45 protein-coding genes and 1 pseudogene are annotated in these 52,889 nt (G+C 62.9%); 22 read left to right on the plus strand and 24 right to left on the minus strand.

Going from position 1 to position 52,889, the window contains the following annotated elements:
• The first annotated feature begins 276 nt into the window (after positions 1-276).
• Positions 277-1,161 carry a DUF2242 domain-containing protein gene (locus tag QYE47_RS21695; protein ID WP_014591902.1) on the plus strand — a complete coding sequence of 295 codons (885 nt, stop codon included), beginning with the start codon at positions 277-279 and terminating at the stop codon, positions 1,159-1,161.
• Between the two features lie 308 nt (positions 1,162-1,469).
• Here the strand turns inward: QYE47_RS21695 and QYE47_RS21700 are convergent, their stop codons facing one another.
• From QYE47_RS21700 to QYE47_RS21750, 11 genes are all read right to left on the minus strand, one after another.
• Complete coding sequence (locus QYE47_RS21700) at positions 1,470-2,510, minus strand: AraC family transcriptional regulator (protein WP_041167048.1); 1,041 nt, start codon at positions 2,508-2,510, stop codon at positions 1,470-1,472.
• A gap of 4 nt (positions 2,511-2,514) precedes the next feature.
• Positions 2,515-3,633: a nitrilase-related carbon-nitrogen hydrolase gene (locus QYE47_RS21705; protein WP_014591900.1), complete on the minus strand. Its 1,119-nt coding sequence runs from the start codon at positions 3,631-3,633 to the stop codon at positions 2,515-2,517.
• A gap of 172 nt (positions 3,634-3,805) precedes the next feature.
• On the minus strand, positions 3,806-6,361 hold the full coding sequence (locus QYE47_RS21710) for a fimbria/pilus outer membrane usher protein (protein ID WP_014591899.1): 2,556 nt from the start codon (positions 6,359-6,361) through the stop codon (positions 3,806-3,808).
• An 83-nt stretch (positions 6,362-6,444) separates the two neighbouring features.
• Entirely contained in the window at positions 6,445-7,191 is a 747-nt protein-coding gene (locus QYE47_RS21715; protein ID WP_014591898.1) for a molecular chaperone, read from the minus strand.
• Between the two features lie 72 nt (positions 7,192-7,263).
• A complete protein-coding gene (locus QYE47_RS21720) occupies positions 7,264-7,863 on the minus strand; it encodes a fimbrial protein (protein WP_012053263.1) in 600 nt (199 codons plus the stop codon).
• 117 nt (positions 7,864-7,980) lie between these two features.
• Positions 7,981-8,628, minus strand: coding sequence for a response regulator (locus tag QYE47_RS21725; RefSeq protein WP_012053262.1), 648 nt, complete (start codon positions 8,626-8,628; stop codon positions 7,981-7,983).
• Positions 8,629-8,697: 69 nt separating this feature from the next.
• Complete coding sequence (locus tag QYE47_RS21730) at positions 8,698-11,910, minus strand: hybrid sensor histidine kinase/response regulator (protein WP_014591897.1); 3,213 nt, start codon at positions 11,908-11,910, stop codon at positions 8,698-8,700.
• Positions 11,911-11,994: 84 nt separating this feature from the next.
• On the minus strand, positions 11,995-13,188 hold the full coding sequence (locus QYE47_RS21735) for an EAL domain-containing protein (RefSeq protein ID WP_014591896.1): 1,194 nt from the start codon (positions 13,186-13,188) through the stop codon (positions 11,995-11,997).
• Entirely contained in the window at positions 13,185-15,992 is a 2,808-nt protein-coding gene (locus tag QYE47_RS21740) for an ATP-binding protein (protein ID WP_070384181.1), read from the minus strand. The genes QYE47_RS21735 and QYE47_RS21740 overlap by 4 nt, the downstream gene beginning before the upstream one ends.
• A 69-nt stretch (positions 15,993-16,061) precedes the next feature.
• Complete coding sequence (locus QYE47_RS21745) at positions 16,062-17,051, minus strand: fimbrial protein (RefSeq protein WP_014591894.1); 990 nt, start codon at positions 17,049-17,051, stop codon at positions 16,062-16,064.
• Between the two features lie 25 nt (positions 17,052-17,076).
• Positions 17,077-17,781: a molecular chaperone gene (locus QYE47_RS21750; RefSeq protein ID WP_070384180.1), complete on the minus strand. Its 705-nt coding sequence runs from the start codon at positions 17,779-17,781 to the stop codon at positions 17,077-17,079.
• A gap of 197 nt (positions 17,782-17,978) precedes the next feature.
• Between QYE47_RS21750 and QYE47_RS21755 the strand changes: the two genes are divergently transcribed.
• Positions 17,979-18,323, plus strand: coding sequence for a hypothetical protein (locus QYE47_RS21755; RefSeq protein ID WP_041167047.1), 345 nt, complete (start codon positions 17,979-17,981; stop codon positions 18,321-18,323).
• A 129-nt stretch (positions 18,324-18,452) separates the two neighbouring features.
• On the opposite strand, the gene QYE47_RS21760 is transcribed toward QYE47_RS21755, so the two are convergent.
• The 3 genes from QYE47_RS21760 to QYE47_RS21770 are packed head-to-tail and all read right to left on the minus strand — an operon-like array spanning position 18,453 to position 20,419.
• The gene (locus QYE47_RS21760) at positions 18,453-19,292 is read right to left on the minus strand and encodes an oxidoreductase (RefSeq protein WP_070384179.1); all 840 of its coding nucleotides are present in this window, start codon (positions 19,290-19,292) and stop codon (positions 18,453-18,455) included.
• A 43-nt stretch (positions 19,293-19,335) separates the two neighbouring features.
• On the minus strand, positions 19,336-19,623 hold the full coding sequence (locus QYE47_RS21765; RefSeq protein ID WP_014591890.1) for a putative quinol monooxygenase: 288 nt from the start codon (positions 19,621-19,623) through the stop codon (positions 19,336-19,338).
• Between the two features lie 31 nt (positions 19,624-19,654).
• Positions 19,655-20,419: an SDR family NAD(P)-dependent oxidoreductase gene (locus QYE47_RS21770; RefSeq protein WP_014591889.1), complete on the minus strand. Its 765-nt coding sequence runs from the start codon at positions 20,417-20,419 to the stop codon at positions 19,655-19,657.
• A gap of 297 nt (positions 20,420-20,716) precedes the next feature.
• On the opposite strand from QYE47_RS21770, the gene QYE47_RS21775 reads away from it, so the two are divergent.
• Both QYE47_RS21775 and QYE47_RS21780 read left to right on the plus strand, forming a co-directional pair.
• Complete coding sequence (locus QYE47_RS21775) at positions 20,717-21,622, plus strand: LysR family transcriptional regulator (protein ID WP_014591888.1); 906 nt, start codon at positions 20,717-20,719, stop codon at positions 21,620-21,622.
• 137 nt (positions 21,623-21,759) lie between these two features.
• Positions 21,760-21,942, plus strand: coding sequence for a nuclear transport factor 2 family protein (locus QYE47_RS21780; protein WP_019437479.1), 183 nt, complete (start codon positions 21,760-21,762; stop codon positions 21,940-21,942).
• 149 nt (positions 21,943-22,091) lie between these two features.
• On the opposite strand, the gene QYE47_RS21785 is transcribed toward QYE47_RS21780, so the two are convergent.
• The 3 genes from QYE47_RS21785 to QYE47_RS21795 all read right to left on the minus strand — a co-directional run bounded on the left by QYE47_RS21785 (position 22,092) and on the right by QYE47_RS21795 (position 24,231).
• Entirely contained in the window at positions 22,092-22,997 is a 906-nt protein-coding gene (locus tag QYE47_RS21785) for an AraC family transcriptional regulator (protein WP_070384178.1), read from the minus strand.
• Positions 22,998-23,209: 212 nt separating this feature from the next.
• Positions 23,210-23,464: an Atu4866 domain-containing protein gene (locus tag QYE47_RS21790; RefSeq protein ID WP_014591885.1), complete on the minus strand. Its 255-nt coding sequence runs from the start codon at positions 23,462-23,464 to the stop codon at positions 23,210-23,212.
• A gap of 29 nt (positions 23,465-23,493) precedes the next feature.
• Positions 23,494-24,231 carry an SDR family oxidoreductase gene (locus QYE47_RS21795; RefSeq protein WP_014591884.1) on the minus strand — a complete coding sequence of 246 codons (738 nt, stop codon included), beginning with the start codon at positions 24,229-24,231 and terminating at the stop codon, positions 23,494-23,496.
• A gap of 268 nt (positions 24,232-24,499) precedes the next feature.
• Between QYE47_RS21795 and QYE47_RS21800 the strand changes: the two are divergent.
• The 6 genes and pseudogenes from QYE47_RS21800 to QYE47_RS21825 all read left to right on the plus strand — a co-directional run.
• Positions 24,500-24,682: pseudogene (locus QYE47_RS21800) on the plus strand (LysR family transcriptional regulator); the annotation flags it as partial.
• 58 nt (positions 24,683-24,740) lie between these two features.
• On the plus strand, positions 24,741-25,664 hold the full coding sequence (locus QYE47_RS21805) for an NADP-dependent oxidoreductase (RefSeq protein ID WP_070384177.1): 924 nt from the start codon (positions 24,741-24,743) through the stop codon (positions 25,662-25,664).
• 286 nt (positions 25,665-25,950) lie between these two features.
• Positions 25,951-26,196 carry a hypothetical protein gene (locus QYE47_RS21810; protein ID WP_039612260.1) on the plus strand — a complete coding sequence of 82 codons (246 nt, stop codon included), beginning with the start codon at positions 25,951-25,953 and terminating at the stop codon, positions 26,194-26,196.
• Between the two features lie 136 nt (positions 26,197-26,332).
• The gene (locus QYE47_RS21815) at positions 26,333-27,241 is read left to right on the plus strand and encodes an AraC family transcriptional regulator (protein WP_019437475.1); all 909 of its coding nucleotides are present in this window, start codon (positions 26,333-26,335) and stop codon (positions 27,239-27,241) included.
• Between the two features lie 264 nt (positions 27,242-27,505).
• The gene (locus QYE47_RS21820; RefSeq protein ID WP_014591880.1) at positions 27,506-29,542 is read left to right on the plus strand and encodes an NADPH-dependent 2,4-dienoyl-CoA reductase; all 2,037 of its coding nucleotides are present in this window, start codon (positions 27,506-27,508) and stop codon (positions 29,540-29,542) included.
• Between the two features lie 309 nt (positions 29,543-29,851).
• Positions 29,852-30,745 (plus strand): 1-aminocyclopropane-1-carboxylate deaminase/D-cysteine desulfhydrase, encoded by an 894-nt coding sequence (locus tag QYE47_RS21825; protein WP_070384176.1) that lies wholly within the window; start codon positions 29,852-29,854, stop codon positions 30,743-30,745.
• Here the strand turns inward: QYE47_RS21825 and QYE47_RS21830 are convergent.
• Both QYE47_RS21830 and QYE47_RS21835 read right to left on the minus strand, forming a co-directional pair.
• Complete coding sequence (locus tag QYE47_RS21830) at positions 30,736-31,281, minus strand: cytochrome b (RefSeq protein WP_014591878.1); 546 nt, start codon at positions 31,279-31,281, stop codon at positions 30,736-30,738. The two genes, QYE47_RS21825 and QYE47_RS21830, sit on opposite strands and share 10 nt — an antisense overlap.
• Before the next feature lie 223 nt (positions 31,282-31,504).
• Positions 31,505-32,527: a DUF1853 family protein gene (locus QYE47_RS21835; protein WP_041167046.1), complete on the minus strand. Its 1,023-nt coding sequence runs from the start codon at positions 32,525-32,527 to the stop codon at positions 31,505-31,507.
• Between QYE47_RS21835 and QYE47_RS21840 the strand changes: the two genes are divergently transcribed.
• The 11 genes from QYE47_RS21840 to QYE47_RS21890 all read left to right on the plus strand — a co-directional run bounded on the left by QYE47_RS21840 (position 32,526) and on the right by QYE47_RS21890 (position 44,502).
• The gene (locus QYE47_RS21840; protein WP_003247220.1) at positions 32,526-33,416 is read left to right on the plus strand and encodes an NAD(+) kinase; all 891 of its coding nucleotides are present in this window, start codon (positions 32,526-32,528) and stop codon (positions 33,414-33,416) included. The genes QYE47_RS21835 and QYE47_RS21840 overlap by 2 nt on opposite strands.
• Positions 33,416-34,387: a metallophosphoesterase gene (locus QYE47_RS21845; RefSeq protein WP_014591876.1), complete on the plus strand. Its 972-nt coding sequence runs from the start codon at positions 33,416-33,418 to the stop codon at positions 34,385-34,387. The genes QYE47_RS21840 and QYE47_RS21845 overlap by 1 nt, the downstream gene beginning before the upstream one ends.
• Complete coding sequence (locus tag QYE47_RS21850; protein ID WP_014591875.1) at positions 34,384-35,271, plus strand: rhomboid family intramembrane serine protease; 888 nt, start codon at positions 34,384-34,386, stop codon at positions 35,269-35,271. Before QYE47_RS21845 ends, QYE47_RS21850 begins: the two co-directional genes overlap by 4 nt.
• Positions 35,272-35,284: 13 nt before the next feature.
• On the plus strand, positions 35,285-35,545 hold the full coding sequence (locus QYE47_RS21855) for a YeaC family protein (protein ID WP_070384175.1): 261 nt from the start codon (positions 35,285-35,287) through the stop codon (positions 35,543-35,545).
• The gene (locus QYE47_RS21860; protein WP_003247225.1) at positions 35,542-36,372 is read left to right on the plus strand and encodes a DUF2797 domain-containing protein; all 831 of its coding nucleotides are present in this window, start codon (positions 35,542-35,544) and stop codon (positions 36,370-36,372) included. Before QYE47_RS21855 ends, QYE47_RS21860 begins: the two co-directional genes overlap by 4 nt.
• Before the next feature lie 13 nt (positions 36,373-36,385).
• Positions 36,386-39,043 carry an aminopeptidase N gene (gene pepN / locus QYE47_RS21865; RefSeq protein WP_019437975.1) on the plus strand — a complete coding sequence of 886 codons (2,658 nt, stop codon included), beginning with the start codon at positions 36,386-36,388 and terminating at the stop codon, positions 39,041-39,043.
• 271 nt (positions 39,044-39,314) lie between these two features.
• Positions 39,315-40,355: a YCF48-related protein gene (locus QYE47_RS21870; RefSeq protein ID WP_041167045.1), complete on the plus strand. Its 1,041-nt coding sequence runs from the start codon at positions 39,315-39,317 to the stop codon at positions 40,353-40,355.
• A gap of 20 nt (positions 40,356-40,375) precedes the next feature.
• Positions 40,376-42,751: an RND family transporter gene (locus QYE47_RS21875; protein ID WP_033724861.1), complete on the plus strand. Its 2,376-nt coding sequence runs from the start codon at positions 40,376-40,378 to the stop codon at positions 42,749-42,751.
• 65 nt (positions 42,752-42,816) lie between these two features.
• Positions 42,817-43,107, plus strand: coding sequence for a DUF5629 family protein (locus tag QYE47_RS21880; RefSeq protein WP_070384174.1), 291 nt, complete (start codon positions 42,817-42,819; stop codon positions 43,105-43,107).
• Positions 43,073-44,203 carry a lactonase family protein gene (locus tag QYE47_RS21885; protein WP_237141830.1) on the plus strand — a complete coding sequence of 377 codons (1,131 nt, stop codon included), beginning with the start codon at positions 43,073-43,075 and terminating at the stop codon, positions 44,201-44,203. The genes QYE47_RS21880 and QYE47_RS21885 overlap by 35 nt, the downstream gene beginning before the upstream one ends.
• Positions 44,204-44,325: 122 nt before the next feature.
• Positions 44,326-44,502, plus strand: coding sequence for a hypothetical protein (locus tag QYE47_RS21890; RefSeq protein ID WP_003247232.1), 177 nt, complete (start codon positions 44,326-44,328; stop codon positions 44,500-44,502).
• Positions 44,503-44,650: 148 nt separating this feature from the next.
• Here QYE47_RS21890 and QYE47_RS21895 read toward each other — a convergent pair whose 3' ends face one another.
• Genes QYE47_RS21895 through QYE47_RS21905 form a run of 3 tightly spaced genes read right to left on the minus strand, consistent with a single transcriptional unit; the run spans position 44,651 to position 50,120 of the window.
• Positions 44,651-45,244, minus strand: a complete 594-nt coding sequence (locus QYE47_RS21895; RefSeq protein ID WP_014591868.1) for a glutathione S-transferase — start codon at positions 45,242-45,244, stop codon at positions 44,651-44,653.
• On the minus strand, positions 45,241-48,885 hold the full coding sequence (locus QYE47_RS21900; protein WP_070384172.1) for an AAA family ATPase: 3,645 nt from the start codon (positions 48,883-48,885) through the stop codon (positions 45,241-45,243). Before QYE47_RS21900 ends, QYE47_RS21895 begins: the two co-directional genes overlap by 4 nt.
• Positions 48,882-50,120: an exonuclease SbcCD subunit D C-terminal domain-containing protein gene (locus QYE47_RS21905; RefSeq protein ID WP_012053234.1), complete on the minus strand. Its 1,239-nt coding sequence runs from the start codon at positions 50,118-50,120 to the stop codon at positions 48,882-48,884. Before QYE47_RS21905 ends, QYE47_RS21900 begins: the two co-directional genes overlap by 4 nt.
• Positions 50,121-50,582: 462 nt before the next feature.
• On the opposite strand from QYE47_RS21905, the gene QYE47_RS21910 reads away from it, so the two are divergent.
• Positions 50,583-51,014 carry a DUF2628 domain-containing protein gene (locus QYE47_RS21910; protein WP_019437981.1) on the plus strand — a complete coding sequence of 144 codons (432 nt, stop codon included), beginning with the start codon at positions 50,583-50,585 and terminating at the stop codon, positions 51,012-51,014.
• 72 nt (positions 51,015-51,086) lie between these two features.
• Here QYE47_RS21910 and QYE47_RS21915 read toward each other — a convergent pair whose 3' ends face one another.
• The gene (locus tag QYE47_RS21915) at positions 51,087-52,718 is read right to left on the minus strand and encodes a BatD family protein (protein ID WP_019437982.1); all 1,632 of its coding nucleotides are present in this window, start codon (positions 52,716-52,718) and stop codon (positions 51,087-51,089) included.
• On the minus strand, positions 52,715-52,889 hold a 175-nt coding region (locus tag QYE47_RS21920), incomplete at its 5' end, for a hypothetical protein (RefSeq protein WP_301159129.1). The genes QYE47_RS21920 and QYE47_RS21915, both read right to left, overlap by 4 nt.

Raw genomic sequence — 52,889 nt, forward strand, 5'->3', positions numbered from 1 at the left:
CAGCGGTAGTTCAGTCGGTTAGAATACCGGCCTGTCACGCCGGGGGTCGCGGGTTCGAGTCCCGTCCGCTGCGCCATCTTCGCTTCAAGGCCCCATGAACGCCTTGAAGCAACGTTAAAGCGACCTTCGGGTCGCTTTTTTCGTTGGTGCGCCTGGCAAGTGCCTGCCTTTACCCAGATTTACACCAGCCTGACAGATTCTTCACCGACCAGCGGTTCCTGTGCCTGCCTGCTGTGTTGCACAATAGGCACTTTCCCGACATACCCGGAATTCGCAATGACCAGATCTTCCGTCTTTGGTGCGCTCGGGCTGGCCCTGGTGCTGGCGGGCGTGACCGGTTGTTCCTCGAAAAAAGCGGCCGTCTACGAGCACGAGAATTTCGATGACTCGGGTACCTTCTCGCGCAGCTTTCCGGTGAGCGATGCCGGCTCTTGCGAGGCCGCCCGGCGTGCTTTGCTTAGCCAGGGGTACATCATCACCAGCAGCGGCGCCAACCAGGTGGCGGGTAACAAGAGCTTTCAGCAAAACAGCGAGAACCACCTGCAGATCAGCTTCAATGTCACCTGTGCACCAGACGTGAGCGACGACCAGCACTCGACCATGTTCGCCAACGCCCTGCAGGACCGCTATGCACTGAAAAAGTCCAACACCTCCGCCAGCCTGGGCGTGGGGGTGCTGGGTTCGGTGTCGATGCCTATCGGCTCCAGTGACGACTCGCTGGTCAAGGTCGCCAGCGAGACGGTGACCGCGGCGCAGTTCTATGACCGCTATTTCGCCCTGGTGGAGAGCTACCTGCCCAAGCCGAAAAAAGTGAGCAAGGCCAAGGTGGAAGAGCCAGTGCCGAAGGTTGAAAAACCGGCGGTTGATCTTGGGCTTCCGGAGCAGGCTGCGGCGAACCCGGTGGCGCCGGCCCCGGCAGCTGCACCTTTGGTTGAAGCGACGCCTGCACCTGCACCGTTGGTTGAAGCGACACCTGCACCTGCACCTTTGGTTGAAGCAACGCCTGCACCTGCAGGGGTGGCCCCGGCCAGCGAGGCGGCAGCGGCGCCGGTGGTGGATGACAGCCAGGGTTCGCAGCCGGTGGCTCCACCGGTGGAGGCTGCGCCGATTCAAGTGCAGCAGGATGCGCAGCCGGCCGAGCCTGCGTCTCCCGCCCTTTGATTGCTAGCCTGTAACGCGAACCCTGTGGCGATCGCCTGAGCAGCCTTGTGCTTGCCTTGCGGTCGTCGCCCACCGTCCACACCCCTTGTTACAGACGCCCCGCGATAACTTTCTGAACACCTGCTACGTTTACCACTCATAAGCTTGTCATCATCCCTTCATCCCACCTGCTTAGGCTGAAGGCGATACCTACAAAGGCAAAATGAGCAAAGAGGACGCAGGGCAATGGATGAATACCAGGAAGAACTTCTCGAAACCCAGGCTTACGAACTGGACACCCCGGAACCGGCCGACGACGCCACCGAACTCTAGCTCGGCTGCCGCTGGCTGCGGCGGAACTCCCCCGGCGTGAGGCCCGTCCAGCGCTTGAATGCGCGCTGGAAGGCCTCGGCCGAAGCAAACCCCAACAAATAGGCAATCTCGCCAAAGGCCAGCGCCGTGTCACGGATGTAGGTTTCGGCCAGGTCGCGTCGGGTTTCGTTGAGCAGGTCGCGAAAGCGCGTGCCTTCCTCGGCGAGCTTGCGGCGCAAGGTCCAGCTTGGTAGTTGCAAGTGCAGCGCCACTTCTTCCAGGTCCGGTTCACGGCCGCCATTGAGCAGCGGGCCCAGCAGGTGGGTGATGCGCTCACCCAGGCTGCGCACCCGCGTGCGCTGCAGCAGCTCTGCTTCGCACAACTGCAACAGGTGCTGCCAGGTACTCGGGCAATGCCCGGGGTTGGGCAGTTGCAAGGTGGCGCGGCTCAGACGCAGCTGATTGCCGTCGGCGGCGAATTGCACAGGCGTGCTGCAGAGCGTTTGGTAGCGGGCGGCATAGGAGGGAGCGGCAAACTCGATCTCCAGGCGTTCGGCTTGCACCGGGGTGCCGGCAAGGTCGGCCAACTGGGCCAGCCAGCCGGCCAGCAGTGAGTCGACCACAAAGCGGTTGTAGTCGTTATACGGGCTGATGGAGTAGAAGCGCAGCCAGGCGCCTTGGGCATCTTCCTCAAAGCTGGAATGGCCGCGGTAGTTGGCCGCATAAAGCGGCTCGAAACGCAGCAGGGTACGCGCGGCCTCACCCAGGGTGGGGGCCTGGGCCGCAGTGACCCCGGCCAGGCCCGTATGCGCCAGCCGGCTCAGGCGCCCCATACGCAGACCTAAAGCGGCCTCACCGCTCATTTCGATGGCTGCGTGGCCCAGGTGCATGTAGCGGGGTATGGACAGGCGTGCGCCGGCTTCGCCCAGGCGTGTCGCGTCCAGGCCGTAGCGGCGCAGCAATGGCTCAGGGTCGTGGCCCAGCTCGCGTAGAGCTTCGCTCAAAGGCTGGACAAAACCAACCGACAGTTCGCCCAGGCGCACGCGGGGGCGGGCCACGTGCTTACAACCACACATTCAACAGGCGGGCGCCTGGGCTGGGGGGGCCGGCGAGCAAAGCTCCCGACTGGCGGGCAAAGCCCTGGCCATCGCTGCCCTGTTCCCAGAACTGCCCGCGCATGAACACGCTCATGCTGCTGATGCCGGTTCCGGCCACTTCGGTCAGGCGTTGCCAAGCCGTCTGTTCACTGACTTCGCCGCGCTGCAAGGCTAGCCCGGCGCTGGCATCCTGATGGCGATTTCCCCGCCAGGGTGCTTGCCAGCTGCCCTTGCCACTGAGAAACGCCGGGTTGGCGACCAGTTGTACGGCTTGTTCAGTCAGTTGCTGGTGGTTTTCCGGGTACCAGCTGTCACTGCCCACCAGTATCCCCAGGCGCCCGGCCGGGGTCTGCACGACCTGCAGCGGGTGCTGGCGGCCGTGGTGGACGTAGCGGCGCATTTCACTGTCGGGATATTGCTGGCGCTGGGGCTGCCCCAGTAGCGAGCCGTCTCCGGCAAACACCACACTGCTGTTGAACAGCGGGCCACGGCCGGTATGCAGTACGCCTTGTTTCACATAAGGTTCGGGCAGCACGATCGAACCGGCCACCAAGGTCACGCCAAATTCCTTGGCCAGGCCGCCGAACAGCTGCTGGTAATCTGCGGCCATCTGCTCGGCCTTCATGCGCAAGTGCGCATCGGCGCGCCAGTCGTCGCCGTCAGCGCCAAGAACCGCGAGGCCATAGCGCAGTGGGTTGCTCAGTTCCAGCCATTGTTGGGCTTCGTGGCTCTGGGTGACTTGATACAGCTCGTTCTTCTCTCCGCGCGCCCACAGCCAGGTACCGATGTGTTCCGGCAGCACCACCACCGTGCGCGGGTTCACCAGGCCTTGGTCGCGGGCTTGCTCCAGATAGGCTGAGAGCTTGCGGTGCAGGCGTTGCAAGTTCTGATAGTCGCCCGGGTACAGCAGTGGTTCGACACCGAGCAGGTTGCCGTGCTCGCCCGGGACGCCATGGTTAAGCGCCAGTTCGATGCGCAGGTCGGACAGATAGTGGCCTTCCGGGCGCTGTTGGGTCCAGAAGCCATAGCCGCAGAGGGCGGCGATCATCACCAGCGCCAGGGCGCTTGCCAGGAGTTTTCGCATCAAGCGTGGGTATTCGCTAAAAATGGAGTGGCCATGCAGGAAATCAAGGACATGGTGCGGCCTTATTCATCAGCATCGGAATCCTTGTTGCGCTGCCTTCTTGCAGAGTCGCGTTTGATCATACCAAAGCTACCGGGCGCTTATGAGCATTCTCTGCAGACAAGAGCGGGTGTCACGGCCGGCAAGCCAGGCGCTGACGTTCATAGTTAACTGCCTTGTCCCGTTCCGGAAGGTTGTAAGGTGCCGCACACTGGCGCTCACCCCACTTGATGGTCAGGCTGCCCTGGTCCTGTTCCAGGAGTAACAATGCCTTGCCGCTGGGGTCGGAAATTGCCAGTTGCTGGCCCGCGGCGTCCTCGACCGAGGCCCCGAACGGTATAAGTTGACCGCGCTCGTCGAACAGCTCGAACTGCACCCGACGCCCGCTCTTGCCGGTATAGCGGGCAAGCACAACGGCGCCGCGGCGAGGCACCAGTTGCTGGGTGGCGTTGTCGATCTCGATGTCGCCCCCCAGGTCACTGGTGTCCAGGCTGATCCAGTTGACCCGATAGGGCTGGGCGTTGGGGATCACCGCATAGCCATTGCGCCCGGTCTCCACACCGCTATAGCTGCTGATCTTTGCGCCCTTCACACCCGGTACTTCGGCCAGGGCGAAGGTCTCGCTGAGCGACTGGCCGAGGTTGATGCCGCCCTGGTGGGCGACCACGGCGCCGGCAATGTTCAGGTTCTGCGAGTCGTAGCCGCGCCCCTGGCTATAGCCCAGGCTGATGTCGGCGACCGAAGTGCGGGTGTTCAGGTTGGCCGATGCCGAGCTGCCGCTGGTGCGGCTGTGGCCGCCCTGGATCGAGTAGAAGGTGTCGCTGGTTTCCGACAGGTAGCCGTTGATGCCGGCCTGGGTGGTGTCGTTGCCTTTCTGTGTGCTGGTGGTGACGAACGCCCGCGGTGCGCGGGCCCGGCTGCCGAGTGGGAACGATACCGACAGGTTGAGCTGGGTATCTTGCCCCGAAGGGCCTGAGTTCCCCAGCTCCTTGGTGCGGCTGACGTCCAGGTTGTAGGAGATCTCGCCCCAGTTGTTGCTGTATCCGGCGGTCAGGCTCTGCGAACCGCCGCGGTTCCAGTAGCGCTGGTCGGTGGCCGTCAGGTACAGGCTGCCGAACGCGCGGTTGCGGCCCAGGCTCTGGTTGATGGTCAGGTCGGTGCGGGTCTTGGAGTTGCCACTGCGCTTGATCGCGTTGGCGTTCAGGTCCTCGACATGCTGGGTGAGGGTACGGAAGCCCTCGGTGGAATAGCGGTAGGCCGCGAGGGTAAAGTTGGTGTCGGTGCCGGTGAACGTCTTGGCGTATAGCGCCCGCAAGCTGTTGCCCTGGGTGGTCTGGCCCTGGGCCTTGCTCGAGGAGTGGGTGACATCGAGCGAGAAGGCGCCCAGCAGTGTGTTCAGGCCGCTGCCCACGGCCATTGCCTTATAGTCTTGCGTGGCTTGCAGGCCAACGACGCCGGTCACGTTGTTGGTCAGACCGTAAGCCAGCGTCGTACTGAGCATCTGCGGCGTGGCCAGGCCCTCCGTGTTGCTGTTGTAGCGTCCAGCGGACAGGCTGTACTTGACCTGACCGCCACGGACCATGAGCGGCAGGCTGGAGAAGGCCTGCACGGTGACCCGCCGACGGCCGTCGGCCTCGATGATGGTGACTTCCAGGTCGCCATTGGAGCCGCTGGGGTAGATGTCGCTGATCTCGAACGGGCCGGGCGGCACGTTGGCGGTGTAGAGCACGTAGTTGTTCTGGCGAATCTCGACCCTGGCGCTGGTCTGCGCCACGCCACGCACCACAGGTGCGTAGCCGCGCTCGCTGTCGGCGCGCATGCCTTCGTCCGAAGCCAGCTTCAGGCCCCGGTAGCGCACGCTGTCGAACAGGTCGGTGTCGCTGAAAATGTCACCGGCGCTGAACTGGCCTTTGAGCGCGGTCACGTCGTGCTGCATATAGCTGCGGTTGCTTTTGAAAGTGTCCGGCTGCCCGGTGCCGCTGCTGAAGTTCGACTCGTTGCGCAAGCGCCAGCTGCCCAGGTTGATGCCGTTGCGCAGGCTCAGGTTGTTGGCGATGCGGGTCTCGGCATCGCCGGCGCTGCGGCTGGTGTTGAACTGATAGTTCACGAACGCAGCAGACACCCCTGCGTCCCACAGTTGCGGGTCGACGTAGCCGCGCAGGCCGCGTTTCATGGCGACCTGCGGGATGCTGGCGGACAGGCGCAGGTGACCCGAGTCGTAGCTCAGGCTGGCCTGGTCGATCAGTGCGGCCAGGTCGTGGCAGGCCAGGGCGGTATCCAGGCGCCCCTGTGCCTTGAGCTTGTCCATGTCGATACCCAGTTGCTCGAGCAGTTCCAGGGTCAGGCAGGGTTCCACCCGCCCAGTCTGTGGGTGGCGGTTGAATTCGATGTCACGCCGGCCTACCAGCACGTCGTTGCTGTACAGGTCTACCCGGTAGTTGCCCGGCAGCACGCTGTTGGCCGACAGCAGCAGTTGCAGGTCGACCGCCGATTGCGCGCCCTGCAGAAAGGTGGTGTTGAAGCCCTGCAGGTGGGCGGCGTCCTGCGCCGTTGCAAGGCCGGGCAGTGCGGTGCAGATGACCAATGACAGGGCGTTGAGCTTCCAGGCCGGACGAAGCGTGCCGCCACTGAACGCGTGCGCGCCTGCATCGGCTCCCTCGACAGGGTGGGGGGCGATGGACAGAGACATACCAGAAACCTATTTCATATCGCGGCACGGGCGGGGCACGGGGAGGCCGCACGCGACCAGGGCACAAGGTGGGGGCTACGATTTCACAAGGTGATGGCGGGTTCGGCAGGCTTGGCGCTACCCGGCTGGGCAGTGTTCAAACGCAAGAAATATCCATGTTGGGCGCCATAGTCGTTGATGCTCTTGAACGTCAGCGTCAACGGTCCGTCTACCTGGGAAAATACCGAGGTGAATGTTTTTTGTTCGCCAGGGGCGATCATGGTCGAATCGGCGCTGAGCACGGTTTGTTTCCCGCTCTTAAGTTCGATATCGGCCATCGACACGTGATACAGGCTGGGGTTGTTCACGGTCAGTTGTGGATTCCCGGCGCGCCGGGTCAATTGCCAGACCAGTTGTTCGGGCGCCAGCAGGGCGTTGCCGGGCAAGTTGGCCGGGCGGAAGAAAATCTTGATACGTTGGCGCACCGCCAACTGCAAGGTATTGGCCTTGGTACTGGCTTGCGGAATTTCCTGGACATTGAGCCAGACCACCGACTCGCGATCGGTCGGCAGGCCCTGGCCTTCATAGAGAATGCGCAGCAGTTGTTCCTGCTTGGGCAATACCCTGGCCAACGGTGGAGTAATGGCGAACGGCGCCTGCGCGCTGTCGCCGGCATCCACCCAGGACTGCACCAGGACTTCCTGGTTGCCATTGCGCACGATGACATTGGCTTCTTTGTGCGCACCGTCGAACACGACGCGCGTAGCGCTCAGGGAGATGCTGGCAGTTGCCTGGGCGGCGACGAGCATGCCCAGCAACCCGAGAACGGGATACAGAGAACGACGCAACATGGTTGGGTACCTTGCGGGGGCGAAGAAGTGGCGAGGCTGTTCAGCCTCGCGCAGGGAGCAGCGCCGAAGTGATTACTCGTACTGCAGGATGAATGGCAGGGTGGCGTCACCACGACCGGCGGTGGCAGTGCCGGCGGCGCCAGTGGTCACGTACGCCGCAGAGAAGCTCAGGGTAGCGTCGCCGCCCTCGGCGCCAGTGCCGTGTACATCGCTCTGGATCTTGGCGGTGGCGGCCGAGCTCAGGTCGATCAGGTTGCCATTAGGGTCGAGCAGGGCAATGCCAACGTTGGCAGCAGTGCCGGTGCCTTTGGTCAGGGCCAGGACCTTCTTGCCGGTCACCAGGCCCGAGCCGCCGCTGTTGGCATCGAAGATCATCGCCACCTTGGTGCCGAGGTTGCAGTTGACGTTGAGGTTGAAGTCCTTGCCGGTCACGCGGCCAGCCGTCGGGTTTTCGGCGGTGCCCATGTCCTTGATCGAGACGCTGCCCATGTCTACGGCGATCACGCGGTCGGCGTTGGCGCCATCGACCGAGCAGGCGTCATTGTTGATCACGCCAGTGAAGGAAATCTTGCCGCTGCCGCCGTTGACTGGCCCGGTGGCCTCGACGGCCAGTGCGCCTGCCGAAGCGGTCAGGAGCGAGAGGGTCAGGGCGGCCAGGGAGAATTTATTCATATTGATGTCCACATGAGAGTGAGTAAGTGCTGCAACTTAATGCACGCTCACAATAAGTCAGGTGGTTTCTCTGGCCCATCAGACGAATCTTAATGGTGGAACAATGACGCTCGCTAGTTAATTAAAGATATGACTCGCCAGGCAATAGGCCAACAATTCCTGATCGCTGTTCACTTCAAGTTTGCGCATCGCGGAAACTTTCTGTGCACTAATGGTCTTGGTACTTCGATGTTGGCTGCGGGCGATCTCACTGACACTTTGTCCGGCAACAAACAGGCGCAGTATTTCGAATTCCTTGGGTGACAGGTTTTCCACCCTTTGATCGATGGCGGTGTTACAGGCGATCACCGATTGCCTTGCCGGTGCCGGCGCCCGGTAGGTGCTGTTGCGGGCGACGGCATTGAGGGCCTTTTCGATTTCGCCATGCAACTGGCTCTTCTGGATCACGCCGTCCACGCCCAGTTCCTGCAGCCGTGTCAGGATCAGCGGGTTGGAAATCATCGTCAGCACGAGGATGCGGACGGCGGGATAGTGACGTTTGAGGTAGTCGATCAGTTTCAGGCCGTCACCGTAGGGTGAGTCTGCCGGCATGTTGTAGTCGGAGATGACCATGTCCACGGGTTGGCGTTCGAGCAGTTCGATCAGCCCTTGCGAACAGACGGCTTCGCCGACCACGCTAAAGCGTGGGTCGCGTTCGACCAGTTCCCGGACGCCGAGCAGCACGATGGGGTGATCGTCGGCGATGATGACCTTGAGTTTTTCCATAAAAGACGACCCGTTAGCCGGTGCGGATGGGAGGGTTGTTTCCATGCGCTATCAGCGCTGAAGTTGATTCTATGCGAGGGCATCGAGTATTGCTGACAGCCTGTCCAGCACCCCCCCCAGCTTATCGGCCAGGGCCGCGTCGAGCGGCGACTCCGCCAGCGCGGACTCCAGTGCACAGCACTGCTCGGCCAGGGACCGGGCCTGTACCGCGCCCAGGGCGCCGGCGATGCTGTGCAGGCGCTCGCCAAGGCGCCGCTGGTCGCCTTGCTCAAGGGCCAGGCGCAACTGCTGCATATCCTCGCGCAGGGTGGTGATGAACAGCGCGCGCATGGCGTCGGACACTTGCACGGTATCGGTGGCTGCAGGGGAGGGGGAGGCGTTGAGGCTGTCCGCTTGCGCACGGCTGGGCGCTTCGGCCAGTGCTGGCCGACACAGACGGACCAAATGGCTGCGCAACGCCTGCAGGCTCAACGGTTTTACCATCCAGGCATTCATGCCCACCTCGAGGCAGCGCTGGCCTTCTTCTCGCAGTGCATTGGCGGTGACGCCGATGATCGGCAACCGGGCGTCGTGCTGGCGCAGGGTCCTGGCCAGTTCGTAGCCATTCATCAACGGCATGTTTACGTCGGTCAGGACCAGGTCGAACAGGCCTGGCTGCCAGCGTTGCATGGCCTGTTCGCCGTTGGCCGCGACCACCGTGGTACAGCCCAGCGCCTCGAGTTGCTCCTGCAGGATCGCCTGGTTGATCGGATTGTCCTCGGCCACCAGGATATGCAGGCGCAGAGCGGCGCGTTGCTGTTGCGCGGTGTTCTGGTCAGCGGGCGACCCGCCCTGGCGCACGACCGCGATGAGCTGGGCGATGGCCCGCACGTCATGCAGATCCACCCGCCAGCAGCCGTCGATGAACGCGCCGGGGGCAGGGCCGTCGCTGCTGGCGCAGATCCGCTGGCCATGCCAGGTGGCAGCGTCCGGGCAGTCGAGCAGGTCTACCAGCAGGGCCTGGTGGTTGTCCTTCTCCAGGGGGGGAATCGTCAGGGTCGCGGCGATACCCAGACGCTGCAGCCAGTCAACGCCATGCTGGGCAAGCTCCGGTATCGGCGCACGCACATACACCGGGGTCGGGTCGGGCACTACGCTTGGGCAGTCGCTCAGCTCCCCCTGGGCCAGTGGCAGGCTGATGTTGAGGGAAAAGCTGCTGCCCAGGCCCGGCTCACTGACCACCTTGATCTGGCCACCCATCATGTCGGCCAGCCAGCCGCAGATCGGCAGGCCGAGGCCCGCACCGCCCTCGCTGGAGGCGTCGGCGACCTGGTAGAACAGCTCGAAGAGCCTGGCCTGCTGCGCCTGGGAAATGCCAATGCCGCTATCGGCAACCTGCCATTGCAGGCGCACGTGGGTGTCGTCGAGCGCCAGCACGCGGGTGCGCAGTACCACCCGGCCGGTGTCCGTGAACTTGATGGCGTTGCTCAGCAGGTTGTTGAGGATCTGGCGGATGCGTATCGGATCGCCCACCACCTGCGCCGGCAGGCGGGCGTCATGGCAGGCATAGAGCAACAGGCCCTTGCGCTCGGCGAAGGCGCGATAGGTGCGCACGGTGTCTTCGAGCATGTCCAGCGGGCAGAACGGCACGGGTTCGAGCGCCATCTGCCCGGATTCGATCTTGGTCACGTCGAGCACGTCACTGATCAGCTGGAACAGGGTTGCCGAGGAGCGCTGGATAGTGTGCAGGTAGCCTTGCTGGCGTGCATCCAGGTGCGTCAGGCCGAGCAGCTCGAGGGTGCCCAGCACGCCGTACAGTGGGGTGCGGATCTCGTGGCTCATGGTGGCCAGGAACAGGGTCTTGGCGTTGTTGGCGGCGTCGGCGGCGCGCCGGGCTTCGTCGAGCGCCTGGGCGTCCTCGACATGGCGGGTGACGTCGTTGAATGCGTAAAGGCGCACGTCTTCGCCGTGGTAGCGGGTGGATACGAAACCGACCTGCAGGTGGCGGCCTTCGACCTGCAGATAGTGCTCGCCACTGCGGGTGCTGCCCACTGCCGAGGCGAGGGTGCTGACCAGCTCGCGGGTGCCCTGCCATTGCTGCGCCCGCTGGTTCTCCAGCAGCACCTCGTTGTCGGCGCTGCGGACCACGCACAGGCCGGTCGGGGCGGTGTCGATGACCACCCGGCTGAAGGCCTCGCTCTCGGTGATGATCTCGTGAGCCGCGCGCGCAGGCAGGATGACCTGGCGCTGATACCAACGGATGACCACCCGGCCCAGCCCGATGAGGACCAGGAACGTGGCGGCGATGCCGGCCAGCGACCAGAACGCGTAACGGAAGAAGTGCCGGTAGGTCACGGTGTAGATCGCACTCCAGCCACCGTTGGCCTGTTCGTGGAGTCGGAACACCAGGCCTTCGGGCTTGATGTTGAGACCTTCATGCACCCCCTTCAGGGACGCGGGCGCGCCGATCAGCACCTCGCCGGATGGGGTGATGAGGTTAAAGTGGTCATACACGGTCCAGTCCATGATGCGTTCGAAATCATCGATCTGGGCCAGGTCCACCAGCGATGCAACTTGCGTGGCTTGGCCCTCTGCCTTGCCCGAGCGCAGGGGGACGTTGGCGTAGGCCAGCACGCGTGGCGGGGAGGCCTGGTCCGGCTGCTCGACATAGCTGCGCCAGACGATCCTGCTGCCTGGGCCCCAGTCCTTGTCCTGAGGCTGGCGCGCAATGACCTGCCTGATCACATCGATGAACGGTTCATTCTCCAGCTTGCCCCGCCCGCGTCCTGCGGCGGGAACCGTGATGTCGTAACGGGCATCCGGCGAGAACAGGAACACCTGTGGCGAACGGTACGGAGAGGCCGACCAGAACATGCTGTAGAAGCTGGCCAGGTTCGCCCCCAGGGTGAAGATGTCCGATACTTCGCGGTCAGCCAGGTTGCGTGGGTCGAATTTGAGGCTGAACGGCATGGAAAATGGAAAGATCTGGCCCTTGTAGATGTCCGGCCCTTCCTCGGGCATGGGTGCCAGCGCCGGCTCGAGCGCACGTGGGTAGTCGAGCAGCTCCCCCTTGGCGCTGCGTTGCACGAGTGCCTCGAGGAAGGTTTCCTGCTCTTGGACATTCTCCATCAGCCGGGCGAAATGGATGCTGACCGTGTCGCTGTGTTCGTCGATCAGGCGCTCGAGCGACCAGAGACTGAAGCCGGCCAGCAGCAGCGCCAGGCCCAGCAGGACGGTCATGCCTTTGTTCAGGCGCAGAGAGCTGCGGGCCAGGTTTTCCAGCAGGGCGTTGTACTGTTTCATGCAAGGATCCGCAAGGGCGTGGGGGCATCGATACCCAACGAATATTACCTTTGATGCCCGGCCGGCGCTGTGAGTTACAGCCGGTCAGTAGGCTGACGGGGGACCGTCGTTGTGCAGCAGGCGCTGGAACTGTTCCGCCGACACGGCATGGGAGATCAAAAAGCCCTGCACCTGGTTGCAGTCGACCTTGCGCAGCATTTCGAGCTCCTGAGGCGTCTCGACCCCTTCGGCGACCACGGTGAGCCCGAGCTTGCGACCCAGGGCAACGATGCTGGCCAAGGCCGAGGCCAGGCTCTCGCTTTCATCGCAACGCTGCACCAGCGCCCGGTCTATCTTCAGTTCGGTGAAGGGCGTCGAGACCAGGCTCATGTACGAGCTGTAGCCTTTGCCGAAGTCGTCCTGGGACAGGCCGAAACCTTTCATGCGCAAGCGGCAGGCGCCTGCATAGAAGTTGCTCAGCTCTTCGGGAATGGAGCATTCCATCAGCTCGAAGCACAGCTTGCCGGGCACGCCTTGGTGGTGCAGGACGAATTCCAGCAGCCGGTCGGCCAGGTCATGGCTGTTCAGCAGGTGGGTCGGCAGGTTGATCGAAACCGGGATGTCATAGCCCCGTTCGCGCCAGCGCGCCTGGGCATCCATGGCTTGCTTGAGCATCACCCACAGCAGCCTTTCCTCCAGGCCAAAGGCATTGATCGTTGGCAGGAAGGTGCCTGGCAGCAACACCCCTTGCTCCGGGTGCATCCAGCGCACCAAGGCCTCGGCCGCGACGATGCGACCATTGTGCAAGGACTTCTTGGGTTGGAACCAGGCCTGAAAAGCTCGGTTGTTCAAGGCATCGACCAAGGTCTGGCGATCGAACTCGGGCGTGGACGGTACCGCCTGGGCCGGTGCCTGATGGTGCAACTGCAATTGGTCGATCAGGCTGCGCAGCGCGGCGGGTTCGACCGGCTTGGAGATCAGCCCGAGCACGTCCACGCCGAGGTTCTTGGCCACCAGGCTCGCCGCCATGAGCATGCGCCGCGAGGCCACGCTCATGATCGCCAGGCCTGGCTTGTGGCGCAGGCCGGCAAGGTGCTGGATGAATTGCACACCGTCCATGCCGGGCATCAGCAGGTCGGTCAGCACCAGGTCGAAGTCACGCTGGCGCAGGCGCTCCAGCGCTTCCTGGCCATCCCGGGCTGCTTCCAGGTTGAAGCTGCCAAGCTCGCTGAACAAGTGTTGCAGGTACATATGCTGGAAGGGGTGGTCTTCGACGATCAGGATGTTAAAGGTCTTCAAGGGCTACCTCGATACGGGGCCAGGCAGTTGAACAGGACTTGCAGGTTGAAGGGCTTGATCAGGCAGCGATCCATGCCGGCGGCCAGGCACAGTTCTTCCTCGCCGCGCAGAGCATTGGCAGTGGCGCCGACGATGGGGCGGGTGCAGCCCAACCGGCGCAGGGCCCGGGTCAGTTCGTAGCCATTCGTGCCGGGCATGTTGACGTCGGTCAGCAGCAGGTCGAAATGCTCGCGCTGCCAGGTTTGCAAGGCCTGCTCGCCATCGCTGACCAAGGTCACGCTGCAGCCGAGCTCCTCGAGCTGGTCTCGCAGGATCAACTGGTTGATGACGTTGTCCTCGGCAACCAGCACGTGCAGCCCGAGCGGCTCGGTCAAGGGGGCCGGCGCGGCGGGGTCCCTGGGACGGCGCAGGCCCTGGGCCTGGCCGACAGCATGGTGCAGGGCGCCCAGGTCGTTGAGGTTGACCTGCCAGTGACCGGCCTCGTGCCGCGCCTCCCAGCAGTCCTGGGCGCTGGCCAGGATTCGCGGGCCAGGCCATTCGGCGACCAGCCAGCGTTCGACATTGCCGGGATGCAGCTCGACCAGCAGTTCGCCGGGCAGGGCGCTGGCTGGCGCCGGCGCGCCGACCTGCGCACGCGCCCCCCAGCGGCAGAGCCAACCACTGATGGCTTCAGCCAGTTCGTGTACGGGCGATACCACGTGAATGCGTTCGCCTAGCAGGTTGAACGGGGCGCTGGCGCGGCCTGACGCCACTTCCAGGGGTAGGGTCAGGCTGAAGCTGCTGCCCAGGCCCAGCTCGCTGACCAGGCGCAGCTGGCCGTTCATCAATTGCGTCAGGCGCTGGCAGATCGGCAGGCCGAGCCCGGTGCCGGGAATGACCTGGCTATGGCCTTCGGTCTGGTAGAACGGGTCGAAGATGAACGGCTGGTCCTGTTCAGCGATGCCCTTGCCCGTGTCCGAGACCTGCCACAACAGGCAGGAGCGTTCGCCGTCGCGGTTGAGCAGCCTGGCCCGCAGCACCACGCGGCCGCAATCGGTGAACTTGACCGCATTGCTCAGCAGGTTGTTGAGGATCTGGCGGATCCGGTTGACGTCGCCGATCAGGTGTTCCGGCAGGCGTGGGTCCAGGCAGCTGTAGAGCTGTAGCCCCTTGCTCCTGGCTGCCGCGCTGTAGCCCTGGACCACCTCGCGGACCAGGTCCGGGGCACTGAACTCGCTGAGTTCGAGGGCCAGCTGACCGGCCTCGATCTTGGACACGTCCAGCACGTCGCAGATCAACTGCAGCAAGGTTGACGAGGAGCCTTCGATTGCCCGCAGGTAATCGCGTTGCTGGGCGTCGAGCACGGTGCGCGACAGCAGCTCCAGGGTACCCAACACGCCGTACAACGGTGTGCGGATTTCGTGGCTCATGGTCGCCAGGAACTGGGTCTTTGCTTCGTTGGCGGTGTCGGCCGCGCGCCGGGCGTCCTCCAGCGCGGCCTCGATCTGCTTGCGTGCGCTGATATCGCTGAACGCGCAAAGCAGCACCGGCTCGCCCTTGTAGCGGGTTGGCGAGCAGCTCAGGTACAGGTGGCGCCCTTCGGCGCTCTCGAAATAGTCGCTGCACTGGCCTTCGTGTCGCTCGAAAGCCTGCTCGATCCATTGCGCGCTGCGCGCGCCGCGTGCCGAGTCCTGGCCCAGCCACTGCTGGGCCAGGTGGTTCTCCAGCACCACCTGGCCATCGCTACGGCGCAACACGCACAGGGCGACGGGGGCGGTTTCGATGACGTCACGGCTGAATATCTCGCTTTCCACCAGTGCACGGATGCGTTCGACCGTGGGGGTGAACAAGCGTTGGTCGAACCGCTGGATCAACACCCGTATCAAGGTGATGCTGAGCACGCAGAACAGCAGGGCACCGAGCAGTTGCTGCCACAGACCGGCAAGGATCGCGGACAGGTCGATCGCGTAGACCAGTTGCCAGTCCGAAGACATCAAAGGTTTGCTGATGACCAGGTACTCTGGCAAGAGCCCCTGGCCGGCGAAGCCGAAGAAGTTGTTACCCACGGGATGGTGCAGCGAACGGTCCAGCGTCGGGCCTGGGGTGTTGGTGAACACCAGCATGCCGTCGGCATTGAACATCATGAATTTACCCGCGCTGGCATCCTCGAGCGACGGCGACACTGCCTGGCTGTCGATTTCCAGGCCTAGCCAGCCAGAGTCCGGGTCGCGTGCGTCCAGGCGCAGGAAGATGAACAGGCGCGAACCTTGGGCGCCCTGGTCGGCCAGCCATAGTTCCCGAGGGGCCGTGGCCCGCAGTTCCGAAGCGCGCAACTGCTCAAGCAGGGCGGGCGAAGGCAGCGAGGCCTGGGCGTCAGCGTTGTACAACCAGCGCATGGGGGCCTGAGCCGCTGTGTCGACATACAGCAGGTTGACCCGCCGGGCCTCTAGGTAGGCACACATGCGCTGGGTCAGCCACAGGCTCCAGCGTTTGCCCGGCTGGCTGCCCAGTTGCAGGTGCACTTCCTCGCCCGGTGCCAGGGGCAGCCAGTCGACACCCGGCGCCGTTTGACGCACGGCTGCGAGGCTCAGGCTCTCCAGCAGCGCCTCGCGGTTGGTGAAGAAGGTATGGGCCTCGGCGATCGCGCTGCTCATGGCGCCATGGCGCCGAGCGATATCGGTGTTGAAGGTAAAGGACAGGAAATTGTAGGCCGCGCCGAGAATGCCGGCCGATAGCACGATCGCCAGCAACCGAAGCAGGCGGCGTGCTGCCTCGGGGTTGGAGAGCAGGGGGTTGATCTGTTGCAGGTAGGCTTTGAGTCGCATCCCGCAAATCTAGGCAGGCCGCTGGCAACTGGACATCAGACGATCCTTAAAGGCCGCCTGGCCGAGGGTTTACTGGTAGTACAGGTCCACCAGCGCCGTGGCTTCGAACGGACCGGGGATGGGCGCCGAACGCCAGATCAGGTCGGCGCGGAACGGGTTGTGGCTCACGCCCGGCGCGGCCAGGTCGGCCAGCTTGAACCAGGTGGCGAAAGGTACCGATTGGTTACTGTCCTGCTGGGTAAGGGCGATGCCGACAGAGGTGTTGTTGGTGGGCACCAGCAGCTTGTCGATGATGCTGGCGCTGCCAGCGACCGGGGTGAAGCGGGCGCTGACGGTGTAGGGCGTGTCGCAGGATCTGGTCAGGTCGAGGCTGAAACTGGCCGAGCTGGCGACCTGGCCGACCTGTGCCGAGCTGGCCAGGGCACGGCGGAAATTGACCACCGAAGGCAAGATGGTCAACTCGGGAGAGCAAGGCACGAAGCGGATGTTGTTCATGCCGGTGACGACATAGTTGAGGTTGCTGTCGGGTTTGGGGTTGAGCATGTACCCGCCGTCCAGCTGGAATACCCGGTATTCGCTGAGCGTGCTGGCTTGTCCGTCGGTTGGCGTTGCGCCGTACTTTTCGATGAACACCGTAAAGTTCAGGGTGAAGCGGGCCTTGTACCAGCCTGTACAGTTCGCCCAGTCGCAACCATGAAACGAGTTGTAGCCAGTGGTGACGGCGCCCGAAGTCTGAGTGATTTTCTGCGAGCCGTAGCGAATCCCGACCCGTATGCCCTTGCCTATACTGGCTTTGGCCGGGTTGACATAAAAATAGACATCTTCCTTGATGCCGGTTTCATAGTCGTCGGCGCAGATGACCGGAAGCGAGTGTGGTGCCGACTCCCAGATGATCGTGCCGTCGGGCGCGTCGGCCGGTACCGCCAATGCAGTGCCCAGTGCCTCCTTGAATACCGTCGCCATGGACGGGTCCAGCTTGCAGGACAGCGCGTAGCTGGTGGCGGGGCAACTGGCGGCGACGAAAAGCAGGCCAAGCAAGTGTTTCCGGATCAGGTTCATGAGTGGGTATCCTGTGGCGGTGTGTTCACGGCAGCGCGATGTGGTGGCGCTTCTGCAGGCCGATATCGGTGAGTTCGCTGAACGCCACGCGACTTTGCGCGGGCAGGGGCGAGGGCGCCTCGAGGGTGAACGATGCCCCCGGGCGCAGGAGGACGTAGTCCGCAAGCTGGCGCGACTGCCCGGGGCTGTCGAGCTGGAGGTTGACCAGCGAAACATGAAAGGCACTCGGGTTGCTGACTTCGATCAGGCCAGGCTGACGTGCGCGCCATGCCAGGCCCTCGACCGCCTCGCTGGCCGAGCCTGGCAGGCCGGCGGGGCGGTAGAACAGCTTCAGGCGCTGGCGAACGGCGAATTGCAGGGTATTGGCCTGTTCGGGTTTGCGCGGGATCTCGAGGATGTTCAGCCAGAACAGTGACTCCCTGTCCTCGGGCAGGCCCTTGCCGGCGTACAGCACACGCAGCATGTGCCGGCCGTTGGGCGGTATCAATGCCAACGGTTGGACGATGGCGAAGGGCGCATCGGCGCGTTCGTCGGTACTGCTGACCCAGCTTTGCATGACCGTGTCGAGGTCGCTGCGATTGACCACGCTGATGCTTGCTTCCTTGTTCGAGCCTGGGTAAATGAGGCGTGTGCCCTCGACTTTGAGCTGGCCCCAGGCACCGGACGCCAGGCCCATCAGGACCAGCGCCGCCATGGCTGGGCGCGAGAGGGTATGAAGCAAGCGCGACATGGTCAGGGCAGGGCTCCGGTGAGGGTGACTGGGAAGGACCTGGGCATCCTAGACAGCTGGGCCGCCCCCGGCTTTGAGACGTTTCTTAAATTGCCGCGTGGTTTAAATGCCTGCTTTGTGAACTGCCTCACGCGCGCAGACGGCCCGGCCACCGCTCATCCGATAGGCTCAAACGTGGGTATCGGGGAGTGGAAACCATGAGCTGCAAGCGATTCGCATTGAGTGTTGCAATTGGCCTGGCCCTGGTCGGTCAGGCCCAGGCAGGCGCCGTCGTCGCCTCGGGCATGCTGCAGTTCACTGGCAGCATCGTCGAGCCGTCCTGCACGACCACCGTGGGCAGTGCCGGTTGGCGCATGGATGACTGTCCGGCGCTGGCGCGTGACAGCGTCATCGGCATTGAGGGCGTGGACGGCCAGGCACTGCCGGTGCAGGCGGTACGCGTCGATCAGGGGGCCACGGTCGACCAGGCCTACAGGCTGGTCGACGGGCGCGGCGAGCCGCTGACCCAAGGCCATTACGTGGTGATCCTGACCTCACCTTGAGGGGCGGGCAGCCGCTCGCTCACGCCTTGGAGAACATCTTCAGCTTCAGCTTTCAACACAACATGAATTGCCGTACAGGCAATCCGCCAGTTCGTTTGGATGGCGGCTCGGGAAGCGAGCCGCTGGTTCTCAAACCTGGGACGCTGGAAAATCGACGCCGCGAGCGGTGGCTTCCCAGACGCTGAACTCCGTACGCATGGCGGACAGCTTGGCCATCGCCACATCGAATGCTCTGTTGCCCAGCAGCAGGCGGTGTGGTGGCTGAGGCGAAGTAACCGCAGTATGAATCGCCGCAGCTGCACGGGCCGGGTCCCCCTCCTGCTTGCCGACCGAAGCGTGGTAGGCACGGCGCGCCTCACCTGCGGTAACTTCGTAATCCGCTATCGGTTCCGGCACTTCACCCGATGAGCCTGCCCATTGGGTGCGAAATGCGCTGGGCTCGACCGTCATGACACCGATCCCCAGGGGCTCAAGCTCAGCACGCAAGGTTTCCGATAACCCCTCGACAGCGAACTTGCTCGCGCAGTAGTAGCCCACTGCGGGGAAGCCCGCGAGCCCACCTATGGAGGTCAGGTTCACGATCATGCCCTGACGCCGCTGGCGCATGCCGGGCAGCACTGCTTGGATCATATGGGAGGTGCCGAAGAAGTTAACGTCGAACAGGCGGCGCGCCGCCTGCGGGTCTGTTTCCTCGACAGCGGCGAAGTAACCGATACCGGCGTTGTTGACCAGTACATCCACCCTGCCGAATACGCGTTCAGCTTCAGCCACCACGGCCTTGGCCTGTTCGGCATCGGTTACATCCAGTGGCAGTACCAGCGATTGGCCGAGGCTGGCGAGATCCTGCACCTGTTCGGTCTTGCGTGCGGTGACAACCACGCGCTCGCCTTGCTTGAGCAAATGGGTTGCAATGTGGCGGCCAAAACCGGTGGAACAGCCGGTTACCAGCCAGGTGTTCTGTGTACTCATGGGAGGGTCCTCCTGCAAGTGGTCGGGTTCAGTGCTTGATCGTCTAGGCGCGCCGCTCGAACGTATGGATCTTGGGGACCTCGCTGCAGAACGTGTCGAGTTCGGTCATGAAGGCCTGCACATAAGGTGTCTGCAGATGTCCGTCAAAGGCCTCGGAGGAGTGCCAGTCCTCGTAAACAAGCCACCCCTCGACCGAGTCGCCCGATTGGTAGATGTCGTAACGGATGCAGCCAGGCTCCTGCCGTGTGGGGCCGACCAGCGCCAACAGGCGCTGGCCGAGGGCACCGCTTTGCCCGGGGCGTGCGGTGAAGAACGCGAGCTTTGTGAGCATGCTATGGGCTCCTTTATGGGTGATAGACCGATCAACCGGCGGTCACGGTCATGCCGCCGTCGGCCATGACAACCGAACCGACCATGAAGCTCGCCCGTTCGGACGCGAGAAACGCGACGAGCTCGGCAATTTCTTCCGGCTGTGCGGCACGGCCGATGGGGGCCGCTTCGCCGTGCTTGGCAAGAAAGCCAGGACCGTCTTCGACCACGTCATTGAGGATGTTGGTGACTACGTCGCCGACGCCGATGGCATTGACGCGGATACCGTACTCGATGGCTTCGAGTGCCAGCGTACGGGTCAGCTGTGCCAGCGCACCCTTGGAGGCGGTGTACGCCGCGATGGTTGGAAAGGCGAAGTAGGCTGCATAGGAGGCGATATTGACGATTGCGCCGGACTTGTTAGGCATCATTGCCTTGACTGCCTCGCGGCAATGCAGAAAGGCCGCGGTGGTATTAACCGCCTGGATGCGCTCCCAGTCTTCGCGGGTCATGTCGATGACCAGTTTGTTGATGATGATCCCGGCGTTATTCACCAGGATGTCCAGCCGGCCGAACCGCTCGACGGCAAGGCCGACGGCACGCTCTGCAGCGCCATCTTCGCTGATGTCCGCCACCAGTGGGACCAGCCCTGGACGTGCGAGGTCTTCTACGGCAGGGTTGATATCTTCGGCAACGACCTTGGCGCCACGTGCATGCAGCAAAAGCGCAATTGCCTTGCCGATGCCACTGGCGGCGCCGGTGACCAGCGCGACTTTGCCTTCGACTTCATGGGGAATGTTGGGCGTGATAGTAGTCATGATGCTCTCCTGCGTTGTGAGCCGAGGAGACATTCGCCGGCTCTAGCCTGTGAGGGACGGCTTTACTGTCGCGCAACGCGCAGAGAGAGGCTTTCGTAAGCTTGCCGAGGCTGTCGGGATTTTGCGCCGATATGCAGTCCCTCGGTCCGTAAGCGCAAATCATGCTTTGAATCGCCAGCCAACCCCGCCATCGAGGAGCGGAGTAAACACAGGGGCACCTGGCTCATCGGGGCTTTGACCCGCTGGCTTACCTGCAAACCTCAGATAATATGAGTCGGAACGTTCGAGAGAAGAGCAATGATTTCAGACCCGGGTACCCCAACGCTCGATCAACTGCGGGTATTTCTTGCAGTAGTCGATGTCGGCAGTTTTGCTGGAGCAGCGCGCAAGTTGCATCGCGCCACTTCAGTGGTGAGCTACTCCATTGCCAACCTGGAACTGCAGCTGGGCGTCAGCCTTTTTGATCGCAAAACCACCCGTAAGCCGCAATTGACCGACGCCGGCCGGACAGTGCTGGCCGAGGCGCGCACCATCTACAGCAGTATTGACGGGCTGCGCGCCAAGGTTCGCGGTTTGCTGCATGGCCTTGAAGCCGAAGTGCATCTCGTGCTTGACGTAATGTTGCCTCGCGAGCGTATGGTCGATGCACTGAAAGCCTTCCGAGAAACGTTTCCAACCGTATCCCTACACCTGCATATAGAGGCTCTTGGCGCAGTGACCCAACGGGTGCTCGACCGCGGCGCCACGTTGGGTGTGAGTGGCCCTCTGACCACAAGCATTGATGGCATTGAACGTATCGGCGTAGGTAAGGTGGCGCTGGTTCCGGTGGCTGCGCCTGACCACCCGTTGGCGCAACCGGGTCCACACCCGCCGGGTTCAGGTCGCGCACATGTTCAACTGGTCCTGACAGATCGTTCACGGCTCACTGCAGATCAGGAATTCGCGGTGGTCGGCACACGCACGTGGCGCCTGGCGGATTTGGGCGCCAAGCACATGCTGCTTCGCGAAGGCATCGGCTGGGGCAACATGCCGATAGACATGGTTCGCGATGACCTGGCCACCGGACGCCTCGTGCAAGTCGAACTACCCGACTGCTTTGGCGGCGATTATGCGTTCGATGTTATTTACCGCACCGACACGCCTCCCGGCCCGGCCTCGAAATGGCTGATCGAACGGTTTAAGGCTCAGGCCCGATCCTCCTGACCATTCGAAAAAGTCGAACCTGACGCCCGGCGCATCTCCAAGGGCGTGAACAGGTGCTTGGGCATGTCGGCTGGTTCGTCGGGACGGTGGAAAATTTTCGTTTCTTTGATTTGCACATTCACCCCGGCTCAACCCCGATGGAAGCCAGCGCCGAGGTCAAGGCTGAGGGGCTGATCAAGCCGACCCGGCGCATCTATGAACAGGAGTATGTGCTCTTCGTGCGTGTCAAGGACGGCAAGCTTGCCTTTATCCGTGAGTACTTCGACCCGGTCCGGGCTGCCCTTGCCCTGAATGCGCCGATTCCTGCGTTGGCCAGTTAAGGTGTCGCTCGCGCTTGCGCAACGCCGCAGCACGGTTGCCGGCTCGCTGAGCCCCTGGTAGTTCGGCTGGAGGGATCCTGAAGGCATACTGGGCGGTCGGTAACAAGAACCGCTGCGTTCGCCGAGCTTCTATACGGCATCGTGTTCCCCTATTGGCGGTATTGCGTGGGCGTTACGCCTACCTCGCGTTTGAACACCTGTGAGAAATGGCTGTGACTGCTATACCCAACCTCCAGGCCTATATCGATGATGCTCTGATCGGTCTCGAGGAGAAGCTGCCGGGCACGAGCCATCCTCAACCTGATGAAGAACTGCAAGGGTGAATATCCGGCGGCTTTCTTGAACATTCGGCTGAAGTGGCATTCACTCATCCCGGCAACCTCGGCCAACTGCCTTAAATTGAAGTCCCTTGCCAGATCGGCTTCCATGGCCGCCAGCACGCGCCGAAACTTGTACGCAGGGAGAGCGTTGCGGCGTGGGCGATCGTCCGCTGAGCTATCCAGATAATTGCGGGCAAGGTAGACGGCGATGCATTGGGCCAGACCTTGCAAATAGAGCGGGCTCGCGCCACGTCCCATGAGTTCCAGCCGAACATGCTCCAGCAGTACCGACAGTCCTTCGTCACGCCCGCCTGACACTTCCCGCAGGCGAACGGCCTCGACAGGCCCGCCCAGTACTTCATGGATGGCTTTTTCCAGGAGCGGGACACCGAGATAGATGTGCATGACTTCAAAGTCGTCTGCGCTGGAGACGTTCCAGCGCATCTCATACGGTTGCGCCGAAGTGGTCAAAAAGAAATCGCCTTTAGCAACTTCGCTGGTTTCCCATTGGCCCCCAAGCTCACGTTCCTGTACGGCAGCTTTTCCCGAAATGATCCAGACCAGCAAGGGTTCGGCCACCGCAGGGACGATGAAGTTACCTTCCTCACGTTCCCGGTTGAAAATCTGCACCAAGATGTCCCGGTCGGCCAGCACGTCCGAAGCGGCAATTCGCTTGCCCCGGATGTGTGCCTCCAAACCATGGGCAGAAGTCCGCTCTGTCACATCCATGGTCATATTGTCCTCCCTCTTTTTTGGCGAGTACGCAGGATAAAAGCTGCCTCGCTTCCTGGGTGCCGTACTGACAGGTACAGGTTCAAGGCGGACAGAGTGCGGTGTATTTCACCTGATCTGGTCACGGCAGTGAGAACACACTCTGGACGCAACGGCAGGGCTTTCAGGGTTCAGAGTCACGACAAAGCCGGAATGTCTCCATTCCGGCTTGCGCTTTAACGTTCGGGGTATAAAACCATCCCGGCGTGGTACAACACATTGTTGCGAAACTCACCATCAGCGGTAAATCCAGTGTCATCGACATACTCGATGTGATCACCCTCCAACCAATAGCGGCCCTGGTAAGCACTTGCTTGCCGACCGCGTGCTTCGTCGTAGCGGCCCCCGGGCAAGAGTTCATGGCGGATCCGACCGTCAGCCGTCACCCACATGCCAACGTATTTGTTCTGGCTTCCATATGGCTTGGCCATCTCTGTTCCTCGCTATCGTCAATAGAGAATCAGAATGGACTCGCGGTTGGACGCACGATCAGCTCGCTGACGTCGACATCCGCTGGCTGCTCGACCGCGTAGGCAATCGCACGGGCAATGGCCGCAGCGGGAATCGCGATCTTGCGGAACTCCCTCATCTCCGCGCGTCCGCCTTCATCCGAAATGCTGTCGGCCAGCTCCGATTCGGTAACGCCTGGTGCAATCACCGTGACTCGAATATCACCCCCGACCTCTTGACGCAGACCTTCGGAAATTGCCCGGACGGCATATTTGGTGGCGCAGTACACTGCAGCGGTAGGGCTCACGGCGTAGGCACCAATTGAGGCGATATTGATGATCTGGCCAGCACGCTGCTGTTGCATGAGCGGCAACGTTGCAGCAATACCGTGTAGTACGCCGCGAATGTTCACGTCGATCATCCGGTTCCACTCATCGACCTTCAACGCTTCCAGTTTCGAGAGTGGCATTACGCCGGCATTGTTGATGAGTACGTCGACGCGACCATGCAATTCGACAGCGAAATCGATGAAGGACTGCATGTCGTCCAGGCTGGTGACGTCCAGCGCCAGCACATCAGCGGTACCGCCTGCTGAACGAATGTCATCGGCCAGGGCTTCAAGGCGATCGGTACGGCGGGCCCCCAGAACGACGCGAGCGCCTTTGCTGGCGAGCAGGCGGGCCGTGGCTTCGCCGATACCACTGCTGGCGCCTGTAATCACGATGACTTTGTGTTCGATGCCGTGCATTTTTCTCACTCCTGTTACTGGTTTCAGAGGCACCTGCTGACCGGCAGGTGTTGAAGCAAGAGTAAAAATCCTGGGGGGAACAGCGTTATGTGATTCCTGCGGCGGTCATGCACGATCCTGCATGATTGATCTGCGACTCCTTTCAGCCCTTTGCCCGATCCTGGCCTGTCTGAGGGCTGCATGAACCGGATACGACATTTCTATTTATTCGAATATAAATGCCGAAACTAACCGGCTATTAAGCAAAGGCGTATGGAGCCACACTCTCACCCGGACTGCTGCAGTCGTACTGGCGTTGTTCAGTGTTCTCACCGCAGCGATTTTCCACAGCGCGCTGGCCGACCAGGCCCAGTTCATCCATTTCTTCAAGAACATCGCGATGGCCGGTGGCTTGCTGCAGATCGTGGCTTTTGGTGCAGGCCGCTTCAGCTTGGACGCCCGTCGTCAGTAGTCGAAGTGCAGCGCCACAGAGCATCTGGGGCATCATCACCTTACCAATGGGAAAACTTATGAAAGCTATCCAAGTGGCACAGTACGGTCAGGTTCAGGGGTTGGAACTCAAAGATGTTCCAGATTTGGTGCCCAATGACGACCAGGTTTTAATCAACGTCGCGGGGAGTGGAGTCAACCCGATTGACTGGAAGATCCTCTCAGGGGCAATGAAGCAATTCATCCCATTGTCCTTGCCCTATACACCGGGGGTCGAGGTTGCCGGTACCGTTGCAGCGGTTGGCAAAAATGTCCAAGGGTTTGTTGTGGGTGATGAGGTATTCGGTTTCATAGGCATAGTCGGTGGCTACGCGACTCAGGTCGTGGCAGCCGCCGACAGGCTTGCGCATAAGCCCGCCGGCCTGCCGCTCCTCCACGCCAGTGGCATTCCTGCTGCAGCGCTTACCGCCTGGCAAGCACTGCATGAACACGCCAACCTACAGTCGGGTCAAACAGTCTTGATTCACGGGGCTGCGGGAGGTGTAGGAAGTTTCGCCGTACAGCTGGCTCGCCTGGCCGGTGCCTATGTATTGGCAACGGCCTCGGCCGGCAACCGAGACTACCTGTATTCACTCGGGGCACAGCAGGTCATTGACTATACCGCGCAACGGTTCGAAGACGTGGCTGAAGAGATCGATGTTGTTCTCGACCTGGTAGGAGGAGAAACGCAAGACCGTTCCTGGACGATTGTCAAACGAGGAGGTGTACTTGTATCTACCGTCAGCCCACCCCACCCGCAGAAGGCGCGTGAACACGACGCTGTCGGCAAACATTTCGCTACCCGTTCGGACGGGCGCCAGTTAGCACAGATCGCGCAATTGATTGCTGAGGAGAAGTTGCGCGTCGAGGTTGAGGTGATGCCACTTTCCAAGGTTACCGACGCTATAACGCTGAGCTCAGGGGGGCATACCCGCGGCAAGCGTGTCCTGGATGTCAATCGTTGAACAGCGGTTAACTGTATTAGGCTTTTTATGCAAAGCCTGGGAAAGGGATGCCTGCTCCTGGCTGAAGCCTGAGCCCCGAGATGCCTCGCCGCAGGAATGTGCAAAACCATCGCAGGAAACCAATAACGGGTTCATTACCGCCGCCTTAATCTGAGCCCAAGCAGCAAGCGAACCACTGCTGCTGCCGGCCATCAGAGCGACCTGGCCTGGAAGCATACAGGCATCAACGTCACGCTTTGCACTGACAACCGGCAACGAATCCATCGCTAATTTCGGAGTCGCTGTCATGAAAAATGTTAACAAAATGATGATTGGAGTCGCCTTAACTGTTCTGAGCGCAAGTTCGATGGCGCTTCCAGCCAAGGAGCAAGGCAACTGGACCCATAAGCCTTGCAAATACCTGTGTGCACCAATCCTGGTCGAGGACGGTGCAGACCGACTCAATGGCCGTCGGGTTGCCGAGGACGGTGCAGACCGACTCAACGACCGGCGTGTAGCCGAGGACGGTTCGGACCGAGTCATCAATGCTTGATGTGCCTGGGCTGCGCCAAAAGCCCGGAAAAACCGGGCTTTTTGGCAGATCAAATGATCCATTCGGCATCTACCCAAATGGATGCGAACCCACCTATCCTCTGCAATCGGGACAGCCGAACGGGGAGGTAACGGTAGTGAGTGATCTGGACGATGAGCTGACACGCCTCAGGGCCGAACTGGCATCAGCGATGCAACGTTTTGCTCCGACATACGGCGTCTATCAAACGGCGATTGATCCGTTGCATTTTATACGCAGCGACACGCCAACAGACGTCATCCATACGGTTCATAAACCCGGATTGTGCATAATTGTACAGGGCCGGAAACAGATCCAGTTGTGGGATGAAAGCTATACCTACGATCAACTGAACTATCTGGTTGTCTCTGTGACACTGCCTCTGGCTGGGCAAGTGATCGAGGCCTCTCCACAGAGGCCCTACTTCTGCATTCGCCTGGATATCGACCCGGCAGAAATCGCTCAGCTGATTGCCGACGTCAGCCCGATCGGCGTACCCAGCCAGCCATCTCGCCGCGGCCTCTATCTGGACAGGATTGATACCCCATTGCTTGATGCCATGTTGCGACTGGTACGTCTGTTGGATGTGCCCTCCGATATCCCGGCATTGGCTCCGCTAGCCCTCAGGGAAATATTCTACCGGTTGCTCAAAGGCCAGCAGGGCCAGCGATTACATGAGATAGCCATCAACGACAGTCAGACCCATCGAGTGACAAGAGCTATCGAATGGTTGAACAACAACTATGCGCAGCCGTTGCACATCGATGAGTTGGCGAGCTATGTCAATTTGAGTAATTCCACGCTTCACCACCGATTCAAGGCAATCACCGCGATGAGCCCGTTGCAGTACCAGAAACAACTGCGCTTGCAGCACGCACGAAGGTTGATGATTTCAGAAGGGCTGGATGTTTCCACGGCCGGGTTCACGGTGGGCTATGAGAGCCCGTCACAGTTCAGCAGAGAATACAGCCGGATGTTCGGAGCCCCTCCAAGCAAGGACATCGCAAAGATTCGATCGATGGGATGAGTTGTAAGGTGGAAAGGGAATGCAAAGAGGCTCCCCCTATGCCCCGCAAGCAAGTAAAGGGGTGCAGCGTAGGGGTATTGATACCGGTCGGGCTGATGCGTCAGCCCTCAGGCAGTCTCGCTGTGCGCCAGGATCAATAACTTGTCAGTTTCGATCATTGAGCCCTTTCAAACGGCTGTTTAATGTCGCTGACAGACAAACGACGGGGCCCGCCATTCAGTGAGGTGCCCGCAATCCGTGATCACGCCATCAGGGGACCTTTCCATGGCCGCCGACCGCTACCCGCACCTGCTTGCCCCGCTGGACCTGGGCTTTACCACCTTGCGCAACCGCACCCTGATGGGCTCGATGCACACCGGCCTCGAAGAGCGCCCCGGCGGCTTCGAGCGCATGGCTGCATACTTTGCCGAGCGGGCCCGGGGTGGCGTTGGCCTGATGGTCACCGGCGGCATTGCGCCCAATGATGAAGGCGGGGTGTACTCCGGTGCGGCAAAGCTCAGCACCGAGGAAGAGGCCGACAAGCACCGCATCGTCACCGAGGCGGTGCACGCTGCCGGTGGCAAGATCTGCCTGCAGATCCTGCATGCCGGGCGCTACGCCTACAGCCCACGCCAGGTGGCACCTAGCGCGATCCAGGCGCCGATCAACCCGTTCAAGCCCAAGGCGTTGGACGAGGAGGGTATCGAGAAGCAGATTGCCGACTTCGTCAATTGTGCCGTGCTGGCCCAGCGTGCCGGTTACGACGGTGTCGAAATCATGGGTTCGGAAGGTTACTTCATCAACCAGTTCCTCGCCGCGCACACCAACCACCGCACCGACCGCTGGGGCGGCAGTTATGAAAACCGCATGCGCCTGGCAGTGGAAATCGTCAGCCGGGTGCGTGGCGCGGTAGGGCCGAACTTCATCATCATCTTCCGCCTGTCGATGCTCGACCTGGTCGAGGGTGGCAGCACCTGGGACGAGATCGAGCTGCTGGCCAAGGCCATCGAGCAGGCCGGCGCTACCTTGATCAACACCGGAATAGGTTGGCACGAGGCGCGCATCCCGACCATCGCCACCAAAGTGCCGCGTGCGGCCTTCAGCAAAGTCACCGCCAAGTTGCGGGGCGTGGTGAGCATTCCGCTGATCACCACCAACCGCATCAACACCCCGGAGGTGGCCGAGGCGGTGCTGGCCGAGGGCGATGCGGACATGGTCTCGATGGCCCGACCGTTTCTCGCCGACCCGGACTTCGTCAACAAGGCCGCTGCCGGTCGCGCGGATGAGATCAACACCTGCATCGGCTGCAACCAGGCCTGCCTGGACCACACCTTCGGCGGCAAGCTGACCAGTTGCCTGGTCAACCCGCGTGCCTGCCACGAGACCGAACTCAACTACCTGCCTGTACGTACGGTGAAGCGCATTGCCGTGGTAGGCGCCGGCCCGGCTGGCCTGGCGGCGGCCACCGTGGCGGCCGAGCGGGGCCACGCGGTGACCCTGTTTGACGCCGCCAGCGAAATCGGTGGCCAGTTCAACGTGGCCAAGCGGGTGCCGGGCAAGGAAGAATTCTTTGAAACGCTGCGTTACTTCCGCAACAAGGTAAAAAGTACGGGCGTCGACCTGCGCCTGAATACCCGCGTGGACGTGCAGGCACTGGTGGGCGGCGGCTTTGATGAAATCATCCTCGCGACTGGCATCGCCCCGCGGACACCGGCCATTGCGGGCGTGGAGCATGCCAAGGTGCTCAGCTACCTGGACGTGCTGCTCGAGCGCAAGCCGGTGGGCAAGGCTGTAGCGGTAATCGGTGCCGGTGGTATCGGCTTCGATGTGTCCGAATACCTGGTGCATCAGGGCGTGGCCACCAGCCAGGACCGAGCGGCATTCTGGAAAGAGTGGGGCATCGATACCCATCTTCAGGCGCGAGGTGGTGTGGCCGGGATCAAGGCCGAGCCGCATGCTCCGGCGCGGCAGGTGTACTTGTTGCAGCGCAAGAAATCCAAGGTGGGCGACGGGCTCGGCAAGACGACCGGCTGGATTCACCGCACCGGGTTGAAGAACAAGGGGGTGCAGATGCTCAACAGCGTCGAGTATCTGGCTATCGACGATGCCGGCCTGCACATTCGTGTGGACGGTGGCGAACCGCAAGTGCTGGCGGTGGATAACGTGGTGATCTGTGCCGGGCAAGATCCGCTGCGCGAGCTGCAGGAAGGGCTGGTGGCGGCAGGGCAGTCGGTGCACCTGATTGGTGGCGCGGATGTGGCGGCCGAGCTGGATGCCAAGCGGGCGATCAACCAAGGCTCGCGGTTGGCGGCTGAGCTCTGAGGTCGTCGGGGCTGCGTGAACCCGACACCTGCACGTGTGGGCGCGGGCATGCCCGCGAATACGGTGGCGGCGGCAACGGTGAACGGCGGGTGGAATTTGGCCAGCAGGCCCGGCCCTTTCGCGGGTGAACCCGCTCCTACGACGGCCTGTGCGGGGCCGTCGATGCCTGTGTCGAACCACTGGTGCGCGTCCACCCCGACCCGCGAATACGGTGGCGGCGGTGAACACCACCCTGGCACTGTGATGCCTCGGCGGGGGCGAGTTCATCGATTACAAGCGCTTGCGGGATTACCCTGTAAACTGCGATCCATGCATGTATCCGACCTCCCCCAAGCACCGCTGCAATTTCTGAACTTGCCCTGGCTGGAACAAGCCCAGGTCCAGGCCGCCATTCTGCGCCTGGACCTGATTGACCCGCTGATCAGTGGCAACAAGTGGTTCAAACTACGCCACCACCTGCAACAGGCCGGCGCCAGCAATGCTCCAGGCCTGATCAGCCTGGGCGGTAACCATTCCAACCATCTGCACGCCTTGGCTGCTGCCGGCAAGCGTTTCGGCTTCGCCACCGTCGGCCTGTTACGCGGCCATGCCCAGGACACGCCAACCGTGCGTGACCTGCAGGCGCTGGGCATGGAACTGCATTGGCTAGGCTACGGCGGCTACCGTGCGCGCAACGAGCCAGGCTTTTGGGCTTCCTGGCAGGCGCGCTATCCAGGCTGGCACTGCATCCCTGAAGGGGGCGGCGGGCTGGCCGGTGCGCAGGGCTGCGCGCTGATGATGCAGCAGGCGCGCGCGCAAATCTCGTCCTTGGGTTGGTCAGACTACGACGCCTGGTGGTTGGCTGCCGGAACGGGGACTACCTTGGCCGGCCTGGTGATGGCCGAGGCAGGGGCGCATGCCGTGCATGGCGCCTTGGCCGTACCCAGGGATCATGGGGTGGCGCAAGTGGTGGCAGCACTGGCCGGCACGCACGGCTACCAGCTACACGACGCCTGCCGGGGCGGTTTCGGAAAATTCGACGATGCGCTACTGACGTTCATCGCCGACTGCGAGCAGCACACTGACGTGCCGCTCGAAGCCCTCTATACCGGCAAGGCTCTGCTGGCCTTGCGTGATCAGGTCGCTGCCGGGCTGTTCGAGCCCGGCAGCCGCCTGATCTTCGTACACACAGGTGGCCTGCAGGGGCGACGCGGTTACTTGTAAGGGAGCATGCGCAACAGCGTGTTGTCGCGCTGTACATAGTGGTGGTAAAGCCCGGCCAGTGCATGCAGGCCGATCAGCCAGTAGCCCCAGCTGCCAATACGCTCATGCCAACCTTTGATGAACTTGGCCTGGTCCGGGTTCGGGCCGATCAGATGGGGCAGCTCCAGGCCAAAGAACGGCACCGGTTTGTCGGCGGCGCTGAGGATCAGCCAGCCGGCCAGCGGCAGGCCGATCATCATCAGGTACAGTGCCAGGTGCATCAGGTGCGCCAGGCCAGTCTGCCAGGCCGGTGGTTTTGGCACGATGGGCGGAGTCGGGCGGCTCAGGCGCATGGCCAGGCGCAGCCAGACCAGCACGAACACGCTGAGCCCGAGCATGAAGTGCAGGTCTTTCATCAGGTTGCGTTCGACGCTGTCCTTGGGGAACAGGCCACGCAATTCGATGAGGGCATAGACAGCGGCCAGCAACACCAGCATCAGCCAATGCAGGGCGATGGACAGGCGCGCGTAATGGGGCGCGGGGTTGGATGAAACCATGATCGGTCCTCGTCATCAGGTCGGAAAGGCGCTCTTGCTGGCGCTCAGGTACCATTCTAATGGTTACCAGAAACGAATCTTTGCGCTGGGTCTGTGAAAATTGTGTTGCCAGCCACCGGCCTCTTCGCGGGCACGCCCGCTCCCACAGGTACTGCACAGTCTTTGAAACCGTGCAGTACCTGTGGGAGCGGGCGTGCCCGCGAAGGGGCCGGAACAGGCGACATCAGTTACCGGGCAGATACGGCCAGTCATCAGCCACCAGAAACACCCGCTCTGCCTCCTGCCAGGCACCCTCGGCATCAGGCTCCAGTCGTACCAGCAACTGCGCCGGTGCCTGCTGCTCCAGTACATGCAGCCACGCCGCAAACTGCTCCGCCTGCCAGCACTCACCTGACTCCACCCTAGCCGGCGCCAGCCAGGCATGCCGCTGCAGCGGCTGCCAACGCTCGCCCTCGGCCATCACCCAGTCCCGCCGACGAAGCCAGCGCCCGCGCAAATGTTGCGGGTTGGCGCCCTCCGGCGCCTCGGCATGCCCAGGCCATGGATAGAACAGGTACCCACCCAGCCACATTTGCGCCTGCACCTGCTCCACCCCTAGCGGCGCCAGCGCCTGACGGCTGTGCGCCCCCTTGGACATGGGCAACTGGTGCCCCGCCAGGTGCGCAAGCTTGGTCCCCAGCCGGTCATGACAACCTGGCCCCAGCCAGGCATGGGGATCGTGCCCGGCGCCTTCCGGGCCCAGGTACAGCTTGATCGCCAGTTCCAGGTGGTGCACGCCGTCGCAGTCGCGCAACACCACGTCGAGCTCGCCCAAGGTGCGCCCACCGTCGCGAATCGCCAGGTTGGCGGCCAGCAGCTCGATGCCTGGCGCCTGGCCCAGGGCAAATTGCCACAGGCGTTCGTAGTAATGCCCCAGGCGCCGGCTGCCCAATTGCGCCAGCCACTCGCGCAACGGTCGGTCATCGGCATCCAGGGTCCGCAACCATTGTTCAAGGCGTTGCGGCTGCTGCGCCCACAAGCTGCCCGCCAGCGGGTGTCGCTGGGGGCAGGGCGGGGCGCTGAGCAGGGGCGGCGACAACAGGGCCCATGCCAGGTCACGCACGGTGGGGTGCTGCAGTTTGCGGGGCAGGTCGTGAAGCTGGGCGAATGGCGTCATCCTGCGAGCATAGCCGGTTTGCCGCTGCCCGGTGGTTTCGCCCATAATCGGCGCATCGTCACCCGCCGCAGAGCCTCGCAGGAGCCCCATGGAGCAATTTCGCAATATCGGTATCATCGGTCGCCTTGGCAGCTCGCAGGTGCTCGACACCATTCGCCGACTGAAAAAATTCCTCCTCGATCGCCACCTGCACGTGATCCTTGAGGACACCATTGCCGAAGTGCTGCCCGGCCATGGCTTGCAGACGTCCACCCGCAAGCTGCTGGGCGAGGTCTGCGACCTGGTCATCGTGGTCGGCGGCGACGGCAGCCTGCTGGGCGCTGCCCGTGCGCTGGCCCGGCACAACATTCCGGTGCTGGGTATCAACCGTGGCAACCTGGGTTTTCTCACCGACATCCGTCCCGACGAGCTGGAGCAGAAGGTCGCCGAAGTGCTCGACGGCCACTACCTGGTGGAAAACCGTTTCCTGCTGCAGGCCGAGGTGCGTCGCCACCACGAGGCCATCGGCCAGGGCGATGCGCTGAACGACGTGGTGCTGCACCCGGGCAAGTCCACGCGCATGATCGAGTTCGAGATCTACATCGACGGCCAGTTCGTCTGCAGCCAGAAGGCCGACGGCCTGATCGTCGCCACCCCCACCGGCTCCACCGCCTATGCGCTGTCGGCCGGTGGCCCGATCATGCACCCCAAGCTCGATGCCATCGTCATCGTGCCGATGTACCCGCACACCTTGTCGGGCCGGCCGATCGTGGTGGACGGCAATAGCGAGCTGAAGATCGTGGTGTCCAAGGACCTGCAGATCTACCCGCAGGTGTCCTGTGACGGCCAGAACCACTTCACCTGTGCCCCCGGCGACACCATCACGGTCAGCAAGAAACCGCAAAAGCTGCGCCTGATCCACCCGCTGGACCACAATTACTACGAGGTCTGCCGCACCAAACTGGGTTGGGGCAGCCGCCTGGGGAGCAGTGACGACTGATGCTCGATCCGGCGCGAAGTTTTGACATCATCGGCGACGTGCACGGCTGTGCGCTGACCCTTGAACGCCTGCTCGACGCCCTCGGATACAAGCGCGTGGCTGGCGTGTGGCGCCACCCGCGACGTCAGGCGCTGTTCCTTGGCGATATCGTCGACCGCGGGCCACGCATTCGCGAGGCGCTGCACATCGTCCACGACATGGTCGAAGCCGGCCAGGCGTACTGCATCATGGGCAACCACGAATACAATGCCCTGGGCTGGGTCACCCCGGCGCTGCCTGGCAGCGGCAAGGCCTATGTCCGCGAACACACACCGCGGCATGCCCGGCTGATCGACGAAACCCTCACCCAGTTTGCCCAGCACCCCGGCGATTGGCACGATTTCGTCAACTGGTTCTACCAGCTGCCGCTGTTCATCGACGCAGGGCGCTTCCGTCTGGTGCACGCCTGCTGGGACCCGCGGCTGATCGAGCCGCTGCGCCAGCAATACCCCGACGGACGCATCGATGAACACTTCATCCAGGCCTCGGCGGTCAGTGGCAGTTTTGCCGACACAGTGTGCAACCGCCTGTTGCGCGGTACCGACATGCGCCTGCCGGACGGGCTGACGCTGACCGGCGGCGACGGCCTGACCCGCGCGTTCTTCCGCACCAAGTTCTGGGAAGAAGACCCGAAAACCTACGGTGACATTGTGTTCCAGCCCGATGCCCTGCCCGAGGAAGTGGCCAGCACTCCGCTCAGCCACAGCCAGAAGAACGCCTTGCTGCGTTATGACGAAGACCAGCCGATGCTGTTCGTCGGGCATTACTGGCGCAGCGGCCGCCCGGCACCGATCCGCGCCAACCTGGCCTGCCTGGACTACAGCGCCGTGCTCTACGGCAAGCTGGTCGCCTACCGGCTGGATGATGAAACCCGTATCGACCCCCACAAGTTCGTTTGGGTCGACGTCGACCGCCCACAGGCCAACCAATGAACATTATCGAAGTGATGCGCCTGCCGCTGTCGGTCGACCTCAGCGGCTTCGTCCACCTGTTGCAACGCCTGCAGGTGCCGCACCGGGTCAGCGAGGAGGGTGATGCCCAGGTCCTCTGGGCCCCCGACACCCTGGCCGAAGATGTGCTGCAGCTCTACCAGCGCTACCCCGACGGCAACGCCGACCTGCCGGCCACCGCCGACCCTGTAGGGGCGGGGTCACCCGCGAATGCCCCCACACAACCTTCCCTGGTAGCCCAGGCCAAGGCCTGCAAGATCACCACCCTGACCCTGCTACTGTGCTTCATCGTCGCCGGCCTCACGGGCCTTGGCGACAACTTCACCACCATCAGCTGGTTCACCTTCCTCGACTTCCGTGTCCAGGGCGACTACCTGTACTTCAGCCCGTTGGCGCAAAGCCTGGATGAAGGCCAGTGGTGGCGCCTGGTATCGCCCATGCTGCTGCATTTCGGCGTGCTGCACCTGGCCATGAACAGCCTGTGGTACTGGGAGCTGGGCAAACGCATCGAACTGCGCCAGGGCCCGTGGGCGTTGCTGGGCCTGACCCTGCTGTTCAGCCTGGTGTCCAACCTGGCCCAGCACTACACCAGCGGGCCGAGCCTGTTTGGCGGTCTGTCCGGCGTGCTGTACGGCCTGCTCGGGCATATCTGGCTGTACCAGTGGCTGGCGCCTGACCGTTACTTCAACCTGCCCAAGGGCGTGCTGGTGATGATGCTGATCTGGCTGGTGGTATGCCTGACCGGCGTGGTCGGCACGCTCGGCCTTGGCCAGATCGCCAATGCCGCCCACGTCGGCGGGCTGCTCATCGGATGCCTGACCGGGCTCTTGGGTGGGGCGCTGGCCCGGCGTAAACTGTCGGCTTGAATCAGGAGACACTATGTCCACTTTCGCGCAAATGATTGAAAACATCACCCCGGAAATCTACCAGAGCCTGAAACTGGCCGTGGAAATCGGCAAATGGTCCGACGGCCGCAAGCTCACCGCCGAGCAGAAAGAGCTGTCGCTGCAGGCGGTCATCGCCTGGGAGATGAAGAACCTGCCCGAAGACCAGCGCACCGGCTACATGCGCCCACAGGAATGTGCGTCGAAGTCCGCGCCCATCGCCAACATTCTGTTCAAGTCGGACTCGGTACATTGATCGAACTCGCACGTGGCTCGTTGAGCAAGATGGCCGTAAGCCTGCAGGCACCGGTGGTGCAGTACAGCTTCCGCCTGGATGACACCCAGGTGCCGGTCAACCCCATGATCGGCCAGCGCCTGCGCCTGGAATACCTCGGCGCCATTCATTGCAGCCATTGCGGCAAGCGCACCAAGACCAGCTTCAGCCAGGGGTACTGCTACCCGTGCATGACCAAGCTGGCCCAGTGCGACGTGTGCATCATGGCCCCGGAAAAATGCCACTACGACGCCGGCACCTGCCGCGAACCGTCGTGGGGCGAACAGTTCTGCATGACCGACCACGTCGTCTACCTGGCCAATTCGTCGGGGATCAAGGTCGGCATCACCCGTGCCACCCAGCTGCCTACCCGCTGGCTCGACCAGGGCGCCAGCCAGGCGTTGCCGATTATGCGCGTGGCCACCCGGCAGCAATCGGGCCTGGTCGAAGACGTGTTGCGCAGCCAGGTGCCAGACCGGACCAACTGGCGCGCGCTGCTCAAGGGCGATGCCGAGGTGCTCGACCTGCCGGCCATTCGGGAGCAGGTCTTCGAAGCCTGCGCCGACGGCCTGCGCGAGCTGCAGGGGCGCTTTGGCCTGCAGGCGATCCAGCCGCTGCCGGACGCCGAAGTGGTGCAGATGAACTACCCGGTCGAGGCGTACCCGAAGAAGATTGTCAGCTTCAACCTCGACAAGGACCCGGTGGCCGAGGGCACGCTGCTGGGCATCAAGGGCCAGTACCTGATCTTCGACACCGGTGTGATCAATATTCGCAAGTACACGGCCTACCAGTTGGCCGTGCTCCAGTAAAAAGGACCTGCACATGCGTACCGAACAACCGCAAGTGATCTACCTCAAGGATTACCAGGCGCCGGAGTACCTGATCGACGAGACGCACCTGACCTTCGAGCTGTTCGAGGACCACACGCTGGTTCACGCGCAACTGGTCATGCGTCGCAACCCGGCACGCGGTGCCGGCCTGCCGCCACTGGAGCTCGATGGCCAGCAGCTGGAACTGCTGCGCGCCTCGCTGGATGACCAGGAACTGCAGCCAGGCGAGTACCAGCTCGACGCCGACAGCCTGACCGTGCAGCCCAAGGCCGAGCGCTTCACCCTCGACACCAGCGTGAAGATCCACCCGGAAAGCAACACCGCCCTGGAAGGCCTGTACAAGTCGGGCAAGATGTTCTGCACCCAGTGCGAGGCGGAGGGCTTCCGCAAGATCACCTACTACCTCGACCGCCCGGACGTGATGAGCACCTTCACCACCACGGTCATCGCCGAGCAGCATCGCTACCCGGTCTTGCTGTCGAACGGCAACCCGATCGGCAGCGGGCCGGCCGAAGATGGCCGCCACTGGGCGACCTGGGAAGACCCGTTCATGAAGCCGGCCTACCTGTTTGCCCTGGTGGCAGGTGACCTGTGGTGCGTTGAAGACAGCTTCACCCGCCAGTCCGGCCGTGAGGTGACCCTGCGTATCTACGTCGAACCCGAGAACATCGACAAGTGCGACCACGCCATGGTCAGCCTGAAAAAGTCCATGCGCTGGGACGAAGAAGTCTATGGCCGCGAGTACGACCTGGACATCTTCATGATTGTTGCGGTCAATGACTTCAACATGGGCGCCATGGAAAACAAGGGCCTGAACATCTTCAACTCCAGCTGCGTGCTGGCCCGCGCCGAAACCGCCACCGATGCTGCGCACCAGCGCGTCGAAGGGGTGGTCGCCCACGAGTACTTCCACAACTGGTCGGGCAACCGTGTCACCTGCCGTGACTGGTTCCAGCTGTCGCTGAAGGAAGGCTTCACGGTGTTCCGCGATGCCGAGTTCAGTGCCGACATGAACTCGCGCACGGTCAAGCGCATCGAAGACGTCGCCTACCTGCGCACCCACCAGTTCGCCGAAGACGCCGGCCCCATGGCCCACCCGGTGCGCCCGGACAGCTTCATCGAAATCTCCAACTTCTACACCCTGACCGTCTACGAGAAGGGCGCCGAAGTGGTGCGCATGGTCCGTACCCTGTTGGGGACCGAAGGCTTCCGTAAAGGCAGCGACCTGTACTTTGAACGTCACGATGGCCAGGCGGTAACCACCGACGACTTCATCAAGGCCATGGAAGACGCCAACGGCGTCGACTTCACCCAGTTCAAGCGCTGGTACAGCCAGGCTGGCACCCCACGTCTGGAGGTCAGCGAGGCGTATGACGCCGCCGCGCAGACCTACAGCCTGACGTTCCGCCAGAGCTGCCCGCAGACCCCGGACAAGGCCGAGAAACTGCCGTTCGTGATCCCGGTTGAGCTGGGCCTGCTGGATGCCGCTGGCAACGATCTGCCGCTGCAGTTGGCTGGCGAAGACGCTGCTCAAGGTAGCAGCCGCGTGCTGTCGGTGACCGAGGCCGAGCAAACCTTCACCTTCCAGGGCATCCAGTCCAAGCCGCTGCCATCGCTGCTGCGTGGCTTCAGCGCCCCGGTGAAGCTGAGCTTCCCGTATGACCGCGACCAGCTGATGTTCCTGATGCAGCACGACAGCGACGGCTTCAACCGCTGGGAAGCGGGCCAGCAGCTGTCGGTGCAGGTACTGCAGGAACTGATCGGCCAGCATCAACGCGGCGAAGCCCTGAAGCTCGACCAGCGCCTGATCACCGCCCTGGGCACTGTGCTGGGCAATGTATCGCTGGACCCGGCCATGGTGGCCGAAATGCTCTCGCTGCCAGGTGAGGCGTACCTTACCGAGATCAGCCAGGTGGCCGACGTCGACGCCATCCACGCCGCCCGCGAGTTCGCACGCCAGCAGATCGCCGAACACCTGTTCGACGCCCTGTGGGCGCGTTACCAGGCCAACCGTGAAGTGTCGCGCAGCACTGCCTATGTGGCCTCGGCCGAGCACTTTGCCCGCCGCAGCCTGCAGAACATCGCCCTGTCGTACCTGATGCAGAGTGGCAAGCAACAGGTGCTGGACGCGACCCTGGAGCAGTTCGAGCACTGCGACAACATGACCGAGCGCCTTACCGCGCTGGCGGTACTGGTCAACTCGCCGTTCGAGGCCGAGCGCGCCAAAGCGCTGGAGGCCTTTGCCGAGCACTTCAAGGACAACCCGCTGGTCATGGACCAATGGTTCAGCGTGCAGGCGGCCAGCACGCTGCCGGGCGGGCTGGCGCGGGTCAAGGCGTTGATGCAGCACCCGGCCTTCACCCTGAAGAACCCGAACAAGGTGCGTGCGCTTATCGGTGCCTTTGCCGGGCAGAACCTGGTCAACTTCCATGCTGCCGATGGCTCCGGGTATCGCTTCCTGGCGGACCTGGTGATCGAGCTGAATGCGCTGAATCCGCAGATTGCCTCGCGGCAACTGGCGCCGCTGACCCGCTGGCGCAAGTATGACGATGCGCGTCAGGCGCTGATGAAGGGTGAGCTGGAGCGCATTCTGGCTTCGGGTGAGTTGTCCAGTGATGTGTATGAGGTTGTGAGCAAGAGTCTGGCGTAATTCTTGTGAATTGGGGCTGCTTTGCAGCCCTTCGCGGGTGAACCCGCTCCTACAGGGGGGCGTAACCTTGTAGGAGCGGGTTTACCCGCGAAGGGCCGCCCAGCGACCCCGGCTTTCCTCAGCCGACAACAAAACATAACACCCCGCCCGTTGTATTCCCGCAAACATCCCCGCTACGATCCCCTCAAGCTATTGCAGGCCTCTAGATCAGGCTTTTGGCAAAGCCTGCAATGCATTGACCCACCAACAAGAACACAACAAGGGGGCAGTCATGAGGGAACAGCTACGTACGCCAGCCAGGCGTGGTGCCTGGCCATGGGCAGCCAGCGCGATGCTGGCACTGGCATTGGGGGTGTGGGCCGACAGCGCCCAGGCCGCAGCAGCCGACCAGTACTCCACCGAATCGGCCAAGGCCAGCCAAAGCCTGTTGATCGACGCCACCCATGCCGGCAAGCGCCTGGTGGTGGTGGGTGATCGCGGCCACATTCTGTTCTCCGACGACCAAGGCAGTACCTGGACCCAGGCCCGGGTACCCACCCGGCAATTGCTCACTGCCGTGTTCTTCCTCGACGACAAGCGTGGCTGGGCCGTCGGCCATGACGCGCAGATCCTCGCCAGTAGCGACGGCGGCGCCACCTGGAGCAAGCAGTTCGAAGACCTCGCCCGTGAAGCGCCCTTGCTCGATGTCACTTTCCTCGACGCCCAGCACGGCTTTGCCGTAGGGGCCTATGGTGCCTTGCTGGAAACCACCGATGGTGGGCAGCACTGGCAGGATGTGGCCGAACGGCTGGACAACCCGGACCAACTGCACCTGAACGGTATCACCCAAGTGCGCGATGCCGGCCTGTTTATCGTGGGTGAGCAGGGCGGCATGTTCCGCTCCACCGACAACGGCCAGACCTGGACCAAGGTCCAAGGCCCGTACGAGGGCTCGCTGTTCGGCGTGATCGGCACCGCCAGGCCGCAGACCCTGCTGGCCTACGGCCTTCGCGGCAACCTGTTCCGCTCCAGCGACTTCGGTGACAGCTGGCAGCCGATCGAACTCAAGGCCGCGCGCGGTACCCTGGAGTTCGGCCTGGCAGGCGCTACGCTTGTCGATGATGGCAGCCTGGTGCTGGTCGGCAATGGTGGCAGCGTACTGCGCAGCACGGACGACGGCCAGACCTTCAGCGTGTACAACCGCGCCGACCGCCTGGCCCTGGCCGGCGTCAGTGGCCTGGCCAACGGCGGCCTGCTGCTGGTGGGGCAGGGTGGTGTGCACCTGGCCAGCGCCGACGGGGCTGATCAGCCTGCCCCGGAGGTGCGTCCATGACCAGCAGGGAGAGCATTACCATGCACCCGCATCACCAGGATAAAGCCACGCTGCTCGAACGCCTGATCTTCAACAACCGCCCAGTGGTCATCGCCCTGTGCGTGCTGGTCAGCATTTTCCTGTTCTGGCAGGCCACGCAGATTCGCCCGTCCACCAGCTTCGAGAAGATGATCCCGCTGCAGCACCCATTCATCGAGCAGATGATGGAGCACCGCAACGACCTGGCCAACCTCGGCAATACCGTGCGCATCTCGGTGGAGGCGGTGAACGGTGACATCTTCGACAAGGACTACATGGAGACCCTGCGTCAGATCCATGACGAGGTGTTCTACATCCCCGGTGTCGACCGGGCCGGACTGAAGTCACTGTGGAGCCCCAGCGTGCGCTGGAGCGAGGTCACCGAAGAGGGTTTTTCCGGTGGCGAGGTCATCCCTAACACCTACAACGGGTCGCAGGACAGCCTCGATACCCTGCGCGACAACGTGCTCAAGTCAGGCCAGGTGGGGCGCCTGGTAGGCAACAACTTCAAGTCCAGCATCGTCGACGTGCCGCTGCTGGAGAGCTACCCCGACCCGCAGGACCCGGGCAAACAGGTGAAGCTGGACTATCAGCAGTTCTCTCACTTGCTGGAGGAGAAGATCCGCGACAAGTTCCAGGCGCAGAACCCCAATGTAAAAATCCACATCGTCGGCTTTGCCAAGAAGGTTGGTGACCTGATCGATGGCCTGGTGATGGTGGCGATGTTCTTCGGCGTGGCCCTGGTGATCACCTGGGTGTTGTTGTACTGGTTCACCTGGTGCATCCGCAGCACTGTCGCCGTGCTCATTACCACGCTGGTGGCGGTGATCTGGCAACTGGGGTTGATGCATGCGGTAGGCTTTGGCCTGGACCCGTACTCGATGCTGGTGCCGTTTCTGATCTTCGCCATCGGCATTTCCCACGGGGTGCAGAAGATCAACGGCATCGCCCTGCAGTCGAGTGATGCCGACAATGCCCTTACCGCCGCCCGGCGCACATTCCGTCAGTTGTTCCTGCCGGGAATGATTGCCATCCTTGCTGACGCAGTGGGCTTCATTACCCTGCTGATCATCGACATCGGGGTGATCCGCGAATTGGCCATCGGCGCCTCCATCGGCGTGGCGGTGATCGTGTTCACCAACCTGATCCTGTTGCCGGTGGCCATCTCCTACGTGGGCATCAGCAAGAAGGCCATCGAGCGCAGCAAGAAAGACGCGACCCGCGAGCACCCGTTCTGGCGCCTGTTGTCGAACTTCGCCAGTGCCAAGGTGGCGCCGGTGTCGGTGGTGCTGGCGCTGCTCGCCTTCGCCGGTGGCCTGTGGTACAGCCAGAACCTGAAGATCGGCGACCTCGATCAGGGCGCGCCGGAACTGCGCCCCGACTCGCGCTACAACCAGGACAACAACTTCATCATCAGCAACTACTCGACCAGTTCCGATGTGCTGGTGATCATGGTCAAGACGCCGTCGGAGAAGTGCTCGGTCCACTCGACCATGGCGCCGATCGACGAGCTGATGTGGACCATGGAAAACACCCCTGGCGTGCAGTCGGCGATTTCCCTGGTCACCGTTTCCAAACAGGTGATCAAGGGCATGAACGAGGGCAGCCTGAAATGGGAAACCCTGTCGCGTAACCCGGACATCCTCAACAACTCCATCGCCCGGGCTGACGGCCTTTACAACGGCGACTGCTCATTGGCACCCGTGCTGGTGTTCCTCAATGACCACAAGGCTGAAACGCTGGAGCGCGTCACCGCCGTGGCCAAGGCGTTTGCCGACAGCCATAACAAGGAAGGCCTGCAGTTCCTGCTGGCGGCGGGCAACGCCGGTATCGAGGCAGCGACCAACGAAGTGATCAAGTCGGCCGAGCTGACCATCCTGATCCTGGTGTACATCTGCGTGGCAGTGATGTGCCTGATCACCTTCCGCTCGTTCGCCGCCACGCTGTGCATCGTGCTGCCCCTGGTGCTGACCTCGGTGCTGGGCAACGCGCTGATGGCCTACATGGGCATCGGGGTGAAGGTGGCGACCTTGCCGGTGGTGGCGCTGGGGGTGGGGATTGGCGTGGATTACGGCATCTACATCTACAGCCGGCTGGAGAGCTTCCTGCGTGCGGGGCTGCCGTTGCAGGAGGCCTATTACCAGACCCTGCGCTCGACGGGTAAAGCCGTGTTGTTCACTGGCTTGTGCCTGGCCATCGGCGTATGCACCTGGATCTTCTCGGCAATCAAGTTCCAGGCTGATATGGGGCTGATGCTGACCTTCATGCTGCTGTGGAACATGTTTGGCGCGCTGTGGCTGCTGCCGGCGCTGGCACGGTTCCTGATCAAGCCGGAGAAGATGGTGGGCAAGGAGGGGGGCTCGATTTTCGCCCATTGAATCGCAAGGGGGCTGCAAAGCAGCCCCCGGGTTATAATGCCGCCACATCTCCCACAGGTACCCCCATGTCCCCCCTCGCCACCGCCCTGCAGTCCTGCGACATGCTCCTGATTGACGGCCTGCACGCCTTCGATTTCACCGCCGACGCATCCGGTCTCACCGTCGAATGCATGGACGGTCGCCAGCTTCGCCGCTGGTCTTTCACCCCCGAACAAATCGCTGCCGCTATCGCCACCGGCGATGAATGGCAACTCAACGATGCCAACGGCGAGCATCGGCTAGTCTGTATGAGTGCCTTTCGTGCCCCGGATGATGACCAAGATGAACCGGACCTGGACAAGCCTGCTGACCGCTAGCCTGATGAGCCTGACAATCTCCGCCCACGCTGCCACCTTACTGGTGGGCAGCTACACCGATGGCGCCAGCCAGGGTATCTACCGCTATCAGTTCGACGACAAGGCCGGCCAAATCGGCCCCACACCCCTGCAGGTGGTGAAAAGCGTCAGCCCTTCGTGGCTGGTGCTGTCGGCCGACCAGCGTCAGCTGTTCGCGGTGAATGAGACCCCGCAGGGCCATGCCAGCAGTTTCAGCATCAGCAGCAAAGGCGAAATCAAGCCGCTCAACCAAGTGGTCACCCAGGGCGACGAGCCCACCCACGCCAGCCTCAGCCGTGACCAGCGCTATCTGTTCGTGGCCAACTACGCGGTCAACCCCGACCCCGGTGGCAGCCTGGTGGTGATCCCGGTGGCCAAGGACGGCAAGCTCAAGCCCGTGGTGCAACAGGCCCGGCATAAGGCGAGCGGGGTCAACCCTGAGCGCCAGGCCGGTGCCCACGTGCATTCGCTGGTGCTGTCGCCGGATGGCCAGCACCTGTATGCCAGCGACCTGGGTGCCGACAAGGTGTTCATCTACCGCTACGACGGTGCCAGTGTGGACCACCCGCTGACAGCGGCGATACCTGCGTCCGTGGCCTTGCCGCCGGGCAGCGGTCCGCGTCACTTGCTGTTCGACGCCAAGGGCCAGCACGCTTACCTCACCCTGGAAATGAACGCCGAGGTGGTGATGTTCGATGTGCAGGACGGCAACCTGGTTGAACGCCAGCGCTTACCCCTGACCGAGCGCCAGGAGGCCGCAGCGAAGGCTGCTGGTGGCTTGCACCTGTCGGCGGACGGGCGCTTCCTGTACGTGAGCAACCGTGGCACGGCCAATGAAATTGTGGCGTTCAGCGTGGGCAAGCAGGACGGCCAGTTGACGTTCCTGCAGCGTCGCCCGGCAGAAGGTGATCACCCTCGGGAGTTTGCCCTGGACCCGAGTGACAACTTCCTGCTGGTGGCCAACCAGAAGAGCAACCAGATCGTGGTGATACGTCGCGATCCGCGCAGTGGCAAGCTGTTGGAGACGGTGCAGACGCTGAAGCAGGATGCACCCTCGGACCTCAAGTTCATCGAGTGATATTGATCAGCGTGATAATCGGTACTGCCGCAATGAATTTTTGCGTGCGGCCTCGGCGGCGTAAGTTTGACCCAAGGCCCAGAAGGGCCACCGTCAAACCACCGCCGTCGAGGTCAACCCAGATGAACTTCAATCTCTTCCCGGTTATTGCCGCATCCGCCATTTCCGCATCGGTCGTCCTGCCAGCGCATGCCCATGCCGACAGCAGCAAGGCTTCTGCCACCCACAGCTACACCGAGCAGTATCTGCGCCAGAGCGCCAATTTCCATGCGGCCCTGAGTGGCAAGCACCACCACTGAGCCTTGTGCGGTGTCCTGTAGGAGCGGCCTGTGTCGCGACAGGGCCGCAAGGCGGCCCCCGGCTATCTCGGCTGTGATGTAGATATTTGGGGGGCGCTGCGCGCCCCTATCGCGACACAAGGCCGCTCCTACAAGGTATCGCGTGAACTCATTTGGCCATCACTGACCTGAACAGCTCCGAAGCCAGCCACCCCTCCAGCCAGCTCCGCACACGCGGATAAGCCGCCTCGGCGAACCACTGCGGTTCGACCCCGGCAAACTGGCGCATCAGGGGCAGCAACGCGGCATCGGCCATGCTCGGGTGGTCGGCCAGCAGGTAAGCCCGCCCCACCAGCAAGCCTTCGAGCTCCGCCAGCCAGGCCTCGGCCTGCTGGCGGTAATGCTCGCGGGAATGCTCCGGGTAACGTTCGGCATACTTGTACAGGTTCACGTGCGCCTTGAACGTGGTGTCATTGCGCGCAATCAGCGTTTCAGCCTGCTGCGCAGCTGCAGGGTTGGCCTGTAGCCGCCAATCCTGCGGGTCGTTTTGCGTCAGCGCCCAGCGCATGATGTCCAGGCTCTCTTCCAGTACCTCGGCACCGGTGTCCAGCACCGGTACCGTGCCCTTGGGCGACAAGGCCAGCAGCTCTGCCGGCTTGTTCTTCATCGCCACTTCGCAGATCTGCACCTCGCAGCCGGCATAGCGCAGGGCCAGGCGCGCACGCATGGCCCACGGGCAGCGGCGGAACGAGTAGAGGATCACCCGCACACCTCCACGTCACTGAGGCCATTACCCTGGCGCCGCACCTGGATCTGCACCGGGATGCGCTCGTGCATTTCCTGTACGTGGGAAATCACCGCCACTTTGCGACCCTGGGCTTGCAAGCCGTCGAGGGCGTCCATTGCCAGTTGCAGCGACTCGGGGTCGAGGCTGCCGAAGCCTTCGTCGATGAACAGCGACTCGATACGCAAGGTGCTGGACGCCATCGACGCCAGGCCCAGGGCCAGGGCCAGCGACACCAGGAAGGTTTCCCCGCCCGACAACGAGTGCACCGAACGCAGTTCGTCGCCCATCTCGGTGTCCAGCACCAGCAGGCCAAGGGCGCTGCCGCCGCGCTTGAGGCGATAGCGACGGGCCAGCTGACGTAGCTGGGCGTTGGCGTGGTGCAGCAGCAGGTCAAGGTTGTAGCCTTGGGCGATCTTGCGGAACACATCACCGGAGGCCGAACCGATCAGGGCATTGAGGCGGGCCCAGCGTTGCCACTGCTGGTGGGCCTGTTCGATTTCTGCCGCCAGCGCCTGGTGGGCCTGCTGCCGGCGCTGGTCGTCGGCCTGTTGTGCACGCAATTCGGCGCATTGCTGCTCATGGTTGGCCAGGCGCCCGCGCAGCTCGGTCAGGGCGTGTTCCAGGGCTTCGGCCGGGGTGTCCACGGTCATCTGTGCAGCGTGGTGCTGCAGGCGCTGTTCGCGCTCCTGCAGCAGCACACGGCCCTGCTCGATGGCTTTTTCCGCGCCTTGCAAACGCTGGCGCAATTCATTGACTTGCGCGTCATCCATGGCCAGCAGGCGATCGAGGCCGGCATCGTCCAGTTCCGGATGCTCGCTGCGCCACTGGGTGATCTGGGCCTGCAACTGTTGGCATTCGGCATCCAGTGCTTGTTGTTGCTGGGTATTGGCTTTGAGTTCGCTGGCCAGTTGCACGCCTTGGGTGCGTAGATCTTGTAGGCGCTGGGCGGTGTCGGCATTGAGGGCGCGGGCTTGTTCCAGCGTGGCTTCCATATGCTGCTGCCAGGCTTCGGCACTGGCATGTTCGCCAAGCAGCTCGCCGAGCGACGTCTGGGCCTGCTGGCGCTTCTCGTCGAGGGCCGCGAGCGTGTGTTGCAACTGCTGCAGGCCTTGCACGCGCGCCTGTTGCTGATCGCGCAGTTTGTCCAGCTGGGCTTGGCGGGCCTGCTGCTCTTCCAGTTCGTCCTTGCGCTGGTCCAGTTGCTGCAGGCGCTGGGCAATCTGCTGGTCGAGGGCGAGGAAGGCATTGGCCGGATCTTCGTTCAGGGCCTTGAGGGCTTCCTTGGGCAAGACACCGGCCAGGTCGTCAAGGCCTTGCTGCAACTGTTGCTCATCGTTGGCCAGGGCCTGGTGCTGTTGCTCCAGATGGCGCTGGGCCTGTTGCTGGGCGTCGTGGGCCGCCTGCAATTGCTGGTTCAGGCGGGCGGCGTCTTTTTGCAGGGCCAGCAGGGCGCTCTGGCGTTTCTCGTCCTGGCTGATTTCTTCATCCAGGCGACGCAGCTGGCTGTCGAGCCAGGCGCTTCGGGCCTTGTCGTCCTGCGGGGCGAGGGCTGGCCACAGGCTGTGGGCCTGTACCTGAGCCACCAGTGGTTGCAACTGTTCGCCCAGGTGCTGCTGTTGCTGCTGGAAGTCCTTGAGCTGGGCATTGACCACACCCAGCTGGGTACGCAGCTCCACCAGCTTGCTGTTGAGCGTTTCGACCTGCTTCTGCGCGGCGTGCTCTTCGGCCTGGTCATGGCGACCCAGGCTCTGCAGCAGCGCTTCTGGCTGATGGAAGGGGTGTTCGGCGCTGCCACAGACCGGGCAGGGTTCGCCGTCACGCAGTTGTTCACGCAGTTCTTCGACGCTGGTGTTGCGTGCCAGACGTTGCCGTTCCAGCAGTTGACGGGTGAGCGTCAACGCCTGTTCGGCGGCCTCCAGCTCGGCCTTGGCGGCGGTGCCTTCGGTAATCAGTTGCTGGCGTTGCAGCATGGCCTGCTGCTGCCGTTCGCGCAGGGCATCCAGCTGCTGGCGCAGCTCCTGTTCGCGGCCGTACAGGCGTGACATTTCCTCTACGGCGCGCTGCTGTTTGCGGTTGTCCTGCAGCATGCCGCCGAGCAGGTCGATCTGCTCGGCCAGGGCCTGGGGTTCGGCCTTGGCTTCACGGAACAACAGGTCGTAGGCGTCGCGCTCGGCCTGCAAGCGCGCATTGGCCTGGCTGGCCTGGGCCTGCAAGCCGGGTAGCTCTTCTCGGCCCTTGGTCAGCCGGCCACCTATCAGCATCACCTGCTTCAGTTGCGGCAGGTAGGCGTGCCAGGCATTGGCCAGGTCCGCCAGGTGCTGGCTGTCGGCAAGCGCGGTGTCGATCTGCGCCAGTTGCTGCACGCTGCGCTGCTGGTTGTCTTCCAGCTGCTGCAATTGCTGCTGGCCGTCAGTGACCTGCTGTTGCGCCTGCTGGTCGATGCTGCGCTGGGCGGCCAGCTCTTGGTCCAGGCGTGCCAGCGTATCCTGGGTGGCAAAGGCCTGGCGCAGGCGCGGCGCGTTCTCGCCGTGCTCGGCCTGGCGGTCGGCAAGCGCTTGGCGCGTAGTGTCCAGCGCCTGTTCGAGTTCGCGGGTGCGCACCTGCAGTTCGGCTTGCTGCTGTTGCTGTTCGGCCATCTTCGCGGCCACTGGTGCCAGCTGTGCGCTCAGGGCCTGTCGGCGATGGAACTGGTGACGCTGCGGGGCCAGGCGCTCCAGGCGTGCCAGGTCCAGGCGTGGTTCGGCCAGCTGTTGCCAGTTCAGTTCGGCGGCCTGCAGCGTGGTATTGGCTTCGGTGTATTGGGCTTGTAGCTGGCGTTGTTCATTCAGCCAGTTGCGTTGCTGCTCCAGCTGGCGCTCGCCGGCCTGGTCGGCCTTGAACTGCTGTTGCGCCTGCTCCAGGCGCTGGTCGAGCTCGGCACGGGCCTCGGCAGCCATCGGCAGCAGATGGCTGGCGCGTTCTTTCAGGGCGTTGTGTGCCTCGCCGGCTTCGCGCGCCTTGCTGAAGGCACGCTGGCCCAGGCGGGTGTAGATCGCGGTGTTGGTGAGCTTTTCCAGCAACTCGCTGCGGTCTTTGTCGTCGGCTTTGAGAAACGCGCCGAACTCGCTCTGGGCCAGCATCACCGCACGGGTGAACTGCTCGAAGTTCAGGCCCAGGCGGGCTTCGACCAGTTGCTTGTATTCGTTCTTGCCACTGCCGAGCACTTGCTCGCTGTCGAGGTCGTAGAAGCTCTGACGGCTGTGTTGCAGTTTGCCGTTGGCCTTGTCGCGGGCGCGGTTGGCTTCCCAGCGGGCGCGGTAGCGGCGGCCGTCGATGCCGACGAAGTCGACCTCGGCAAAACCGCTGCCGGTGCCACGGCGCAGCAGGTTGCGCGGGTCGGAGGTGGGGATGTCGCCGTCGGCATCCGGCACCTTGGCCTCACGGCCAATGGCATTGAGGCGCGGCACGGTGCCGAACAGCGCCAGGCACAGGGCGTCAAGCAAGGTGCTCTTGCCAGCACCGGTAGGCCCGGTGATGGCGAACAGGCCAGCGCTGGCCAAGGGTTCTGCGGTGAAATCGATGTCGATCGGGCCGGCCAGCGATGCCAGGTTCTTCAGGCGGATGGCGAGAATCTTCATGGCTGTTCCTCTTCCTGCTGCACGTCCTGCAACAGCAGGGCGAAGTCGGCCAGCGCCTGCTCGTCGGCGGGGTTGCCGTAGGCTTGTTCCCAGGCGCGGCTGAACAGGTCTTGCGGGGTCATCTGGGCCAGTTCGACAAAGGCCAGGTCATCGTCTTCGGCGTTGTTGCGGCCGGCGTACTCGGCGCTGATACGGATCAGCCGTACCGCCTTGCCTTCAAGCGCGGTTTCGATCTGCTGGCGCAGGTCGGGTTGCGGCTCGTCGAGCATCACCCGCACCTCCAGCCAGGGCTGGCGGTTGGGGTCTTCAAGCAGGTCGATCACTGGCAGGTCGGCCAGTTGCTGCAACAGCTCGCCCAGCGGTGCCGGGCCCACCCGTTGCAGGGCCACGGCGCGTGGAACGGGGCGTGGCTCGACGCTGACCAGGCCGTTGCCGTCCAACTCCACTTCCAGGACCTGGTGCGGGTAGTTGATTTCGGCGAACGACAGCGGGATTGGCGAGCCGCTGTAGCGGATGCGCTCTTCGCGGTTGACCTTCTGCGGCTTGTGCAGATGGCCCAGGGCGACGTAGCTGATAGCCTTGTCGAACAGCTTGGCCGGCAGCGCCTCGGCGTTGCCGATGATCAGGCTGCGTTCGGAGTCTTCCGACACCGCGCCACCGGCCATGTGTGCGTGGCTGATGGCGATCAGCGCCTGGTCTTTCTTGCGTTTCTTCAGGGCGGCGGCGATCAGTTGCTGATGCACCTGGGTGATGCCTTGCAGGTAGTCGTCACCCAGCTGCGGGCCGGTCACTTCGGCCGGGCGCAGGAACGGCAGGGCCAGGCACCAGGCAGCGACCTTGCCCCGGCCGTTGGTCAGAGGGATCAGCAGGCGCTCGGCATCCAGCTGGCCCTCGTCCAGCCAGTGCACACGGCCCAACGCATGGGTGCGCAGGCGGCGCATGAGTGCGGCGGGCAGCTCGATGCGCGAACCGGAGTCGTGGTTGCCGGCGATCATCACGATGTCCAGCTTGGGCTGTTGCTCATGGGCCTGGACGATGAAGTCGTAGAGGCGTTCCTGGGCTTTGACGGGCGGGTTGACGGTGTCGAAGATGTCGCCCGCAATCAGCAGCGCATCCGGCTGGCGCAGGCGCAGCTGGCCGAGCAGCCAGTCGAGGAAGCAGGCGTGTTCGAAGTCGCGTTCCTGGCCGTGCAGGCTTTGGCCCAGGTGCCAGTCGGAGGTATGAAACAGACGCATGGATGACCTGTTGGTGTCGAGTCGAGCAAGCGAGGGCTTGGCTTGGGTGATGGGTGTTGCGCAAGGGCGGTATGGTAACCCAAGCACGGGGCCGCTGTGCGGCCCGAAAGTTCAGCGCTTGATCTCATAGGCACACGGTGCTGGTTGTCCTACAGGCAAGCCCGCGCATTAAACCCTTGTTCATGGATGGCATTTTCTAGGCGTTGACGCGGGTTGCCACGTTGGTTCCATGAAAAGCTGACATTGATAGCAGGGTGTCGCTCATCTCGGTTTGCCCCACGGAAGTGTCGCGGCAAAGCACCAAGCACACGCTCGGCCACTTCCACCTTGAACGTTCTGTGAGCTGGCTCTCGCTTTGCACCAGGGGTCAAGCTTGCCCTCAAAAGTATGCTGATCTACCCTCCGAAACGGCCATGATCACGGCTATTCGAAACCCACGGACGACAATCACAGGAGTCACCAATGGAAGGCATTCCTCAGACCCAATCTTCCCCGGATAACCTCAAGCCAAAATGGCGGGAGCGATTTGCCTTCTTCGATCAGTACGGCGCCCCCACCTCCGAGTCATACAAAGCCGCATTCCGCGCCTTGCCATTCGGGAAGAAGTTGCTGATCAACAACAATTTCATAGCCTTTTTCTTCGGCCCGATCTATTGGTTCGTGCTGGGGCTGTGGAAGAAGAACCTGGTCATGCTGGCCATCATCATCGGCATCGGGCTGCTGCTGAGCTTCTATGAGGTCGCGACGGGCAGCGAAATCCCGCGTCCTCTGGATAACGGTATCAGCATGGGGTTCGCGTTTCTGTACAGCTTCCTGACCAACCGTGCCTATTACCTGAAGCAGGCCAAAGGGCAGCAGAGCTGGAACCCGTTCGAGGGGCAGCGGTTCATCTGACTCGGCTGGTACATTCGGCAAGTATTGTCAGGGGCGGCCACGAGCTGAAAATTCGCAACCAGCCACTGCGCATCACTTGGGATAGAGCGGCGGCAAGCTGCCGCTCTCGCCCGCTGGCAGCAACACCTGCTCAGCTGGCGGAATGGTACCAATCGCCCGCCACAAATCCTCCCCCTGCCAATACTGCCCGCTCTCGCTGTACAACGCCCCGTTCAAACCATCCAGCGCATCCGACAACGGCACGAAGCGCGCCGCCATCTCGGCCAGGGTTTCCGGTTGCTGCCGGGCCCAGGCATCCAGCGCCTGGCGCGTAGCCTGGGGGTCGTTGGCCTGGCATGCGCGCTTGAGGTCGTCCAGCAAGGTGCGTGGGCTTGGCCCGTTCTGCGCCGTGCGCAGCACCGCTGGCCGCGAACGGGCGCGCCACCACAGGGCAAAGCCCAGCACGGTGGTCAGGGCAAACACCAGTGTGGACAGCTGCCAGGGCCACAGCAGGGTGCTGGCGCTGCTGTTGTCGCCCACCGGGGTGTCGGCGCTCAGTGCCGGGTTGTCCTGCACGTTCAGCGTGCGCGCCGGCAGGCTGCTGTGCTCCAGGTGGTCTTCGCGGGTGTTCCACCAGGCCACTTCCAGCGCCGGCAAGGCCAGCGTGCCGCTGTGGGTTGGCACCAGGGCCTCGCGCTCTTCGCGGTTGGCGGTCATGCCCCGTTCGCTGATTTCGTTGCGCAGCAGCGGCTGGTCAGGGTAGCGGCGCAGGCCGATGATTTCTGTGGCCGGCAGCGGCGGCAGTTGGGTGCTGGACAAGCCTTCGGCACGCAAGGTGATGTTGCGCGTCAGCGAGTCGCCAATCTGTACCTGCTGGCTGCCCGGGTCGGGGCTCCAGTGCTCTTCCAGGGTCAGGCTGCTGGCTGGCAACCACGGCAAGCCAGCCGGCCAGGCTGCCGGAATCGGCCGTACCGTGAGGCGCAAGGGCAGCGAGCTGACCTGCACCTGGTGGCCGGCGCGGGCCGTGCCATTGGCCTGCGCTGCTTCGTCGTTGCTGGCAGCTGCCGTGGCGGAGAACGTCAGCGACGGGATGTCGAGGGTGCCGCTTTGCTGGGCATACACCGCATAGCGGGTTTCGATCACGCCATGACGCACGCCGTTGATTTCCTTTTCATACGTGCGCGACTCGCCCAGCGGCTCGACCTTGGCATTCTCCAGTTGCAGGGGGCTGAGGCTGCTGTCGTCGTACAGCGCTACCGAGTGGTAGATGCGCAGGGTCAGCACGGCTTGGGCCTGGACATAGACGTCGTGGCTGTCGAGGGTCGCTTCGATGAATACCTGAGCGTTGTCCTGGCGGCTGGCATCGGCCTGCAGTACTTGCAATTCGATGGCTTGGCTGTGCGACTGGCCCAGCCGCAGCTCGGGGATGCGCAGGCTACCGCTGCGCCGTGGCAGCAGGGTGATGATCCAGCGGGTGCTGGCGCGGGTTTCGCCGTCCAGGGTGTGCAGGCTGTTCAACTGGCGCGTGCCGCGCACTTCGAAGTCACCTTCCAGGGCGCGCAGGTCGGGCTTGCCGAACTGGGTGACGTCCTGGCTTTCCAGAGTCAGTTCCAGGCTTTCGCCCGCTTCCAGGCGGGTGCGGTCGACGCTGGCCTGCAGCAGCGGCTCGGCCTGGGCCAGCACGGCCCACAGCAGGGTGAGGAGAAAGACGCCGAAGCGACTCATCGTGATTTTTCCTGATGCAATTGCTGTTCATACCAGAATTTGCGTCGCAGCAGCTCTGCCGGGTTGTCGGGGATCTCCCGCAGCCATTGCTCCAGGGCTTGGCGCTGTTCGCCGTCGAGGCTGGTCGACACCGGGCGCTGTGGCGGCTGGATGACACTGTCGTCGCCCCCG

Source organism: Pseudomonas sp. 2,4-D, from assembly GCF_030418155.1.
Lineage (GTDB): Bacteria > Pseudomonadota > Gammaproteobacteria > Pseudomonadales > Pseudomonadaceae > Aquipseudomonas > Aquipseudomonas alloputida.

Excerpts from the sequence above, each read along its gene's own strand:
- QYE47_RS21795 (WP_014591884.1), bottom strand. The coding sequence starts at position 24,231 with ATGCACGGCATCGAACACAAAGTCATCGTGATTACAGGCGCCAGCAGT.
- pepN (WP_019437975.1), top strand. The coding sequence starts at position 36,386 with ATGCGTACCGAACAACCGCAAGTGATCTACCTCAAGGATTACCAGGCG.
- QYE47_RS21695 (WP_014591902.1), top strand. The coding sequence starts at position 277 with ATGACCAGATCTTCCGTCTTTGGTGCGCTCGGGCTGGCCCTGGTGCTG.
- QYE47_RS21760 (WP_070384179.1), bottom strand. The coding sequence starts at position 19,292 with ATGAGTACACAGAACACCTGGCTGGTAACCGGCTGTTCCACCGGTTTT.
- QYE47_RS21775 (WP_014591888.1), top strand. The coding sequence starts at position 20,717 with ATGATTTCAGACCCGGGTACCCCAACGCTCGATCAACTGCGGGTATTT.
- QYE47_RS21755 (WP_041167047.1), top strand. The coding sequence starts at position 17,979 with ATGAGCTGCAAGCGATTCGCATTGAGTGTTGCAATTGGCCTGGCCCTG.
- QYE47_RS21810 (WP_039612260.1), top strand. The coding sequence starts at position 25,951 with ATGAAAAATGTTAACAAAATGATGATTGGAGTCGCCTTAACTGTTCTG.
- QYE47_RS21905 (WP_012053234.1), bottom strand. The coding sequence starts at position 50,120 with ATGCGTCTGTTTCATACCTCCGACTGGCACCTGGGCCAAAGCCTGCAC.
- QYE47_RS21910 (WP_019437981.1), top strand. The coding sequence starts at position 50,583 with ATGGAAGGCATTCCTCAGACCCAATCTTCCCCGGATAACCTCAAGCCA.
- QYE47_RS21750 (WP_070384180.1), bottom strand. The coding sequence starts at position 17,781 with ATGTCGCGCTTGCTTCATACCCTCTCGCGCCCAGCCATGGCGGCGCTG.
- QYE47_RS21785 (WP_070384178.1), bottom strand. The coding sequence starts at position 22,997 with ATGACCATGGATGTGACAGAGCGGACTTCTGCCCATGGTTTGGAGGCA.
- QYE47_RS21890 (WP_003247232.1), top strand. The coding sequence starts at position 44,326 with ATGAACTTCAATCTCTTCCCGGTTATTGCCGCATCCGCCATTTCCGCA.
- QYE47_RS21830 (WP_014591878.1), bottom strand. The coding sequence starts at position 31,281 with ATGGTTTCATCCAACCCCGCGCCCCATTACGCGCGCCTGTCCATCGCC.
- QYE47_RS21770 (WP_014591889.1), bottom strand. The coding sequence starts at position 20,419 with ATGACTACTATCACGCCCAACATTCCCCATGAAGTCGAAGGCAAAGTC.
- QYE47_RS21780 (WP_019437479.1), top strand. The coding sequence starts at position 21,760 with ATGGAAGCCAGCGCCGAGGTCAAGGCTGAGGGGCTGATCAAGCCGACC.
- QYE47_RS21850 (WP_014591875.1), top strand. The coding sequence starts at position 34,384 with ATGAACATTATCGAAGTGATGCGCCTGCCGCTGTCGGTCGACCTCAGC.
- QYE47_RS21720 (WP_012053263.1), bottom strand. The coding sequence starts at position 7,863 with ATGAATAAATTCTCCCTGGCCGCCCTGACCCTCTCGCTCCTGACCGCT.
- QYE47_RS21805 (WP_070384177.1), top strand. The coding sequence starts at position 24,741 with ATGAAAGCTATCCAAGTGGCACAGTACGGTCAGGTTCAGGGGTTGGAA.
- QYE47_RS21915 (WP_019437982.1), bottom strand. The coding sequence starts at position 52,718 with ATGAGTCGCTTCGGCGTCTTTCTCCTCACCCTGCTGTGGGCCGTGCTG.
- QYE47_RS21745 (WP_014591894.1), bottom strand. The coding sequence starts at position 17,051 with ATGAACCTGATCCGGAAACACTTGCTTGGCCTGCTTTTCGTCGCCGCC.
- QYE47_RS21900 (WP_070384172.1), bottom strand. The coding sequence starts at position 48,885 with ATGAAGATTCTCGCCATCCGCCTGAAGAACCTGGCATCGCTGGCCGGC.
- QYE47_RS21880 (WP_070384174.1), top strand. The coding sequence starts at position 42,817 with ATGTCCCCCCTCGCCACCGCCCTGCAGTCCTGCGACATGCTCCTGATT.
- QYE47_RS21715 (WP_014591898.1), bottom strand. The coding sequence starts at position 7,191 with ATGTTGCGTCGTTCTCTGTATCCCGTTCTCGGGTTGCTGGGCATGCTC.
- QYE47_RS21825 (WP_070384176.1), top strand. The coding sequence starts at position 29,852 with ATGCATGTATCCGACCTCCCCCAAGCACCGCTGCAATTTCTGAACTTG.
- QYE47_RS21765 (WP_014591890.1), bottom strand. The coding sequence starts at position 19,623 with ATGCTCACAAAGCTCGCGTTCTTCACCGCACGCCCCGGGCAAAGCGGT.
- QYE47_RS21870 (WP_041167045.1), top strand. The coding sequence starts at position 39,315 with ATGAGGGAACAGCTACGTACGCCAGCCAGGCGTGGTGCCTGGCCATGG.
- QYE47_RS21740 (WP_070384181.1), bottom strand. The coding sequence starts at position 15,992 with ATGCGACTCAAAGCCTACCTGCAACAGATCAACCCCCTGCTCTCCAAC.
- QYE47_RS21725 (WP_012053262.1), bottom strand. The coding sequence starts at position 8,628 with ATGGAAAAACTCAAGGTCATCATCGCCGACGATCACCCCATCGTGCTG.
- QYE47_RS21885 (WP_237141830.1), top strand. The coding sequence starts at position 43,073 with ATGAACCGGACCTGGACAAGCCTGCTGACCGCTAGCCTGATGAGCCTG.
- QYE47_RS21835 (WP_041167046.1), bottom strand. The coding sequence starts at position 32,527 with ATGGGGCTCCTGCGAGGCTCTGCGGCGGGTGACGATGCGCCGATTATG.
- QYE47_RS21875 (WP_033724861.1), top strand. The coding sequence starts at position 40,376 with ATGCACCCGCATCACCAGGATAAAGCCACGCTGCTCGAACGCCTGATC.
- QYE47_RS21790 (WP_014591885.1), bottom strand. The coding sequence starts at position 23,464 with ATGGCCAAGCCATATGGAAGCCAGAACAAATACGTTGGCATGTGGGTG.
- QYE47_RS21730 (WP_014591897.1), bottom strand. The coding sequence starts at position 11,910 with ATGAAACAGTACAACGCCCTGCTGGAAAACCTGGCCCGCAGCTCTCTG.
- QYE47_RS21820 (WP_014591880.1), top strand. The coding sequence starts at position 27,506 with ATGGCCGCCGACCGCTACCCGCACCTGCTTGCCCCGCTGGACCTGGGC.
- QYE47_RS21840 (WP_003247220.1), top strand. The coding sequence starts at position 32,526 with ATGGAGCAATTTCGCAATATCGGTATCATCGGTCGCCTTGGCAGCTCG.
- QYE47_RS21710 (WP_014591899.1), bottom strand. The coding sequence starts at position 6,361 with ATGTCTCTGTCCATCGCCCCCCACCCTGTCGAGGGAGCCGATGCAGGC.
- QYE47_RS21845 (WP_014591876.1), top strand. The coding sequence starts at position 33,416 with ATGCTCGATCCGGCGCGAAGTTTTGACATCATCGGCGACGTGCACGGC.
- QYE47_RS21855 (WP_070384175.1), top strand. The coding sequence starts at position 35,285 with ATGTCCACTTTCGCGCAAATGATTGAAAACATCACCCCGGAAATCTAC.
- QYE47_RS21705 (WP_014591900.1), bottom strand. The coding sequence starts at position 3,633 with ATGCGAAAACTCCTGGCAAGCGCCCTGGCGCTGGTGATGATCGCCGCC.